The organism is Streptomyces sp. NPDC044044 (assembly GCF_056434405.1).
In genome coordinates, this window is the sequence record NZ_JBWKFG010000011.1 from 228850 (window position 1) to 285622 (window position 56773).

A 56773-nucleotide genomic window follows, 5' to 3' on the forward strand; every position below is an offset into this window, starting at 1 on the left:
CAACTGCGCGACGAGGCCCGCGCGATCGCGCGATGGCTGCGCGGCCACTGCGCCGAGGGCGACCGCGTGCTGCTGCTCTACCCCTCCGGCCTCGACTTCGTGAAGGTGCTCATCGGCTGCCTGTACGCGGGGGTCGTGGCTGTCCCCGCCCCCGCGCCGAGCGGCGGCGGACGGCGCGGCGCGCGCATGGCCGGGGTGGCACGGGACGCCGACGTGTCCATGGTGCTCACCGACTCCGGACATCTGGCCGCGGCCGAGGAGTTCCTCCAGGACGCGGGTCTGGGGCTGCTGCCCTGTGTGGCCACCGACACCGTGGACCTGGGCGCCGCCGGTGACCTGCCGGAGCCGCCGCGGTTCTCCGACGACAAGGTCGCCGTCCTTCAGTACACATCGGGCTCGACCAGCGACCCCAAGGGAGTCCTCCTCACCCACGGGGCCCTCGCCCACAACCTGTGGCTGATCGAGACGGCCCTCGGCCCCGACCAGGAGACCAGGGCGTGCAGTTGGCTGCCGCCCTACCACGACATGGGCCTGATCGGCATGCTCTTCTCGCCGCTGTATCTGGGCGCGAGCGTCGTGCTGATCTCGCCGATCGACTTCCTGCGCCGCCCCCGCCTGTGGTTCGAGCTGATCCAGGAGCACCGGAGCACCTTCACCACCGCGCCCAACTTCGCGTACGACCTGCTCGCCAAGCACGTCACGGACGAGCAGCTCGCCGGTCTCGACCTCTCCAGCGTGCGCTGGGCCCTCAACGGCTCGGAGCCGATCGACGCCAGGACCCTGGAGCGCTTCAGCACCCGCTTCGCGGCGGCCGGCTTCGACCCGGCCGCCCTGAAGCCCTGCTACGGCATGGCCGAGACGGCCCTCTTCGTCGCGGGCACCCCGGAGGAGCACGGTCCCGTGGTGGCCACCGTCGACGCCGCGGACCTGGAGAAGAACGTGTTCACGCCCTCGCCCGCGGGTCAGGCCGTCCGGCAGCTCGTCAGCAGCGGCCGGGTGGTGGACCTGGACGTACGGATCGTCGACCCCGAGTCGGCCGCCGAGCTGCCGGACGGCATGGTGGGCGAGATCTGGGTCCGCGGCAGGAGCATCACCGCCGGGTACTGGCGCAACCCCGAGCAGACCGCCCGCACCTTCGACGCGACCACCTCGGGCGGCGAGGGCGGGTTCGTCCGCACCGGTGACCTCGGGACGCTGCACCACGGCGAGTTGTACGTCACGGGCCGGATCAAGGACGTCCTCATCGTCCGTGGCCGGAACCTGTACCCGCACGACATCGAACGCGACGTCTCCACGCTGCACCCGGCCTTCGAAGGCCTGCAGACCTGCGTGTGCGCGGTGCCCGCCGAGCGCGATGACCGCGAGGAGATCGTGGTCATGCAGGAGTTCCGGGTGCCCGCGGGCACGGAATTCGACCACGCCGCGGTGACCCGCCAGGTCCGCGCCGAGCTCGGTGAACTCCTGGGAGTACGCGTCTCGAACGTGGTCCTGCTGCGCCCCGGACACGTGCGCCGCACCAGCAGCGGCAAGGTGCAGCGCTCGCTGATGCGGGACCTGTTCATGACGGACGCTCTCAAGCCCGTCCACGAGGACCTCGATGCCGGAATCGTCCGCCGTTACCGCACCCAGGGCGGCGCCGCATGATCTCGGCACAGACGCGGACGGCAACGGGAACCGACGGGCACGATGCCCGGACTCCCCGTGCGGTCCCCCCGGCGTACGCCGCGGCGCTCCGCCTCGACGAGCGTCTCGGCGACCCGGACGATCCCGGCAGGCTCTTCTCGTACGCCCGCTGCGGCGCCCTGGACGACGCCGAGGTGTTCCCGCTGGAGATCTGCCGCGAACTCGACGTGCTCGGCCTGCCGCGCGCCTATGTGCCTGCGGCCCACGGAGGCGCCCTTGAGGGGTACGACGAGGCGATCCAGCTCATGCGGGCCGTCGCCCGCCGCGATCTGACGGTCGCCATCGCGCACGGGAAGACCTACCTGGGCGCGGTCTGCCTCTGGGTGGGCGGCGATCCGGAGCAGGCCGCCCGTCTCGGCGAGCGGATCGCCGACGGGGCGGTCGTCTCGTGGGGACTGACCGAACGCGACCACGGCAGCGACCTGCTGGCGGGCGAGGTGGTGGCCGAGCGGACCGTCGGCGGCTACCGCCTCACCGGCGAGAAGTGGCTGATCAACAACGCCACGCGCGGGCATCTGGTCTGCGTGCTCGCCCGTACCTCCCCGGACGGCGGGCCGCGCGGCTTCAGCCTGCTGCTGGTCGACAAGGACGCCCTGGCGCCGGGCCGGTTCCGCCCGCTGCCCGCCGTGCGGCTGCACGGAATCCGCGGCGCGGACATCAGCGGCATCGCCTTCTCCGGCGCCGACGTGCCCGAGTCCGCACTGGTCGGACGGGTGGGCGAAGGTGTGGAGACGGTCGTCAAGAGCCTGCAGCTGACGCGCACGCTGTGCAGCTCGCTGTCGCTGGGTGCCGCCGACCAGGCGCTCGGGATGAGCCTGACGTACGCCCACGAGCGGACCAACTACGGCCGCAAGCTGATCGATCTGCCGCAGACCCGGCGCCTGATCACCGAGTCCTACGCCGACCTGCTGCTCGCGGAGGCGGTCTCGCTGGTCGCGGGGCGTGGCATCCACACGCTGACCGGAGAGCTCTCGGCCGCGTCGTCCGCCGTGAAGTTCTTCGTGCCGACGCTGGTGGAGGGGCTCCTCGGCCGGCTGGCCCGGGTCATGGGCTCGCGTTCCCTGCTGGTCGGCGACACCTACCGGCACGGCCGCTTCCAGAAGGTGCAGCGCGACCATCGCATCGTGGGCATCTTCGACGGCAACACCGTCGTGAACCTGCACTCCTTGATCAACCAGTTCCCGCAGCTGGTACGGGGATACCGGCGCGGCCGGGTGGACGGCGCCGGCCTGCACGCGGCCACCACGCTGCGGGAACCGCTGCCCGGGTTCGATCCCGGCCGTCTCGACCTGCTCACCCGGACCGGCTGCAGCCCGGTCCAGGCACTGCCCGCCGCCTGCGACGCGCTGCGCGAGCTGGCCGCCGCGGGCGAGGTCCCCGCTGCGCTCGGCGCTCTGGCGGCGCGGCTGCGGGCGGTCACGGACGCGTTGCACGACCAGCTGGCCGCGCACCGGCCGACCGCGATCGACGTCCCGGCGCAGGCCTTCGTCCTGGCCGAGCGGTACGCCCTGTGCTTCGCGGCGTCGGCCGCGATCCATCTGTGGCTGAACAACCGGAGCGACATCGACGACCCGGTCACGGCCGGGCTGTGGGAGTCCGCTCTGTGGCTCGAAGCCTGTCTCACCGGTCTGCTGCACCGGCTCGACCCGGAAGGCTCGCGGACGGACGAGACGGTGACGGACGCCAAGGACACCACGCACGCCACGGACGGCACGGACGGCGGCACGACCGACGTGTACGAACGACTCGCGGTGCCGCTCCTCGCGCAGCACGCCGCGGGCCGGCTGCCCTCACTTCTGCCCTACCCGCACCCCGAGGACCACTGATGACCACCCTGCCAGGCCATCCCCCGGCGCTCGCCGACCCGGACATGCCGGAGCCCCTGGAGCAGCTTCTCGGGGACCCCCTCGATCCGGACAACCCCCTGAGCTACGACGCCTTCCTCGCCGCGGACGAACGGGGCGACCTGCTGCCCGCGGGGCGCGCACTGCTGGATTCGTTCGGGCTCGGCGCCGAGTTCGTGCCGCGCGCACTGGGCGGCCGGCTGCGCCAGGCCGACGAACTGGCGCGCGTGCTGCGGCCGCTGTTCCGCCGCGACGGCTCGCTGGGCCTGGGGCACGGCGCCATCAACCTCATCGCGTCCGCCCCGGTCTGGTCCGCCGGATCCCCCGAGCAGCACCGCCGGATGGCGGACCTGCTCCTGTCGGGCGGTCAGACGGCAGGGGCGTACACCGAACTGGCCACCGGCCACGACCTGGTCGCCTCGCGGGTGAGAGCCACCCGGCAGCCGGACGGCTGGGCCCTCTCCGGCCGCAAGGAGGTGATCAACAACGTGACGCGGGCGCACGCCGTCACTGTCCTCGCCCGCAGCAGCGAGGAGCCCGGAAGCCGCAGCCACTCGCTGTTCCTGCTCGACATGGCTTCCGTACCGCGCGAACGGCTGCGCTTCCTGCCCCGGTTCCGCTCCTCGGGGCTGCGGGCGATCCACCTCGGCGGGGTGGACTTCGACGACTGCCCGCTGCCCGGATCGGCACTGGTGGGGGAGGAGGGCGGAGCACTGGAGACGGTGCTGCGGGCCTTCCAGGTCACCAAGGCCGTGCTGACCGGCGCCACGCTGGGATCACTGGACACCCAGCTGCGCACGGTCACGGCGTTCGCGGCGCGGCGCCGCCTGTACGGCCGGCACACCAGTGAACTCCCGCATGTCCGCTCGGTGTTGACCGGGGCTTTCGTCGACCTGCTGATCGCCGACTGCCTGTCCACCACCGTGTGCCGCGCGCTGCACGTGATGCCCCGGATGACGAGCCTGTACGCCCCGGCCGCCAAGTACCTCGTCCCGCTGCTGACCCAGGAGGCCATGGACGGTCTGGCGACGGTCCTCGGCGCCCGCTCCTTCCTGCGGGAGGGCCCTCACGGGATCTTCCAGAAGCATCTGCGGGATCTGCCGGTCGGCTCCCTGGCCCACTCGGGCGCCACCGTGTGCCAGGCGACGATCGTTCCCCAGCTGACCCGGCCCGCGCGCAGAAGCTGGTTCGTGACGGAGCCCGCGCCCGCCTCGCTGTTCCGGATCGGCGAACCCCTCGACGACCTGGACTTCCGGGCCCTGGAGATCACGGCCGGCGCCGACGACGGACTGCTCGCGGTCCTGCCCGAAGCGGCCGAGCGGTTCCGTATGGATCCGGTCCTCGGCCCGCTGTGCGAGCGGCTGACCGGGGAACTGCGGACCCTGCGCGACGACTGCCTGGCGCTCGCCCCGCGCGACCGGACGCCTCTGGCGGGGCCACGGGGTTTCGAGACGGCGGAGCGGTACGCGGTGCTGGCCGGGGCCGCCGCCTGCCTCGGCGTCTGGCAGCACAACCGCGACCGTGCGGGTCCCTTCCTGCGGGACACGGCGTGGCTGGCGACGGCCCTCCAGCGGCTGGCCGCCCGCCTCGGGCACGCCCCCGCACAGGTCATGGACACCGGGGCCCTCTTCGACGAGCTCACCAGGCGTCACGAGGAGAACGAGGGCTTCGACCTGATCGGCGGGCGGCTGGCATGACCGCCGGCCCGACCACCCCTCTCACGCTCGCGGGTACGCCCCCGGCACCCCTGTTCACCCGTCTCATTCACCGAAGGAGCCGCACGATGACTTCCACCGTTCCGCAGCACGACCGCACGACGCCCCCCGAAGCGCAGGAGCTGAGCGACTGGCTGCGGGAGCGGGTGGCGTTCTTCCTCGAATGCCCGGCCGCCGACATCGCCGTGGACGTCAAGCTCGTCGAGTACGGCCTTGACTCGCTGTACGCGCTGACGCTCTGCGGCGACATCGAGGACACCTTCGGCATACCCGTCTCGCCGACGCTGGCCTGGGACCATCCGACCATCGAGTCCATCGTGGGGCTGCTCGCCGCACGGCCCGCGCAGGCGAGCTGAACGCCGTGTGCTCCCTCCCCGGCCGGGGAGGGAGCACACGGCGTGGGATTCCCAGGTCCTACGCGGACGCCAGGTGCAGATGCGGCAGGTCGTCGGCGTACGGGAGGCTGCCGTCGAGGACGGCCTGGTGGGCCTGGGTCAGCGCGGGGCCCGGGTCGATGCCGAGTTCTTCGGCGAGGACCCTGCACCCCGTGCGGTAGACCGACAGGGCGTCGGCCTGCCGGTCGCAGCGGTACAGCGCGATCATCAGGAACGCCCGCAGCCTCTCGCGTACGGGGTGCTCCAGGACGAGGCCCGTCAGCTCGGGCACGAGCCTCTGGTGCCGGCCGAGCGCGAGATCCGCCTCGATCCGCTGCTCAAGGACGGTCGCCCGTGCCTCTTCGAGACGCGGACGCTCGGCGTCCGCGAGGAAGTCGGTCACATCGGCCAGGGGCGAGCCCTGGTAGAGGCCGAGCGCCGACCTGAGCAGGGCCGACGCCTCTCCGTACAGCCCCAGGTCCAGGGCGTGGCGGCCGCGTTCGGCCAGGCGGTCGAACTCCAGAAGGTCCAGGCGGTCCTGCCCGGTGCGGATGAAGTAGCCGGGAGTGCGCCTCACCAGCTCGACGTCGGGCCCGAGTTGCTTGCGCAGGCGGGACACGTAGGTGCATATCTGTGCGTTCCTCGTGGTCGGGGGTTCCCATCCCCACAGCAAGGAGCTCATGCGGTCGTCGGACACCGTGCGGCCGCGCGCCAGCAACAGCGCCGCCAGAACGGTCTGCATCTTCGTGCCGGCCAAGGCGACCCGCCTCGTGCCGTCCCATACCTCTACTGGGCCGAGAATCCGGAATTCCACTGTTCCCCCTGCTGATTGCGGCTGCCGGACCGGTCCGGCAACAACAATGTTGAGCGAGAACAAGGGCGGAATGATTGGCTCCGATCTGGCAGGACCCTGCACGTGCAGTGTGCTGTCAGTGCCGTCAGCCGCTCGCTCCGGCGCTCCCGCGATACACCCGGCGGCGCTCGACGGTGCCGTCGGCGCGGGTGACGGCGACGCTGTGATGCCTGCCCTCCGACACGGAGATCCAAAACGCCCCGCGCACCGCCGTCGCCTCCCGGCCGCGGTGCGTCGCGCGCAGCCTGCCGCGCGTGAAGGTCACCTGTTCCGGCGGCGCATCGCTTCCTTCGGCCAATACTCCCCAGGCGAGGGTGAGTTCACGGCCCTCGCACGCGTCGGTGTGGGCGCCGCGCAGCAGGCCGGGCCGCAGTGACGTGGGCACCACGATGTCCAGCAGCTCGTCGCCGCCGTAGACCTCCAGGGCCGGGCGCCCCTTCGAAGCGGACGCGAACCGCAGCGACCAGCACGTCCCAAGGAGGGGGAACCGGCCGGTCTCCGGCGTCTCTCGCGTCGACAGGGTGTACATCGCGCCCAACCTCTTTCCGCACCTCCTCGCGAGGTGACAACACGAGTCTGGTCGGCGTGCGGGCCCGGGTCCTCAACGCCAGTACCCGAGTTCATGGTGGTGCTGGCTTCACCCTCGTATCGAACAAATATGGGGGCGCGGTGGACCGTGAGGCATCGGGATCACGAGAGGAAAAGGACGACGACGATGGCAACGACGGCCCAGGCTCCCACGACGCGGCCCCTCGACACCACACTCGACGGAACCGAACGCGACGAGATCGCACGGCTCGCCACGGTGCTCGCCGCCACCGGCTCCCGGCTGGTCGACGACCTGGCATGGCTGGACCAGGCACGCGCACTGTCCAGCGGCCTTCCGGAAGGCGTACGCGCCGCGATCCGCCGCTTCCGTCACGATCCGGGCTCCGGCGGCCTGATGACGCTGAGGAACCTGCCGGTGGGCGACACACAGCTGCCTCCCACTCCGACGGTGGCGGGGTCGGTGGAGCGCGCGGCCACGGTGCCCGCGGCCGTGGCCGTCCTGCTCAGCCTGCACCTGGGGGAGATCGCGTCCTTCCGCGAGGAGAAGACCGGCGCGCTGGTGCAGAACGTGGTGCCCGTGCCCGGCCAGGAGACGGAGCAGAGCAACGCGGGCTCCATCCCGCTCGACCTGCACGTGGAGAACGCGTTCCACCGGAACAGGCCCGACTACGTGGGGCTGCTGTGCCTGCGCGGCGACCACTCGGGGACCGCCGGAACCCTGACGTCGTCGATCCGGGAGGCACTCCCGCTCCTGTCCGACGAGGACCTGGAGCAGCTCCGGAGCCCCGCGTTCGTCACCGAGCCGCCGCCCTCCTTCGGGGCGGGCGACAGCACTCCGGTGCACGCGGTCCTGGAGGGGGACCCCGCGGACCCGAACGTCCGGGTGGACTTCCACGCGACGCACGCGCGCGACGACGCGGGCAAGCTCGCCCTGGAGCGGCTGCGCGACGTGTTCCTGGAGGTCGCGACCGAACTGGTCCTTCAGCCGGGGGAGATGGCGTTCGTGGACAACCGCGTGGCCATCCACGGCCGGACGGCGTTCACGCCCCGCTACGACGGCCGTGACCGGTGGCTGCACCGCACCTTCGTCCACCTGGACCACCGCCGTACCCGCGTCCACCGCGCCGACGGCGGCCCGGTCCTCAGCTGACCGTCAGGCGCCTTCCAGGAAGCGCAGCACCGCGAGGACGCGGCGGTGGTCGCCCTCGGCCTGCCCGAGGTCGAGTTTGGCGAGGATGTTGTTGATGTGCTTGGCGACAGCGCTCTCGCCGATCACGAGACGCTCGGCGATCCCGGTGTTGGAACGCCCCTCCGCCATCAGCGACAGCACCTCCCGCTCGCGGGGGGTCAGCCGCTCCAGCGGGTCGTTGCCGCCGCGTCGCAGCAGCAGCTGGGCGACCACCTGCGGGTCGAGGGCCGTGCCGCCGGCCGCGACGCGGCGCACCGCGTCGATGAACTCCTCGACGTCGGCGACGCGTTGCTTGAGCAGATAGCCGAAGCTGCCCGCCTGGGTGGTCAGGAGATCGGCGGCGTAGCGCTCCTCCACGTACTGGGACAGCAACAGGACGGCGGTGTCCGGCCATTGGCCTCGGATCGTGAGGGCCGCCTTCACGCCCTCGTCGGTGAAGCCGGGCGGCATCCGCACGTCGACGAGCGCGAGCTCGGGCCGGTGCTTGTCGACTGCCGCCAACAAGGCCTGGGCGTCGCCGGTTTCGGCCGCGACCTCGAAGCCCGCCATTTCGAGGACCTTGACGAGTCCGATCCTGAGCAGGACCGAGTCCTCCGCGATTACAGCCCGCACGGCAACTCCACAGCGATGGTTGTCGGGCCCCCGAGGGGGCTGTTGATCAGGGTGGTTCCGTCGGCCGACCCTACTCGCCGCGAGAGCGCGGCGAGCCCGGCGCCCCGCTCCGGGTCGGCGCCGCCGACGCCGTCGTCGGCGACGCTGATCCGCAGCAGGTCGCCGTGGCGTCGCAGACGTATCGCGACGTGCGTGGCGCGGGCGTGCCGGACGGCGTTGGCGAGGGCCTCGGAGACGACGAAGTACGCCACCGCTTCCACCGTGGGCGCGGGCCGTTCGCAGATGTCCACGGTGAGGGTCACCGGGAGCGGTGCGAGCGCGGCGATCCCGGAGAGCGCGGCGTCGAGGCCCCGGTCGTCGAGGACCGCCGGGTGCAGTCCCCGCACCAGGCCGTTGAGCTCCTCGATGGCCTGCTTCGCCTCGCTGTGCGCCTGGTCGATGGCCTCCTTGGCGCCGGGCGGCAGATCGGTGAGGACGGCGCGGGCCAGGCCCAGATTCATGGCGAGGGAGATCAGCCGCTGCTGGGCTCCGTCGTGCAGCGCTCGTTCGAGACGGCGGCGCTCGGTGTCGGCGGCGTCCAGGGCCCCCGCCCTGCTCGCCGCCAGATCGCGGACGCGCCGCTGGAGCTCCCGGGTGCGGCTCGGGCCCGGCAGCGCACGGCTGAGCACCGTGAGGAGGAGGGCGGTGGCCGCCACCGACAGCGCGAGGGGCATCCCCGGCCGGGACGGAATCGACTTTGCCATGGCACGGAACGGTAGAGGGCCTGGTCGGGGCGGGCCATCAACACAGTGCCCGAGCCGATGGTGAAGCTGGCACCACCAAGGGACGGATCCCATCGTTACTGATTTCCGGCGGCCGGACGGCCAGGCTTGAGCACGTACCCGAGACCCGGGTCGGAAGGAGTTCCGGTTCCATGACCGCCGTCGCGCCGCCCCCCTCCCATACGTCCCTTCGTACGTCCCTCCGTACGTTCCGGCCGCGGAGGCCGTCGCTGTCGACCGCCCTCGTCGTCGCGGGCGCGGCGCTGGTCCCGTGGCTGGCCGTACTCGCGGTGACGCTGCCCTCCACGGCCGATGCGCACCACTGGCCGCTGGCATGGGCGGGCCTGGACGGGGCGCTCGCGGTGGGCCTGGCGGCGACGGGACTGCTGCGGGCGCGGCGCGACCCCCGCCATGTGCTGACCGCCGCCGCCGTGGCCGCGCTGCTCCTGATGGACGCCTGGTTCGACACCTTGACCGCGGCGCCGGGCCCCGAGACCGTGACCGCCCTGGTGATGGCGGTCTGCGTCGAGGTGCCGCTGGCCCTGCTGTGCCTGAGGCTCGCGGTACGCGGCCTGGGTAAGGGCTCCGCCCAGAAGGGCAGCTGACGACCAGCTGCCAGTCACGATCACGGTCACGGGCGCTCGCGCGTGCGGCGGCGGCCGGTGGGCAGTGGCAGCGGATCGGGGCCCGGGACCACCGTGTTGGTGAGCGTGCCGATGGCCTCCGCGGTGAGGGTGACCGTGTCGCCCGGCTTCAGGGGCGGCGGGGAGGGTTCGCCTCGTCTGCCCCACAGTTCCGCGAGGCATCCGCCGTTGCCGCAGGTGCCGGAGGCGAGGACGTCGCCGGGGACGACGCGGGTGCCGCGCGAGGCGTGGGCGACCATCTCCTCGAAGGTCCAGCTCATGTTGGACAGCAGGTCCTTGCCGATCACCTGGCCGTTGACCTCGGCGGTCAGGGCCAGGCGCAGGAAGCCGTCCGGGTCGCGGTACGGCTCCAGTTCGTCGGCGGTGACGAGGCAGGGGCCGAGCGTGGTGGCGGTGTCCTTGCCCTTGCAGGGGCCGAGGCCGACCTTCATCTCGGCCGACTGGAGATCGCGGGCCGACCAGTCGTTGAAGACGGTGTAGCCCACGATGTGGTCGCGGGCCCGCTCCGGGGTGAGGTCGGCGCCCTCACGGCCGATGACCGCGGCGACCTCCAGCTCGTAGTCCAGGGCGGTGGAGCCCGGAGGCATCGGGATCCCGTCGTGCGCGCCGAAGACCGCGTGGGGGTTCGTGAAGTAGAACGTCGGTGCCGCGTACCACTGCTCGGGAACGCCGCCCACGCCCTCCACCGAGCGGCGGACTCCCTCGACGTGCTCCTCGAACGTGACGAAGTCCCTTATGGACGCGGGCTGGAGGGGAGGGAGGAGCCGCACCTGGGACACATGCGGTCCTGGTGGTGCGTCCAGGGCTGCCGCGCCCGCGTCCAGCAGGTCGGGCAGACCGCCTCCCGCGCGGATCAGCTCCGTCAGTGAGCCGACGCCGGGCACGGGGTGGAGCGTGCCGTCGTCCTCGACGACCGCGACACGGGCGCGGTGCTGGTGTTCGTAGGCGGCGAAACGCATGAGCGGGTTCTCCCTTCCGTCTCTCCTCGGGTGTCCGGTCAGACCGGCGGGGCGATGAACACGCCGCGGTCGGGGTCGTTGAACGACTCCTTGGCGACCAGTTCGTTCATCGCGTTCGCTGTGCCCCACTGGTCGGTGACCTCGGGCTGCGAGAAGTCGTAGACGTGCGGGTGCCAGGTGTCCTCGTCGAGGAGCTCCAGCTCCGTCGTGTACTCGACCGTGTTGCCGTGCGGGTCCAGGAAGTACGTGAACGTGTTGTCGCCCGCCATGTGCCGTCCGGGCCCCCAGATCTTCCGGAACCCGGCGCGCATGACGCGGCCCGAGCCGCGCATGTACTCGTCGATGCCGCGCATCTCGAAGGAGACGTGGTGCAGGGCGGTGTGCGGGCCCTGGGCGATGGCCATGGAGTGGTGCTGGTTGCTGATCCGCATGAAGTGCATGACCTCGCCCATGTGCGGGGAGCTGAGCGTGTCCGAAAGGGCGAAGCCCAGGTGGCGCTCGTACCACTGCCTCGTCCGGTTCAGGTCCGGGGAGTTGAGGACCACGTGCGACAGCTTGACCGGGATCGCCTCCTTCTCCTCGATCTTGCGGTGCCGCCGCACCTCGACGTCCGTGGAGACCTCGATGGTGCGGCCGTCGACGTCGAAGAAGCGGAAGCCGTAGCCCCCTCCGGGAGTGTCGACCGCACCCGGTTCGGAGATCAACTGCACGTCGCCAGCAGCGAGTTGGGCAGCGAGTGTGTCCACGTCCGCGCGCGATGCCGCGCCGTACGAGACGAGGTCGAGGCGCTTCTCCGCAGCTTTGCGCAGGCGCACCACGTACTGTTCGGGCGATCCTTCGGCGGCGAGGAAAGAGATGCCGGAGTCCTCGGCGACCTTCGTCAGGCCCCAGACGCCGGAGTAGAAGTCGAGCTGCTTGTCGTAGTCGGGGACGGCCAGGTCGACATGCCTGAGGTGGGTGAGCAGGCGCATGGTGTCAGTCCGTTCGCTGAAGTCGCAGGAGGGCCGCCGCGTTGCCGCCGCGCACGGCGGCGAACTCGGCCTCGGTCAGGCGGGCGGCGCGCAGCGCGCCCACCGGGTCGTCGGTGCCCATGTCGAAGGGGAAGTCGGAGCCCAGGAGCACGCGGTCCGCACCCGCCGTACGGATCAACTCCCGTAGTACGTACGGGTCGTGGACCAGCGAGTCGAAATGGATCCGCTTGAGGTAGCTGCTCGGCGGGTGGGCGCAGCCCGACCCGGCGTCCGGGCGGGCGGCCCAGGCGTGGTCGGAGCGGCCGATGTGCGTGGGCAGATAGCCGCCCCCGTGCGCCGCGATCAGCTTCAGGTCCGGGTGCCGGTCGAGTACGCCGGAGAAGATGAGGTGGGAGAGCGCGACCGCGTTCTCGGTGGGCTGCCCGACCGTGTTGGACAGGTACCACCGGTCCAGACGGTCGTCGAGCGTGCAGCCGAAGGGGTGCAGGAAGATCAGCGCGCCTGTCTCGTCGGCGCGGGCCCAGAAGGGCTCGTACGCCGGGTCGGACAGCTCGCGGCCGGGCGCGTGGCTGGAGATCTCCACTCCCGACAGGCCCTGTTCCACGGCGTCGTTGAGGGCGCGCACGGCCTGGTCCGGATGCTGGAGCGGGGCGAGCCCCAGGCCCTTGAGGCGGTCGGGGGCCACCGAACAGTGCGCGGCCGTCGCCTCGTTGGCCAGCCGGTACACCTTCTCGGCCGTCTCCTCGTCCGCCCAGTAGTGGTAGTGCGACGGCGACGGGCTGATCAGTTGTACGTCCACACCCTGGGCGTCCATCGCGGCCAGGCGCACGGAGGCGTCTATGAGCCGGGGGACGCGCTCGCGCACCATGGGGCCGCTGACGGCGAGGGCGGCCGGGCCGTTGCGCAGGGCGTCCAGCGCCTTCGCCTCCGCGTGGCCGGGCAGGTCCGCGACGAGAGCCTCGATCTCGGGGAGCAGGACGTGCGCGTGCACGTCCACGGTGGGAACGGCCGGGCGGCTCACGGGCGCTCCTTGAGCAGGGCCATGGTGCGGCCCATCAGGCCGGGCACGTCGGCGTCGCGCACCCCGTCGAGCTGCCACCGGCCGATCTGCACGGACGCCTCCACGACCGGCCGCACCCGCTGGACGCGCCGTTCGTAGTACGTCAGGAACAAGGCGTCGTCCCACTCGTCGGCGCCGGTCAGGAGCTCGGCGAGGACGAGCGCGTCCTCCAGGGAGAGCGCCGCGCCCTGCGCGAGGGTGGGCGGGCAGCAGTGGGCGGCGTCACCGGCCAGGACCACCCGTCCGCGGTGCCAGGAGCCCTCCACCAGCATCCGGTCGAACCAGGTGTAGTTGACCTTCGCCGGGTCGGTGATGTGCGGGGTGATCTCCGGCCAGAAGCCGCCGTAGTGCCGTGCGAGGGACCGCATCTCGTCGGCGTACGACTCGGCGGGTATCGAGGCGCGGTCCCGGCTCGCCTCGACGAGGAACGCGTAGAGCGTGGAGTCGCCGGTCGGGCAGTAGCCGGCGATGTAGGCCGGGCCGCCGTACGCCAGGTCGGCGCGGACGACGCCTTCGGGGCGCGGGGCCGCGATGCGCCAGATGGCCATGCCGGTGGGCTCGGGCTCGGCGGTGATGCCGATCGCGGCACGGGTGGCGGAGCCGACGCCATCGGCGGCTATGACCAGGTCGTAGCGCCCGGTCGTGCCGTCGCTGAACCGCACCGTCACCCCCTCGGGATCCTGGTCGAGGGACGCGGCGCGGGTGCCGAGGCGCACGGTTGCTCCGGACGCGCGCACGGCGTCGATGAGGATCTGCTGGAGCCTCGGGCGCTGGATGCCGACGGTGGCGGGCAGGTCGTCGCCGCCCGTGCGGATGTCATCGGCGGCGTGCAGGACGGTGCCGTCGGGCGCCGTGATGCCGACCGAGCCGAAGCCGTGGCCGGACTCCCGTACCCGCTCCCATACGCCGAGTTCGCGCAGGACGCGCAGGGCGTTGCCCTGGAGGGTGATGCCGGAGCCCGCGGTGGCGTTCCAGTCGTCCTTGGCCTCGATCAGGTCCACGGCGAGGCCGGCCCGGCGCAGCAGGATCGTGGCCGCGTTGCCGGCCGCGCCACCGCCGATGACGAGGACCGTTCGTCGTGCGCTCATGCGATGAACTCCCTTGCTCCATAGCTGAGTTGATCCGTCGTTCACTTGACCGCGACCGGGTTGACCGGGGAGCCTACGGCGCCGGTGATGGGCAGGGGTGCCGCGGTCAGCCAGAACTCGTGCACGCCGTCGGCCGCGCAGTCGTCGGCGAGCGCGTCGAGGTCCCACATCTCGCCGATCAGCAGGCCGATGTGGGGAATCGCGATCTGGTGCAGCGGCTGGAAGGCGTGCTCGAACTCGTTGGGCCGCACCTCGAATCCCCAGGTGTCGGTGGCGAGCGCGGCCATCTCGGTGCCGTGCAGCCAGCCCGCGGTGGTGAACGAGAGACCGGGGGCCGGGCCGCCCGCGTAGTCGCCCCAGCCGTCGCGGCGGGTGCGGGCCAGCTGTCCCGTGCGGACAAGGACGATGTCGCCGCGTCCGACGCGAACGCCGTGCGCCTCCGCCGTCGCGGTGAGGTGGTCCTCGGTGATCGCGAAGCCGTCGGGCAGCTCGCCGTCGTCGCCGATCACCCGGCCCACGTCGAGCAGCACCCCGCGCCCGGCGACGTGCGGCGCCATGTGCTCGATGCCGGTCACCAGGTCGCCCTCGGAGGTGACGACCCGCGCGGCGTCCCTGCCGTTCCAGGCCTTGCCGTGGTCGAAGATGTGCCCGAGCCCGTCCCACTGCGTCGAGCACTGCAAGGGCATCGTGATCACGTCGTCCGCGCCGCCCAGGCCGTGCGGGAAGGGGTGGTTGCCGAGGGCGAAGTCGGCCCCCGTGTCGAGCATCGTGTGCACCGGATTGCTGCGGCGGCGCCAGCCCCTCTGCGGACCGTGCGTGTCGAAGCGCTGGGAGAGCGAGAAGCTGACCCCGCGCCGCACCAGCGCCGCGCCTTCCCTGCGCTTGGCCGCGTCGAGGAAGTTGAGGGTGCCAAGGACGTCGTCCTCGCCCCAACGGCCCCAGTTGGAGCAGGCCTTGGCGGTGCGGGCGATGGCGCCCTCCGGGTCGGTGCGGTCCGGCGGCGTCACGACGCCACCTCCGTCACGCACCGGGTGCGCTGGGCGCCGAGCCCCGTGAGGGAACCGTCCATCACGTCGCCGTCGCGCAGCAGCCGCCCCCAGTGCATGCCGTTGCCGGCCGGGGAGCCCGTCAACACCACGTCACCGGGCAGGAGTCGGGCGGACTGGGAGGCGTACGAGATCATGCGGGCGACGTCGAAGATCATGTCCTTGGTGGACTCGTCCTGCATGGTCTCGCCGTTGAGCTTCAGGGTGACCCGCAGATCGCCCGGCTCGGCGATCGAACCGGCGGGCACGATCCACGGCCCGAGCGGAGTGAAACCGGGCGCGTTCTTGCTGCGCAGCCAGTCGGTGCCGATCTGCGGCATGTCCCGGCGGAAGACGCTCGCCCGGTCGGTGAGGTCGTTGGCGATGGTGTATCCGGCGACGTGATCCAGCGCTTCGGCCACCGGGACCCGATGGGCGGTCCGACCGATGACCGCGGCCAACTCCAGCTCCCAGTCCGGCTGCTGGGCCCACGCGGGCAGGACGACATCGTCGTACGGACCCGTGATCGCGCTCGGCAGCCCGATGAACACGTACGGCAGGTCGTCGGCCGCCCGCCGGTCCATGAGCGCGGCGGCCTCCTCGCGCCGCTCCTCCTCGGACCGCTCGTCCGACGGGGCGCGGTGGGCGACATGGAGGTCGATGACGTGCTTGCGGTAGTTGGCGCCGGACTGGAAGACCTGCCGCGGCTCGACCGGCGCGTGCACGCGGAACGCGGCCAGCGGCCGTCGCTCCGGACCGCCGCCCCGGCCGTCGTCGGCGGCCAGCGCGTGCAGCCGGGGGAGGAACTCGTCCCAGCGTTCGAGGAGTCCGCGCACGGTGAGCGCCGGTTCTCCGAACGCCGTGCGTACGTCGATCGCCTGCCCGTCGGGAGTCACGAGAGCGGGAAAGCCCGAAGGGGCCCTCTGGTCCGGGGCGGAGAGGGTGCCGAGGGCGAAGGGCCCGGCGAAGAGCGCGGATGCGGGTTCGGCTTTCACGAACGTGTCCTCCTGATTGCGGTGTGACCAATCTGGACCCGCCACCCTGGATCAGGGAAATCGATTCTGTGGATACTCGGAATCCACCGCGTCTATGGTGTTGTGGAGGGTCCGCCTCCAGGACGTACGGACAGGGACGCAAGGGAAGCGACATGAATCTGGCCAGCCTCGACCTCAATCTCGTCGTCGCGCTCCGCGCCCTCCTGGAGGAGCGCAACGTGACCCGCGCCGGGGAGCGGATCGGGCTCAGCCAGCCCGCCATGAGCGCGGCCCTGGCCCGGCTGCGCCGCCACTTCGACGACGACCTGCTCGCCCGAAGCGGCGGCCACTACTCGCTCACCGCGCTCGGCCAGGTACTCCTCGACCGCACCGCCACCGTCTACGACCTCCTCGACCGCCTCTTCAGCAGTCAGGCCAGCTTCGACCCGGCCCACGAGCAGCGGGAGTTCAGGCTCCTCGCGTCGGACTACGCCGTCGCCGTCTTCGGCGCCGAACTCGCCCGCGCGGTGCACGAGTCGGCGCCCGGCATCCGGCTGCGCTTCACCCAGACCCCGACCACCGTGGTCGACGACACCGGCGTACTCCTCAGTGCCGCCGACGGACTGCTCATGCCGCACGGCGTCGTCAGCGACTTCCCCGCCACCGACCTCTACGAGGACCGGTGGGTCTTCCTCGTCGCGGAGGACCACCCCGACGTCGGCGACCGCCTCACCCGCGACGATCTGGCCCGGCTGCCATGGGTGACCTACCAGCGGACCTACGACGCCCCCGCCGTACGGCAGTTGGGCATGCTCGGCGCCGAGCCCCGCGTCGAGGTCTCCGTGGACAGCTTCCAGACACTGCCGCTCCTGGTCGCCGGGACCCGGCGGATCGCCCTCGTCCAGGAGCGGCTCGCCCGGCTGCTCGCGCCGGTCGCCCCGGTCAGAGTCCTCGAACCGCCCTACGAAGCAGTCCCGTTGCGGGAGGCCCTGTGGTGGCATCCGGTGCACACGCACGACGCCGCCCACATCTGGCTGCGGGAGACGGCCGCCGAGGTCGGCGGCCGATTGAAGGCGGCGTAGAGACCCCCTTCGTCCCACGGTGGCTCGTCACGCGGTGTCTCGTCATGCGGGCGGGCCGTCCCACAGGGCGGTGCTGTGGGCCCCGACGAGCGCGCCGATGCGGGTGAGCACGGCGTCGGCAGGCTGCGGGTCGAGGCGGCGGCCGTCGCGCAGGCGCAGGGCGACGTGGTCGTCGGCGGCTTCCTTGGCGCCGATGACGGCCTGGTAGGGCACCAGGCGGGCCTCCCTGATGAGGGCGCCCAGGGTGCCGCGCTCGGGCCCGGCGATCTCGGCCCGCAGCCCGAGCTCCGCGCAGCGCCGTGCGAGCGCATCGGCGTTCGGCAACTCGGCCTCGGAGATGGGCAGGACGGCCAGCTGGGTGGGGGCAAGCCAGGCGGGGAAGGCGCCGCCGTGCTGCTCGACGAGGTGGGCGACGGCTCGTTCCACACTGCCGATGATGCTGCGGTGGATCATCACCGGGCGGTGTTTCGCGCCGTCCGCGCCGATGTAGTGCAGGTTGAAGCGGTCCGGCTGATGGAAGTCGATCTGCACGGTGGACAGGGTGGATTCCCGGCCCGCGGCGTCGGTGAACTGGACGTCGATCTTGGGTCCGTAGAACGCGGCCTCCCCTTCGGCCGCTTCGTAGGGAAGGCCGGAGCTGTCCAGGACCTCGGTCAGCAGGGCGGTGGAGCGCCGCCACATCTCGGGGGCGGCGACGTACTTCCCGCCGGGGCCCGGCAGGGAGAGCCGGTAGCGGGCCGGGGCGATGCCGAGCGCCGCGTACGCCCCGCGGATCATCTCCAGGGCGGACCGTGCCTCGTCGGCGACCTGGTCCGGGGTGCAGAAGATGTGCGCGTCGTTCAGCTGGATGGCCCGGACGCGAGTGAGGCCGCCGAGCACGCCCGAGAGTTCGGAGCGGTACATGCTCCCCAACTCGGCCATGCGAAGGGGGAGTTCGCGGTAGCTTTGGGAGCGGGAACGGTAGATCACCGCGTGGTGGGGGCACAGGCTCGGCCGCAGGACGACCTGCTCGCCGCCGAGGTCCATCGGCGGGAACATGTCCTCGCTGTAGTGCGACCAGTGCCCCGAGATCTCGTACAGCTCCCGCTTGCCGAGCACCGGTGAGTACACGTGCCGGTATCCCGCCTTCTGCTCGGCGGAGCGGATGTACTCCTCCAGGGTGTGCCGCACCGCCGCGCCGTCGGGCAGCCAGTACGGAAGGCCCGCGCCGATCAGCGGGTCGGTGTCGAACAGGTCGAGCTCGCGGCCGAGCTTGCGGTGGTCGTGCATGGCGGTCTCCTCGCGTACGTCGATACATCGATACGTCGGGACATCGATACGTCGGGCGAGTGACCGCACGGCGAAGCCCCGGGGCACTCGCCCCGGGGCTTCGACTAGGACATCGGTCAGCGCGCCGGGACACTCTCCGGCGTCGTCGTCATCGCAGCGCGCTTCATGCCGGGCACGCTAACAGGGGAGCGGTGCTGTCCGCCCGGCAATTTCCGCCGGGCGCTCTCACCAGCTACTGGCCACCAGCCACTGGCCACCGCGGGGTCATCGACCAGGCCATCGGTGTCGTCATCGCCCAGCAGGGCTGTTCCGCCAGGCAGGCGTTCGCGATCCTGCGCAAGATCTCCCAGAACCGCAACGTCAAGCTCCGTGAGCTGTGCGTCTATCTGATCGCGCGCCTCACCGGCGAGGCGCCTCCCGAGGCGCCTCCCGAATCGCCGGGACTCCGTCCCCGTCCGCCCTGAGGGCTCGCGCATGCGGGAGCCGAGGCAAAGAGGCCGTTCACAGCCGTTCCGATCATGCGAGCGGAAGTCCTATCCTCGGCAAAGGAGTTAGGACGCAGCTCCGTGGTCACACCGGTAGCCGTCCTACGCCTTTCCGCGCGGCGCCGAGTGGACACTCCCTGCGGGCCAGCAGGAGCCGCATCACCGACGAGGCGGCTCCTGCCAGAGCCCTTCGTGGTGGGAAATCCCGCATCTCACCCATGGAGGGCACTGCGCGAGGAAGCGACGAGGGGGAGCCTCGTTCCTCGCGCCCCGGGCGGCCGTCGCCACCCAGTGCGCGGCGGCCGCCTTCAACCGGCCGCTCCGTTCGCACAGGCGAGACGTTACTCCGACTTGCCTTCACCGTCCGCACACAAGTGCGGAGTTGGTACGAACCGTTGCACCCTGTGGCTCCTCAGCGATCGGCGCCGGAGGTGCTGCCGCGCTCGCCGGGAAGCGACTTCAGCTGGTCGGCGCGGGTGTCGGCGATACGGGCCGCGAGGCGCCGGACCTCACCGCTGCCGGCCGAGCGGGCGGCGGAACGCGAGACGCGCCGCGAGTGGCTGAGGTGGTCACGGAGCTCTTGGCGGACGAAGCGGTCGAAGACCGCACCGGTCAGCCGACGGCCACGGGCGAGATCGGACCCGGTGACCATGCCGGGCATGTCGTGGCCCCGGTGCACATTGGTGCCGGGCAGGCCCATCCGGTGCAACAGGGGCTTCAGGAGGGCGAGTTCAGTGCGATGCTCCTTGGTCCTGGCCGCCGCCCAGGACGCCAGATCCGCCGCCGAAGCGCGGTCGGCGGCGAGCTCAAGAAGCTGTTCGGCCTGGTCGTCCATCGGGATCACCAGCTGGATCCAGCCCGAGTCGGTGGCGGTGGCCCCGGAGAGGGAGGGGCTTGCGGAGGTGGTGGGGGTTGCCGGGGCGGCAGCCGGTTCCGAGCAGCCGCCAAGCAGCAAGGACAGGGACAGGGACAGGGAGAGAACCAGGGAGGAGACGAGTGAAGGAGCGAGCAGGAGGGCGGGTACCGGCTTCATGAGGTCTTCCGGTGGGCGGGGGCCCGTGCCCGGCAGGAGGGGAGTCCGGCCGGGCACGAGGCTTGCGGAGACGCGCAGTTGACGGGCTGGGACGCCGAGACGCCGAGACGCCGAGGAACTGGGTGCGCCGGTCAGGAGGGGCGCCCGTCGGCACCGCACTTGACGATGGGGTTGATGCAGTCACGCACCCGGCGTTCCATCTCCTCCTCGGGCCATACGTTGATGAAGTCGCCGTGCATCGTGTACCCCGCTCCCGAGGCAAGGCGAAGGTCCGACGGGTCGCCGTTGACGGGGTAGCGCAGGACCTGACGGAGCTTGGGCACGGGAACCGGGTGGGTGGCGGGGCAGGCGCCGTTCACCGGATAGGACATGTGGCTCTTGTGGTCCGCGGAGTCGAGGTCCTTGCCGTTCCAGCACTGCGGGAAGTCGAGGTAGGACTCCAGCATCGACCCGGCGGGGCAGTTGACGAAGTCGGGCGACGAGCCGACCTCGCCGTGGTGCAGGCAGGACCAGCGGGAGATGGTGTTGTCGCCGGGCCCGGTGGCCTTGGCGTTGCCGGCCACGATGCGCAGGCCGCGGGGGATGGGCCGGGTCTTGGCGATGATGTCGTCCCGCACCCCCTCACCCAGGTAGTAGAAGGTGGTCCCGGTCGGCTCGACCGGGGTGTTGCCCTCGTACAGGGTCGGCACCCAGTAGGCGGAGAGGTCGGTGTCGGGCGCGCAGGTGCTCGCCGAGCCGTCCAGGCTGTCCAGGTCGGAGTGGGCGTCGGTCGAGGTGTTGCCGAAGAAGCTGTGCATGTGGGAGGCGCCGGGCAGCCCGGGGAAGATGATCGGGTCGTCCGGCGCGCGGTGGCTCGCGGGACACTCGGCCAGGAACTCGGCCACGCGCACGACGTCCGCCTTGGGCGCGGCGGCCGCCTGCGCGCCGCTCTCGGGGAGGGTGACGCCGAGCAGCGGCAGGGCCAACGCCGGCAAGGTCATGGGAAGTCGGCGACGGCGGTGGCGGGGTGGTTCCGGCTTCGGGGGAGCGGGGTGTCTGGTCACGGGGGCTCCGATCGGTTCGATGCGAGGAAGAGGGAGGAGGGCGGGGGAGTCGCGGGAGGTGAGGGAGGCGAGGGGGGCGAGGGGGGCGAGAGCGGAAGCGGGTTTGGTCAGCTCTTCTGCTCGGCCCGCACCCAGTCGATCTCCGCCTTGACCCCGCCCGCCGCGATCTTGTCGACGCTGGACTGCGGCAGACCCCAGTACGGCTGGGTGACCTTGTTCCAGCCGGCCGGGTAGGCGCCGCCCAGGGCGAGGTTGAGGATGACGTATTGGTTGTGGTCGAAGACCCACTCGCCCCGGGTGGACTCCAGCTTGTTGCGCGTCGTCTCCTGGACGATGCGGTCGTCGACGGAGAAACGCATCGTCGTCGGCGTCCACTCCACCGCGTACGTGTGCCACTGGTCGGCGGTGCCGCCGTTCGGATAGGTCTGGCGGGCGCCGATGTTGCCGTCCGCCGAGTAGCCGGGGCCGTGCAGCGCGGAGCTCGTCCAGTCCGCGTAGCCGATGTTCTCCATGATGTCGGTCTCGCCGGAGGCGGGCCACGAGACGTTCGGGTCGTCCACGTCGCTGCCCAGCATCCAGAAGGCGGGCCAGAACCCGTCGCCGACCGGCAGCTTCATGCGGGCGCTGACCTTGCCGTACGTGAAGTCGAACTTGGTGTTGGTGTCGACGCGGCCCGATGTGAAGTCATAGGTGCCGCCGCCCGCGCTGGTGCAGTTGTCGCAGTAGTCGGCCTCGAGGACCAGACTGCCGTTCTCCGTGCGGATGTTGTTCGTGGAGTCGACGTACGCCTGCGACTCGCCGTTGACCGACCCCATCTCCTGCCCGGTTCTGACGACGCGCCACTTGGAGCGGTCCAGGCTCGCGCCGGTGAAGTCGTCGAAGAACGTCGTCCTGTACGCCCCCGACTGCTCACCCGGCAGCGCGGGGTACGCGGCGGACGCGCTGCCGCCCGTGCCCCACACCTGGAACTCGTAGAGGGAGTAGCCGAATTGGGCGGTGGCCGGAGCCGGGTTGTGGAAGGACCGGCGTTCCTTGCCGAGCATCCGCACATAGCGGCCGGTCGCGGGCTGCGAGAGCCGCACGCTGTCGTGCCTGCCCACCGCGTCGGCGGGGGACTTGACGTCGGCCCGGCGCTCGGCGACCTCCGCGGCGGAGGGCTTGTGGACCGTGCGCCAGGTCTGGTGGTCGTCGGAGACCTGGAGTTCGTAGTCGACCGCGTAGGCCGCCTCCCAGTAGAGGTCCACGGTGTCGATGGTGGAGCGCGCGCCCAGGTCGACCGAGATCCAGCGGTTGGCGTTCCAGTCGCTCGACCAGCGGGTCTGATCGGCCTTGAGGTTCGCGGGCCAGCCGCCGTCGGTCACGAAGGCCGGTGAATTGCCCGCGTGCTGATAGCGGTTGGAGCGGGCGGGGTGGTTCAGGGCGAGGTTCGAGCGGGTCGTCGATGCCGGTGCGGGTTCGCCCCCGTAGACCTTGAAGGCGTGCAGTGAGTAGCCGTAGGGCGTGGCGCGTTCGACGCCGCGCATTCTGACGTACCGGCCCGTCACTTCCTGGGGGTAGGTGTGAGCGGTGACGGAGCCGCCCGTGCCTGCCGTCTCCGTGTAGAAGGGGGTCCAGTCGGTGCCGTTCTTCGAGGCCTCCAGGACGTACTTCTTGCCGTAGGCGGCCTCCCAGTCCAGTACGACGCGGTCGACGCGCAGGGTGGTGCCGAGGTCGACGCGTATCCACGCGTCGTCGGCGAACTGGCTGGACCAGCGGGTCGAGGCGTTGCTGTCGAAGGCGGCGCCGGGGCCGGGGGTGCCGGCCTCGTTGCCGGACGCGGTCGCCGATGCCGGGTTCGTGGTGTACGCCTCGGCGGCGCGGTCGGTGTCCCAGGCCGCGGCGGCGACCGCCCCTGGGGGGTCGGCCGGAGCGGCGGAGGCGACACCGGCCAACAGGGTCAGGGCGCAGGCCGCCGCGAGCGCGACGACGGGGGTGCGTCTCTTTCTCCGGGAGGCGCCGGAGCTTCTTCGTGAGGTGCCGGAGCGCATGCTGCTCTCCTTGCGGGTGGCGGGGAACTGGTGCGGGGCGTCCGGCGGTTCAGGGGAAAGTGACCACCGTGGACGGCACCGTGTCGGAGCCCGATGTGGGAGCGCCGATCCCGTTGATGACGTGCGCGTACTGGCCCTTGCCGCCGAGCGAGACGACGAGCAGGTGGTGGAACTTCACGCCCGGCTTGTTCGGGGCGGCGAAGCCGTGCTCCTGCACGATGCTCGGGTCGACGTTGTAGTAGCAGTAGCTGCCGAGACCCCAGCCCTCGTGGGTGGTGACGGAGTCGGCGACCTTGTACGCGGCGAAGCCCTTGATGCTGCCGTTCTGGATCGCGGCCTGGTTGGGGGCGTCGTACGCCTTCTCGTTCTGGTAGAAGATCGTGCGCCCGCGCTCGCCGTTCCACTGCACGTCGTACTTGTTGAAGTGCTCCACGAACAGGCCGGTGGCCAGCACGTCGGCGCCGTTGACGACCACTCCGTAGTCGGCCCGGTTGGTCTCCCAGCCGACGCCCTCGCCGTGGTCGGCGCGCCAGACCCAGGTGTGGTCGACGATGGTGTGGCGGCTGTTGACCACCAGGCTGGTGGTGGCCTTGCCCGCGCCGGCCCCGCCGATGCGGACGAACACGTCCTGGACGGTGGTCGGGTTGCCGACGTGCGGCGCGCTCGCGCCCTTCGGGCCGATCTCGACGAGCGTCGCGGAGTTCTGCGGCCCGGCGTCGACCAGGAAGCCCGCCAGGCGCACCCCGTCCACGTCGGCGGTCTTCACCGCGGTGACCCCGCCGTCCGGGATGAGGGTGGCGTAACCCATGCCGAGGACCACGGTGTTGGCCTTCTTGACCTCGATCGGCCGGTCGAGGTGGTAGATGCCGGGGGTGAGCAGGAGATGGAGCCCCCGGTCGAGGGCGGCGTTGAGGGTGGCCGCGCTGTCCCCCGCCTTGGCGACGTAGAAGGCGGAGAGGGAGAGGGACTGCCCCTGCGGGGTGCCGCTGCCCCAGCTGGTGCCACGGGCGTTGGTGCGCAGGGCGGGAAGGAAGACCTTGTACTCCGCGCCGTCGAGGTAGAGGAAGGGCTTCTCGCGGGAGTACGGGGTGTTGTTCAGGGTGGTGTAGGGCGGGTTCGGGAAGGAATCGCCGGGGGCGCCCTCCACACCGGAGAAGACCATGTTCCACACCGCGTTGAGCCAGCCGCCGATCGAGCTGTCACGGGTGTACCACTGCTGCTGGGAGTACGGCTGGACGGTGCCGTCGATCCGGCTGTCGGCGATGTAGCCGCCGCTGGCCCAGCCGTAGCCGTTGGGGGCGAGGTTCAGGTCGCCGCGCACGTGCATGCGGCGGAACGGGGCGGCCTGGGAGACCGCCCAGCGGTTGGCGCCGCTGACCGGGGAGAGGGAGAGGTTCTCCGCCGAACGCCAGAAGTTCTGCGTGGCGTTGCCGTTGAACCAGCCCGCGTCGACGGTGACGTCGCCGTTGATGTGGGTGTTGTCGGGGGTCAGCCCCAGGCCCATGATCGAGGTGTAGAAGCCGATCTGGGCGTTGAGGCCGCTGTACGTGCCGGGCTTGAACAGCAGGGCGTAGCGGGCCGTGCCGAACTGCGCCGACTCCTGCTTCTTGAAGATCTCGTCCAGTTTCGCCTGTATGCCCCCGGTGGACGGGTCGAAGATGATGACGTTCGGGCCGAAGTCGGGAGCGGCGGCGTTCGCGGGCTGCGGGCGTCGGGCAGCGGGCGCCTGGGCCGACGGCGCGTCGGGCGCGGCGACCGCCGGGGACGCGAGCAGACCGGTGGCCGGGACCGCCAGGGCGGCGGCCAGGGCGGTGCGGCGGGAGAGGGTGGATCTCGCGGCGGGCGCGGGCAGGTGCTCGGACATGACAAGTCTCCCTGTTTGCGGGGCGGTTGATTCGCCGGGGTGCTGGTGGTGGGGGCGGCGCCGCTCCGGAGTGAGGTGGGGCAGAGCGGTGCCGCAGGCGTTCGGTTTGAGTTCAGAACATGAACGGTGATCGTTGAGAGAGCGCTCTCTCGCGTTGGATAGTTGTGTCTGCGACAAGGCGCGTCAAGGGGGTGCGCACGATGTCGCGCTGACTCGGTGGAGAGAAGTCAACTAGGTGACTCTGTGGGAGAGTTGGCGTCAATCGCTCGCACGTGGGCGATATGCCCCCCCGCGGTGCTCGCGATGTGCGTGGTGCGACAACAGCCTGGTCTGCGATGACAGTTGACGCGCCATCAGGGACAGAGATCGAACGCCCGGCCCACGCGGTTGCTATAAAGACCCCGTGACTGCCGACGCCCTGCGCCCCGCCCGTCCGGTGACCCTGGAGGACGTGGCCCGCACCGCGGGGGTGTCGCGCGCCACCGTCTCCCGGGTCGTGAACGGCGCGCCCACCGTCGACCCGGTGCTGCGCCGCAGGGTGGAGGAGGCCGTCGAGGCCACCGGCTACGTCCCCAACCAGGCCGCCCGCTCCCTGGTGACCCAGCGGACCGACTCCATAGCCCTGGTGGTGTCCGAGCGGGAGCGGCGGCCGGTCGAAGCCCCCTTCGTCGGCCGGATGTTCACCGATCCCCACTTCGGGCGGGTGGTCGGCGGGCTCCTGGACGTGCTGCGTCCGGCCGGGGTCCAGATGGTCCTGATGCTGGTGGACGACGAGACCTCGCGCCGGCAGTTCCTGTCGTATCTGCGGCAGGGCCACGTGGACGGCACGGTGCTCGTCTCCTCGCACGCCTCCGATCCGCTGCCCCGGCTGCTCGCGGAGACCGGCCTGCCCGCCGTGCTCGCCGGACGTCCGGCCGGGACGGTCCCGCTGCCGTACGTGGAGGTGGACCAGCGGGCCGGGGCGCGCATGGCCGTCGACCGGCTGGTCGCCGAGGGGCGCCGCAGGATCGGCACCATCGCGGGACCGCAGGACATGCCGGCCGCCCAGGAGCGCCTGGAGGGTTTCCGCGAGGCGCTGGCCGCGCACGGCATCAGCGGCGCGCCCTGGGCGGAAGGGGACTTCACGCGGGTGGGCGGCGCCGATGCGACCCGGCGGCTCCTGTCCGAACACCCGGACCTGGACGGCGTGTTCGTCGCATCGGACCTGATGGCGCAGGGCGCGCTGCAGACCCTCCTGAGGGCGGGCAGACGGCTGCCGCGGGACGTGGCGGTGGTCGGCTTCGACGACAGCGAGGCCGCGCGGGCCTGCGAGCCCGCGCTGACCACGGTCCGGCAGCCGGTGGAGGAGATGGCCGCCGAGATGGCCCGGCTGCTCCTTGGGAGGATCAAGCAGCCGGGGGACTCGCCGCTCTCGACGGTGTTCCGCCCGACGCTGGTCGAGCGGGCTTCGGCGTGAGCGGTGGTGGTCTTCGGTCCTTGCCGCTCAGGACAGCAGCGCCACCAGTGTGACCATGGTCCCGGCCGGGCAGACCGTGACGTCGAAGTGGTCCGTGAGGGCCTGGGCCAGCCACAGGCCCCGGCCGCTCTCGGCCTCGTCGGCCTCGGGCAGCGTGGCGGACTCGCACGGTTTCGGCCGGGTCGGTCCGAGGCCGCCGTCCGTGATGACGCACCGCAGCCCCTCGTCCGTGTGCGTGAGGTGGACGCGGCCCTTGCCGCCGCCGTGCACGACCGCGTTGCTCGCGACCTCGTGCACGGCGAGCACGAAGTCGCTGAGCCGGGGTTCGCACAGGCCCGCGTCCTCCGCGCGCCGGGTGACCTGGAGCCGCAGGCGTGCCAAGTCGGCGATGGTGAAGGGGAGTTCGAGGAGAGTGTTCCTGCCCGGTGCGGGGGCGAGGGTGCTGTGGAGGTGCTCCCGGTGTGGGGCCGGGTCACCGCCGTTGTCGTCGTTGCCGATGCCGCGGTTGAGGATCACTGCGCGGATCACCCTTCGCCCAGGACGAGTTGTGGCACTACGGCGGCTCCGCAGAGCCGTATCAGTTTGTCCTGCTCGGGTCGGCAGCGGACCATGAGGAGGTGGCCGATGGGGAGCCTGCCCGCGAGCCGCACCAGGGTCGACGCGCCGTGCACGTCCATGAAGCACAGCTCGGTCAGGTCGAGTACGCCGGGGCGGTCGGGACGATCGGAGCGGTCGGGGCCGGCCAACGCGTGCGCGAGCGCCGAGTCGAAGTCCTCGCGCGTGGCGAGGTCGACGTCTCCGGCGACCCGCAGCTCGTTGCCGGTCCGGGTGACGTCCAGGGCGCCGAGGCGCCGCAGGATCCGTTTGGGGTGCGCGTCGCGGATCCGGCCCAGGATGCTCTCGCCGAACCTGCGCCGGTCGTACTCGCAGATGGCGGTGAACCCGATCTCAGCGAAGAGCGGCGAGAGCCCGGCCTCGTAGTCGACGAGGAGATCCTGGTCGACGCCCGGTTCTGCGGCCCAGCCCATGTCGCCGACCACCCGGATCCCGGAGAAGCCGTCGTGGCGGGCCTTGTCGGTCAGCTCCACCCAGGTCTGGGCCCGTTCGGCCGGGTCGAAACCGTTGTCCGGGTCGTAGCCGGGGACTTCGTTGACCACGGCGAGACGTCCGTCCATGAGTGCGGGGCCGAGCGGGAAGCCGCTGGAACTCAGCTGCTCGGCCGCGAGGGCGGGAGTGGTAGCCCGGTCGGTGAAGAAGATCACCTGCTCGCCGCGCGAGAGGCCGATGTCGGCGTACGCGGCGCGGAGTTCCCAGCGGGTTTCGTCGTCGTCGAATCCGAGGCAGGCGTGGTCCCCGGAGTTCATACGGGTGACGGAGACCGTCCTGGTCACAGAACTGGAATCCATGGGGCAGACCTTAAGGTCCGCGCGAGGCACCACGGCGGCGGTGATCACTGTTGACTGAAGTCGTTCCAATCGCTCGACAACTCGATAATTCGTTGCAAGGCGCGATCGCCGGAGGCGATGATCCCCGCATGGTTCCGACACCTCCCGACGGGCGCGCAGGTATCGACGCCGCCCTGGTGAAACGTCTGGTCGCCGCGCAGTTCCCGCAGTGGGCCGACCTGCCCGTCAGACCCGTGGAGGTCGACGGCTGGGACAACCGGACGTATCGGCTCGGAGACACCCTGACGGCCCGGCTGCCCACCGCCGCCGGCTATGTCCCCGCGGTCGCCAAGGAGAGCGAATGGCTGCCCCGGCTCGCGCCGTCCCTGCCGTGCGCCGTCCCGCCGATCCTGGGCGAGGGCGTCCCGGGCGAGGGGTATCCCTACCCGTGGTCCGTCCGCGGCTGGCTCGACGGCGAGACGGCGGTTCCTGAACGCATCGGCGACAGGGCGCTGTTCGCCGACTCGGTGGCCGACTTCCTTCTCGCCCTCCAGCGCTGCGACACCACCGGGGGCCCGCTCGCGGGCGAGCACAGCTGGTACCGCGGTGCGTCCCCTGCGTACTACGACGAGGAGACCCGGCGGTGCATCGCCGCCCTCAAGGGCCGCGTCGACACGGACAGGGCCGCGGTCGTGTGGGACGCCGCGCTCGCCGCCGAGTGGCGCGGCACGCCCGTGTGGTTCCACGGCGACATCGCGTCCGGCAACCTCCTTGTCGCCGACGGCAAGCTGACCGCCGTCATCGACTTCGGCACGTCGGGCGTCGGCGACCCGGCCTGCGACCTGGTGTGCGCGTGGGGGATGTTCTCGGGTGAGAGCCGCGAGGTGTTCCGGCGCGCGGTCGGCCAGGACGAGGGCAGGTGGGCGCGCGCCCGCGGCTGGCTCCTGTGGAAGTGCCTGCTGACCCTGAGCGGGTACATCGACACCGATCCGGAGCGGGCGGCCGTCGACCAGCACTTGATCGCCGAGGTCCTTGCCGACCACGAGCTCTTCGGCTGACACCACACCCGCGTCCACGCCCACGTCCACGCCCGCGCCCTACGTGGGCACGACCGTCGCCTCCGTCGCCTTCACGCTGGTCCACACCGGCGTGCCGTCGGCGAGGCCGAGTTCGGCGGCGGCCTGCGGGGTGATCTCGGCGACGAGGTCGGGGGCCTGCGGCGAGGTGATCAGGAGGCGCAGGCGGCTGCCGCTGGTGGTGATCTCGCGGATGGTGCCGGGCCAGACGTTGCGGGGGCTGCCGCTGGGCCTGTCGCGGTGCACGGAGACCGCCTCCGGGGCGATGATCGCCAGGGCCTCGGTGCCCGGCGGCAGCGGGTCCGCGATCACGAGCGTTCCCCCGCCGGGCAGGGCGAGTCCCTCGGGCCCCGCGGTGCCGGGCCAGGCGTTGCGGCCCAGCATCCTGGCCACCCACGGGGAGCGCGGGTGCCGGGTCACGTCGGCGGGCGCCTCGTCCTGGAGGGCGAGCCCCTGGTCGAGCACGAGAACCCGGTCGGCGAGGGACACCGCCTCGACGGGATCGTGCGTGACGATCAGGCAGACACCGCCGAAGGTGTCGAGGTGCGTACGCAGGGTGTGGCGCACGTGGGCCCGGGTCGTCTGGTCGAGCGCGGCGAGCGGTTCGTCGAGCAGGAGCAGCCGGGGGCGTGCCGCCAACGCCCTTGCCAGCGCCACCCGTTGGGCCTGACCGCCGGAGACCTGGGCCGGCCTGCGGTGCGCGAGGTGGCCGACGCCGAGCCGGTCGAGCCACTCCTGCGCGCGGCGCCTGGCCTCGGCGCGCGGGACACCCAGCGCGCGCGGCCCGTACGCCGTGTTGGCCAGGGCGCTCATGTGCGGGAACAGGGCGCCGTCCTGGGGGACCCAGGCGACGTGCCTGCGGTGCGGCGGAAGGCCCGTGACGTCGGTGTCGCCGAGGCGGAGCTCGGCGTGGGCGCGCGGGGTCAGGCCGAGCAGGGCGCGCAGCAGCGTGGTCTTGCCCGCGCCGTTGGGCCCGACGACGGCGACGGTGGTGCCCGGCTCGGCGTCCAGGGTCAGGCGGTTGAAGCCGCTGACCTCGGCGTGCAGGGACCAGCGCTCCTGCGGCGGCGCCGCGGGCCCGGCCGCGGCGGTCTCGGGCGGCGCGAGTGAGCCAGCGTCGTCCGGCAGCCGCGTGGACCAGCCGCTCCTGCGCCCGCCCGGAGTGCTCATCCACCGCCCGCGCAGCGCGACGAGCACCGCCATGGCGATGGCGAGCAGCAGCAGCGACACGGACGTCGCGGCCTCGGGGGAGTCCTGGAGCAGGAGGTACACCTGCAGGGGCAGGGTCTGCGTGGTGCCGGGGAGGTTGCCCGCGAAGGTGATGGTCGCGCCGAACTCGCCGAGGGCCCGCGCCCAGGTCAGGGCTGCTCCGGCGATGAGCCCGGGGGCGACCATGGGCAGCGTGACGGTGCAGAACACCCGTACCGGCGAGGCGCCCAGGGATGCCGCCGTCTCCTCGTAGCGGGGGCGGAGCCCGCCGAGCGCGCCTTCGAGGCTGATGACGAGGAACGGCATGGCGACGAAGGTCGCGGCGATCACCGCGCCGGACATGTGGAACGGCAAGGTGATCCCGAACGTGTCCTCGAGCCACGGGCCGAGCAGTCCGCGCCGCCCGAAGGCGAGGAGCAGGGCGACACCGCCCACGGTGGGCGGAAGCACCATCGGGAGCAGGACGAGGGAACGGACGACCGCCTTGCCGGGAAAGTCGACACGGGCGAGCAGCCAGGCGAGCGGCACTCCGAGCAGCAGCGAGAGACCCAGCGCCCACAAGGAGACGACCAGGGACAGCCGCAGTGCCTGCGTGGTTCCTTCACTGGTCAGATGGGCGCCCAGCTCACCCCACTCCGTACGGACGAGGATCCCGAGCAGCGGCAGCATCAGGAACGCGATGGCGAGCAGCGCGGGGATCGCCAGGGCGATCGGGGTGCGGGGGCCAGGGGTGCGGCCGCGCAGGCGTTTCATCGTGGTCCCTGGGGTGCGCTCGGGGTGGTGTCGCGAGGTGAGGGAGCGTACGGGGTGTTCCGGGGGACGGCCCGGAACACCCCGCCCGGGGAGGCGGTCGGCTCCCTCACCTCGGCTCGGGTGAAGCGGCGGACGGGGGACGAGGGGCCGTGGCTACGGCTTCTCGAAGCCCGCGTCCCGCAGGATCTTCTGCGCGGCGGGCGTGGACAGCCACTTCACGAACGCCGTCGCGGCCTCCTCGTGCTCCGACGTCTTCAGCGTGGCCGCGGGGTACTCGGCGATCGCGTTCTCGCCGTCGGGGATCTTGACCGCGTCGACCTTCTTGGGGGCGGTGGCGGCGTCGGTCTTGTAGACGAGCCCGGCATCCGCCTCGCCCAGTTCGACCTTGCTCAGGACCGCGCGGACGTTGGGCTCCTGCGAGACCGGCTTCACGTCGAGCTTCTGGTCGTCCAGGATCTGCTTGCTGTACCGGCCGACCGGCACCTCGGACGCGGCGAGGACGACCTTCAGCTTGCTGTCGGAGAGGTCCTTCAGTGCGGCGACCTTCGTCGGGTTGCCCTCGCCGACCGCGATGACCAGGCGGTTCTTGGCGATGACGGACGGCGTGCCGGTGTCGGACCTCAGACCGTCCATCGTCTTGGTGTCCGCGGTGACCAGAGCGTCGGCCGGGGCGCCCTGCTTGACCTGGGCGGCCAGTTCCTGGGAACCGGCGAAGGAGAAGTTGACCTTCGTCCCCGGGTTCTCCTTCTCGTACGCGGCGCCCGCGGTCTTGAAGACGTCGGTGAGCGAGGAGGCGGCGAGCACCGTCAGGTCGGCCTTGGGGGCGGCGGCGCCCGCGGGCTTCCTGCCGCTGTCGCTCTTGTCGTCGTCGTTGCCGCAGGCGGCGAGCGGGACGAGCAGGGCGGCCGTCAGGACGGCGGCGGCGGTGCGGCGCCGGGCGGGGGTGAGAGCGAGGGACATGGGCGTGGAACTCCTTGGAGGAGAGGCCGGCGGCGCGGTCCGGCCCGTGGTTGCGGACCCTGGGGTGCGGACCAGGGGTCAGGTGCGGTCGATGTGCACGCTGGTGGACTTCACGCGGGCGGTCGCCTGCATGCCGACCTCCAGGCCCAGCTCCTCCACGGCCTCCCGGGTCAGGAGCGAGACGAGCCGGTGCGGACCTGCCTGGATCTCGACCTGGGCCGCGACGTCGCCGAGCTTCACGGCGGTCACGATGCCCGGGAAGGCGTTGCGGGCGGAGGTGTAGGGGACGTCGTCCTCGCCGTTGCCCCCTTGTGCCTGCCCCTGCGCGACCTCGACGGAGAACACGGCGAGATCGCGGCCGTCGATGAGCCGACGGCCGCCCTCGTCGCGATGGGTCGTGACCCGTCCGGCGTCCGCCCAGCGACGAGCGGTGTCGGGGCTGACGCCGAGCAGACGCGCTGCCTGTCCGATCGTGTAGGACTGCATGCGCGACACGATAAGCCGCCTGACCTGGCATCTACAACACGTATGGGCGAATGTCCATGGCAGATGCCACCCTCCTTGGAGGAAAGGTCAAGAGGTGGCACGGCCTCCGGGCGAGACGGTCTTCTTCACGTGCGGCACCTGCTTCAGCGCGATGCCGAAGTGCGTGGCGTACGCGTCGAGCACGTCGGCGTCCGTGGCCAGCTCGACGGTGTGGCGCTCACCGGCCGTCGTCGTGGTGAGGGTGCGGCCGCTGAGGGTGACCCGGCCGGTCCCGGTGAGCAGTGAGCAGACCAGTGACCGCGTGAAGTGGGACCGGGGCGAGGTGCGGTGCCACCAGGCGCCGGACGTGAAGTCGCCCAGGGCGCGCGGGCGTTGGTCGACCACGTACTGCGCCTTGCCGTCCCTGCTGACGTCCAGATCGCCCTCGGGCGTCTCGGTGACGCGGAAGGTGCCGCCGGGGTCCGGCTGGTCGCCGCGCTCCCCGTAGGCCAGCGGGAAGTGGCTGTGGGTGCCGAAGCCGACGTCCGTGAGCCAGTCGCCCCCGTCGGAGGTGCGCACGCGCAACGCCAGGTGGTCGTAGGGGATCCCGGGCTTCCCGGAGTCGTCGTACACACGGGCCTGCAAGAGGGTGACCTCGAAGCCGAGGGCGGTGAGCAGTGCGGCGAACGCGCCGTTGAGTTCGTAGCAGAAGCCGCCGCGGTGGGCGCCGACGACCTTCGCGACCAAGGAGTCGTCGGTCAGTTCGATGTCCTCGTCGAGGTGGATGGAGAGATTCTCGAAGGGCACGGCGCGCAGGTGCGCGAGCTGCAGATCGTGCAGGGCCCGCGTGGTGGGCGCGGAGGGGCGCTCGGCGCCGATGCGGCGGAGGTAGGCATCCGTCTGATCAAAATCCATGGGCAGATTCTTGCGCGTCACGCATCATGGGCCCTGCCCGCCGCATCGACGCCGACCCGGCGCCACGGCGACCCCTGTCTCCTGCACCGAAGGAACCATGACCGCCGAGCCCGCTCCTTTCCGGACCTCCGTGTCCGACGACGTGCTGAACGACCTGCGTACGCGCCTGAGGCGCACCCTCTTCACCCAGCCGTCCGACTCCGTGTACTGGGCGGCGGGCGTCGATCCCGGCTATCTGCGCGAGCTGGTCGCCCACTGGGCCGAGGGCTTCGACTGGCGCGCCGCCGAGACCGCGCTCAACGCCTTCCCCCAGTACGTCGCCGAAGTCGCCGGACGGCGCGTGCACTTCGTCCATCTGCGGGGCCGGCGCCCCGAAGGCGCGCCCGCGCCGCTGCCGCTGGTCCTGAGCCATGGCTGGCCGAGCAGTTTCGTGGAGATGCTGCGGGTCGCCGGGCGCCTCGCCGACCCGGCCGCGCACGGCGGCGACCCGGCCGACGCCTTCGACGTGGTGATCCCCTCGCTGCCGGGCTTCGTCCACTCCGAGCTGCCGCGCGAGCCGTTCACGCGCAGGGGCGTCGCCGAGATCTGGCACGAGCTGATGACCCGGACCCTGGGATACGAGCGCTTCGGCGCCTTCGGCGGGGACATCGGCGGCGGTGTGACGCAGTGGCTCGGCGCCCTCTATCCGCGGGACGTGGCCGGTGTGCACGTCACCTCCGCGGTGATCACGGAACAGTTCGACGACGCGCCGCCGACCCCCGATGAGCGGACGTTCCTCGACGCGCTGGCCGCGTACGACGTGAACGACCAGGGCTACAGCGAGATCATGTGCAGCCGCCCCGACACGATCGCGGCCGCCCTGATGGACTCCCCGGCCGGGCTCGTCGCCTGGATCGCCGACAAGTACCGCGACTGGAGCGACTGCGGCGGCGATCTGGAGACCCGCTGGGACAAGGACACCCTGCTCACCGTCGCGACCCTGTACTGGGCCACCGGCAGCATCGGCTCGTCCTTCCGGCAGTACTACGACTACCCCCGGAACAAGCCGGTGCCGCCCGTCACCGTCCCCGGCGCCGTCACCCTCAGCCATGAACCGGCGTTCGCGGACTTCCCCAGGAGCATGGCCGAGCGCACCTTCACCGACCTGCGCCACTGGAGCACCCCGAAGAGGGGCGGCCACTTCATGGCGCACGAGGAGCCGGAGCAGGTGGCTCAGGAGCTGCGGACGTTCTTCCGGCCGCTGAGGGCTGATCCGCTGAGGGGCTGATCCGGCGAGAGGCTGATCCGGCGGCGATCCGCGCGGGGCCCACGATCAGCATCGACGAGACTTAGGTTAGGCTAAGCTAAGTTGATATTGTCGTGTGCTGGACCAGGAAGGCGGAGAACGATGCGGGTCCTCTTCGTGTGCGGATGAGTGTGACCACGGGGGTGCTCGCGGCCGACGCGGCGCCCCGCAGGCTCCCGGGCGCCGCGCCCTGCGTCGAACGGGTCGCGGCGCGCGTCGCAGGCGCCGCCGAACCTGAACGGGCCGCCGTCCTGGAGGAATTCTGGGCGGATGCCGCGCGCCGCGGCACCCCCCTGATCGAGGCCGTCGACGGCGACCCGGACCACTGCACTGCGACGTTCCTGTGGCGCGGCCACCGCGCCACGCGGCAGGTCCTGCTGCTCGCCGAGGGCATCGCGGACCGCGCCGACCTCGCCGCGTCCCGGCTGAGCCCGCTGCCCGGCACGGACATCTGGCACCTCAGCTACCGGCTGCGCGCCGACCACCGCGGCTCGTACCGCATGGCCGCCGACATCTCGCCCGGTGAACCGCCCGCGTCCGCCGCGCTCCTGCAGCAACGCCTGCTCTCCCTGTCCGCGCACGCCGCGCCCGACCCCCTCAACCACCGCAGGATGCCCGGCCGTTGGCTGGACCGCGCCACCTCCGTCTTCGAGCTCCCGCAGGCGCCCGCGCGGGCGTGGACCGAGCGGCGCGGCGGGGTGCCCCGGGGGAGGGTCGAGCGGCACCGGCTGCCCGCGGGGGTGCTCGGCGCCGAGCGGGACGTGTGGGCGTATCTGCCGCCGGGCGGCCGGGTGGGCGAACTGCCGGTGCTCGTCCTGTGCGACGGCGACATGTGGTTCGGGCGGCTCGCCTTCCAGGACGCACTGGACGCCCTCATCGCCGACGGCGCCCTGCCGCCGCTCGCCGTCCTCGCACCGGACGCCGTCGACAGGGACACGCGCCGCCGGGAGCTGGACGCGCACGAGCGCCATGTGGGGTTCCTCGCCGACGAACTCCTGCCATGGGCCGCGGGCCGCTGGCCGCTCGCCACCGACCCCGCGCGCACGCTCGTCGCGGGCCAGGGCCTTGGCGGACTGACCTCCCTGTACGCGGGTTTCCTGCGGCCGGAGCGGTTCGGCGGCGTCCTGGCCCAGTCCGCGCCCGTCTCACGCCTCCAGGTCGGCCCGTCCCTGCCCGTCGCCGTGCGCCTGGACGTCGGACTGCGCGAGGAAGAAATTCTTGATCACCACCGCGATCTGTACGCGACCCTGCTCTCGCGCGGCTGTCCGGTGACCCTGGGCGAGTACAACGGCGGTCATGACTGGGCCTGTTGGCGCGCCGGCCTGACCGAAGGGCTTGTGGGACTCCTGGGACACTGACCCGCCGGCCCTGGCACACTGGTCCGCCCGCCCCGTGTCGCTGTTGGGCCGAACGGGTGAGGTCGCGTAAGAATGAGCCAGTGCAGATATCGAGTGCGAGCCAGGACGGGGTGGAGCGTTGAACAGCCACGACGTCACCGATGAACAGTGGGAAGGGCTCGCCCAGGTCGTACCGCTGCGCAGCCGCAATGAATGGCCGTCGTGGCCCGGACACCGCGCGATGCCCGACGCGGAGACCGAGGCGCGGCGGCGTTTTGTGGTGATGCGGGTGAACATCTTCGCGGACGCCCGCGAGGTCGCGGAGACCGTGATGGCGCAGATCCCGGTCCTGCTCGACCTGACCGGGGCCGAGACGGAAGTCGCCAAGCGTGTCCTGGACTTCAGCAGCGGCGTGGTCCTCGGCCTCGGCTGCGGGATGCACCGGGTCGACAAGAACGTCTTCCTGCTCGCACCGCCCGGCACCGAGGTGCAGGGGCTCGTCGAGGCGGCGCAGTCGTAGGAGGGTCTCCGCGGGGAATCCCTCATTCGTAGGAAGGTCACTCGGGCAAAACGGTTCACCAGATCCGTCGGCGCCTACCGTCCGGGCATGACTGTGCACCTCCCGGAGGCGATCGCCGAGCCGCCGTCGGGCCCGGACCGGAGCCGCGTCACCGAACTGCGGCTCTCGGCTTACGCCTCGCATCGGGGCTCCGTGTTCCCGCTCGGTCCGCTGACCCTCCTCACGGGGCCGAGCGGAAGCGGCAAGTCCACCGCGCTCGCCGCGTACGAGGCGCTGGCGCGGCTCGGGTCGGGCGAGGAACTCGTCGATGTCTTCGCCGACCCCGTGGCCTGCGTGCCCGAGCTCGCGCGGGGCGACGGCCAGCGGCGGCGCGGCTTCCGGATCGGCTGCACGGTGGACGGCCCCGTCGGGACGGTGCGGCTCGACGTCGCCGTACAGGCCGAGCCCGAACTGCGCGTCGTGGGCGAGCGGCTGACCCGGGGCGGGCTCACCCTGCTCGAGACGGCGCTGCGCGATCCGGGGCGGCGCGCGGTGCAGGCGGCCTGGCACACGGCGGGCATGACGCCGGTGACGCGCGGCCCCCTGCCGGACGACCGGCTCGGCACGGCGCTGCTCCCGCTGCGCGTCGCGGGCAAGACCGAGGGGCAGCGCCTGGTGCTCGCGGCGGCCGAGCAGGCGGTGGTCGCGCTGCGCTCGGTGTTCGCGTGCACGCCGCGCCCCGGACTCATGCGGCTGCCCGTACCCCCTGGACTGATCGGCTCGGGCCGCCTGTTGAGCGGCTGCGACAACCTCGCCGAGGTCCTTCTCCGTACGAGGGAGGAGTGCGGCAAGCGCCATGAGCGGCTGGTGGCCGCGGTGCGCGCCGGGTGCGCGGGACCGGTCGCCGACGTGCTCGCGGAGGTGGCCGACGACGGGTCGGTCCAGGCGGTCATCGACCGGGGCGGTGGGATCAGGTCACCCGTCGGGCGGCTCGGGGACGGCGAGCTGAGGTATCTGGCGCTCGCTCTGGTGCTGCTCACCGGTCCCGGCGTCCTTGAGGTGGACCCGGTGGCCGAGGTGCCGGCGGCCTACCAGAACCTCACCGTGCTCGCCGACGGCCTCGACCACTTCCTGGACCTGCGGCAGAAGCGCGCGATCGCCGAACTGGCGGCGCGCACCTGCGAGCGCGGGCACATCCGCCTCGTCGGGACGGTGAGTGACGCGTCGTGGGCCGCTGAAGTGGGCGGGGCCGCGGTGGTAGACCTGGGGCCGTGACTGAACTTGATGTGGCGGGACTGCAGCAGCGACTGGCCGACTTCGCGGCGAAGCGGGACTGGGAGCAGTACCACACGCCCAAGAACCTGGCCGCCGCGCTCAGTGTGGAGGCCTCCGAACTGGTCGAGATCTTCCAGTGGTTGACGCCCGACGAATCGGCACGGGTGATGGACGACCCGGAGTCGGCGCACCGGGTGACGGACGAGGTCGCCGACGTGCTCGCCTATCTGCTGCAGTTCTGCGAGGTGCTCGGCATCGACGCGCTCGCGGCGCTCGCCGCGAAGATCGACCGGAACGAGCGGCGTTTCCCGCCGAAGTAGTCATCGCCGCTCCGTAGTTGACGGTCCTCCCTTCAGTTGACGGCTCTGCCTTCGTAGATTCGTCACTCTCCGGAGTGGACGCGTTGTCCACAGTCGATAGCTTGTCCACAGATTTCCGAGTTGCTCTGGCTTTTCGTCCTGCTGGCACTCACTCTGGGTAGTGGGCCAGGGAGTTCGGGCGAACGTGCGGCGAATGCGCGCGGGATGGGTGGGGGTGCGCATGGAGGCGTTGCGGCTCATCGAAGCGAGCAGACACGCTCTGGCGCGGAGCCAGGATCCGTCGCACATCGTGGCCGAGGTGTGGCAGTCCCAGGCCCTCGCGCAGGCGATCGGCAGTCGGCTCGCGATCGCGGGGCCACCGGAGTTGCGGGGCGAGGCGCTGGGCCTCAGCGAGGTCGGCGGCAGGGGCTGCGGGGCCATCGGCGCCACCCCGGGCCTGGGGACGGAGGGCATCCGGGCGGCGCGGCTGACGGGCATCGGCCAGGCGCACGAGGTGCTGCGGGGGCTCGATGAGCTGCTCGGCGAGGTGGGCATCGCACTCGTCGGCGTGGCCATGGGCGCGGACGACGAGGGGGTGTATTGGCAGTGCATGGAAGGGATCGACGCCGCCGACGAGTCGAGAGACCGGGTGCTCGAGATGCTGCGCAGACTCGCGGTGCGCGAACAGAGCCTGCCCGAGCCCGACTCGGCGGCGGGGTCGCCATGATCCGGCGTTGTGACGGGGGCCGCGGACGGCCGGGTGGCACAGGTGCCGGGGGAGTGCCGGTGCCGTCAGAAGCGGGTGGGCTCGTCGCCTGCGGGGGGACGAGGGGCGGGCGGCGTGGTGTCGCCGGCCGACGTGGACTGCTGCAGATCCGCGTCGAGCTGGGTCAGATCCGCGTTCAGCGCGGCCATCAGCTCCTCCATCTGCTGGAGCAGGCCTGGTGGGCCCTGCTCGGGCACGGACGTTTCGCGCGCGGCCTCCTGCTCGGGTACGGCTTCCTGGGACATGACGGCCTCCTCGGCCCTCGCCCTCCCGGTGGTGGAGGGCAGCTGATGCAAGCGACGCACCAGCAGGGGCCGCCGGTGCGGGTGCCGGGCGGTCCGGCTCCGCCCGAGCCAACGATCACTTGCGGCGGCGGGTCACTGGGGCGGAGCCGTGCCGGGTGCCGGGTTGACGGAAGTTCACCCGGCCGGGGCCGCGACGGACCAGCGGGACCGGTGGAGTTGACGGGGGTGCCATCGGGGTCGACTCCACCGGCCGCGGCGGCGGTCGCGTTGCCGTCAGGTCAGCTGCGGCATGACCTGCGAGGAGATCAGCTCCAGGTGGTCCAGATCGTCCAGGTCGAGCATCTGGAGGTACATGCGCTGCGAGCCGACGGCCTGGTAGGCGGCGATCCGCTCGACGACCTCCGCGGGGGAGCCTGCGAGCCCGTTCGCCTTCAGGTCCTCCACCTCGCGCCCGATCGCGTCGGCCCGGCGCTTCACCTCCGCGTCCGTCTTGCCGACGCAGGCCACCAGGGCGTTGGAGTAGGTGAGGTCGTCCGCCTTGCGGCCGTGCTCGTCGGCGGCGGCGCGCACGCGCTTGAACTGCTGCTCGGTATCGGAAAGAGAGGCAAAGGGAATGTTGAACTCGCCGGCGTAGCGAGCCGCCAGGGCGGGCGTCCGCTTGGCGCCGTGGCCGCCGATGAGGACGGGCACCTTGGACTGCGCGGGCTTGGGAAGGGCGGGGGATTCGGAGAGTTGGTAGTAGGTGCCGTCGAACGTGAAGCGTTCTCCGACCGGGGTCTCCCACAGGCCGGTGACAATGGCGAGCTGCTCCTCCAGGCGTCCGAACTTCTCCTTGGGGAAGGGAATTCCGTACGCGGAGTGCTCCGCCTCGTACCACCCGGAGCCGAGCCCGAGCTCGATGCGGCCGCCCGACATCTGGTCGACCTGCGCGACCTGGATCGCAAGGACGCCGGGCAGCCGGAACGTGCCCGCGGTCATCAGGGTGCCGAGCCGGATCCGCCGGGTCTCACGGGCGAGTCCCGCGAGGGTGATCCAGGCGTCCGTGGGGCCGGGGAGACCGTCGGAGGAGCCCATCACGAGATAGTGGTCGGAGCGGAAGAAGGCGCTGTAGCCGAGGTCCTCGGTGGCCTTGGCGACGCGCAGGAGCGTCTCGTAGGTCGCGCCCTGCTGCGGTTCGGTGAAGATTCGAAGGTCCATGCAGCCATCTTGCCCGGATGCCGGATCCACTTTCGGTCCCGCACATGCCGTGTTGCCTGCGCCCGCCTGCGGGATGCGATGGGCCGCTCACCTCCACGACGCCCGGGTCCGGAGGTTAGGCTTCGGCACTGGCTGTCCGGGCGAGGGGCCCGGAGACGGTGTTGGGGTTGAGGTCGAGATGGTCGCTGGCAGGGTTGTGCGGTTCGACGGCGCGCGGGGGTATGGATTCATCGCCCCGGAGACCGGTGGGGAAGACGTGTTCCTGCACGCCAACGACCTGCTGATCCCCGAGCCTTTGGTGCACACGGGCGCGCGGGTCGAGTTCGAGATCGAGGAGGGCGAGCGCGGACCCAAGGCGTCGTCCGTCCGTCTTCCCCAGGGGTCGCAGGCGCCGACGGCACCGCCGTTCGCAGGCCGCGCCCAGGTCCCGCCGTCGATCCAGGCCTCCGCCGCCGGGTTCGACGACGGTGAGGAGCCCACCTGCGATGTGCTCAGCGTCGCGGAGTACTCGTTCGAGGTGACCGAGCTGCTGCTCGCCGCGGCCGGGTGGATGACCGGTGAGCAGATCACGCAGCTCCGCGAACACCTGGTGCAGCACGGCAGGAGCCACGGCTGGGTGGAGGGCTGAGGGAGGGCAGGGGGGCCTCAGGGGGAGCGAAAAACCCCTGAGTGCGTCCGTGATGTTCGCTGTACGGTCTAGAGGCGCGCTGGAGCCGCAACCGTAAGTTTCCGCAGTTCAGATTGCGTTTCGAGGCATACCCGTGTTCCTGACGATCAGTACCTCCGGTACCCCTGAGAGCCCCGCGACCGACCTCGGTTTCCTGCTGCACAAGCATCCCGAGAAGGCGCAGGCGTTCTCCACCTCCTACGGCACCGCGCACGTCCTCTACCCCGAGGCGTCGGTGGAGCGCTGCACCGCCGCGCTGCTGCTCGAGGTGGATCCCGTGGCGCTGGTGAAGCGGGGCAAGGGCAAGGGGCGGGGCGGGGCGCCCGACGCGGCCCTCGCGCAGTACGTGAACGACCGGCCCTACGCGGCGTCGTCGCTGCTCGCCGTGGCGCTGAGCGCGGTGTTCTCCAGCGCGATGCGCGGCGTGTGCAACGCGCGGCCCGAGCGTGCGGGGCAGCCGCTGCCGCTGCGGATCGAGGTGCCCGCGCTGCCCGCGCGCGGCGGCGCCGATCTGGTGCACCAGCTGTTCGAGCCGCTGGGCTGGACGGCCACGGTGACGCGGATCCCGCTGGACGAGCAGTTCCCGGAATGGGGGCCCTCGCGGTACGTCCATCTCGTACTCGACGTGCCGGACGGGAAGTTGACCCTGGGCGAGGCGCTCCGGCACCTCTATGTCCTGCTCCCCGTGCTCGACGACGCCAAGCACTACTGGGTCTCGCCGGACGAGGTCGACAAGCTGCTGCGCGCCGGTGAGGGCTGGCTCGCGGGCCACCCGGAGCAGAAGCTCATCACGAGCCGCTATCTCGCGCGGCGCTGGTCGCTGACCCAGGAGGCCATGCAGCGGCTCGAACTGGTGCGGCTCGCCGACGCGGACGACACGGATGTCGACGACATCGACAACGCGGTCGGCGAGGAGAGCGATGACGCTGAATCCGATGAGGGCCCGGACAAGCCCGTGCCGCTCGCGGTGCTGCGGCGTGAGGCGATCCTCGCGGCGCTGACCGTGGCCGGGGCCGGACGCGTGCTCGATCTCGGGTGCGGTCAGGGACAGTTGGTGCAGGCGCTGCTCAAGGACACGCGGTTCACCGAGATAGCCGGTGTCGATGTGTCGATGCGGGCACTGACCATCGCCTCGCGGCGGCTGAAGCTCGACCGCATGGGCGAGCGGCAGGCCGACCGCGTCAAGCTCTTCCAGGGCTCGCTCGCGTACACCGACAAGCGGCTCAAGGGGTATGACGCCGCCGTGCTCAGCGAGGTCATCGAGCACCTCGACGAGGAGCGGCTGCCCGCCCTGGAGTACGCGGTGTTCGGCTCGGCGCGGCCGCGCACCGTGCTCGTGACGACGCCGAACGTCGAGTACAACGTCCGCTGGGAGACACTCCCCGCCGGGGATGTCCGGCACGGCGACCACCGGTTCGAGTGGACGCGCGAGGAGTTCCGCGGCTGGGCCCGGCAGGTGGCCGAACGGCACGGCTATGGCGTGGAGTTCGTCCCCGTCGGGGACGACGACCCCGAGGTGGGGCCGCCGACCCAGATGGCCGTGTTCACGCAGCACAGCAACGACGAGAAGGCGAAGGGAGTGAAGGCGGCATGACGAAGAACGCCCCGAACAGCGAGCGCACCGAGCGCACCGAGCGCACGGAGCTCACTGAGCACACCGAGCTCACCGAGTACGACCGCGCAAGCGGGCCGGAGGGCGACGTGCGCCCCAGCGGACGCGTGCTGCCCGTCACCGACCTCTCCCTCGTCGTCCTCGTCGGCGCCACCGGATCCGGCAAGTCCACCTTCGGGCGCAGGCACTTCAAGCCCACCGAGGTGCTCTCCAGCGACTTCTGCCGCGGCCTCGTCGCCGACGACGAGAACGACCAGGGCGCGAGCGGCGACGCCTTCGACGTCCTGCACTACATCGCGGGCAAGCGTCTCGCCGCGGGCCGCCGCACCGTCGTCGACGCGACCAACGTGCAGAGCGAGAGCCGCAAGCAGCTGATCGAGCTTGCCAGGCAGCACGACGTGCTGCCCATCGCCATCGTCCTGGACGTGCCCGAGGAGGTCTGCGCCGCACGCAACGCCGAGCGCGCCGACCGGGCCGGCATGCCCCGCCGCGTCATCCAGCGCCACCAGCGCGAACTGCGCCGTTCGCTCAAGCACCTGGAGCGCGAGGGGTTCAGGAAGGTCCACGTCCTCAAGGGCGTGGAGGAGATCGACGGCGCCACCATCGTCACCGAGAAGCGCTACAACGACCTCTCGCACCTCACGGGCCCCTTCGACATCATCGGCGACATCCACGGCTGCGCCGCCGAGCTCGACACCCTGCTCGGCAAGCTCGGTTACGTCGACGGCGCGCACCCCGAAGGGCGTACGGCCGTCTTCGTGGGCGACCTCGTCGACCGCGGCCCGGACTCCCCGGGCGTCCTTCGCCGCGTGATGTCGATGGTCGGCGACGGCAACGCCCTGTGCGTGCCGGGCAATCACGAGAACAAGCTCAGCCGCTACCTCAAGGGCCGCAAGGTCCAGCCCACCCACGGACTCGCCGAGACGATCGAGCAGCTGGAGGCGGAGAGCGAGGAATTCCGCGCCACCGTGCGGGAGTTCGTGGACGGCCTCGTCTCGCACTACGTCCTGGACGGCGGCAGGCTCGTCGTCTGCCACGCGGGTCTGCCCGAGAAGTACCACGGGCGTACGTCGGGCCGCGTGCGCTCGCACGCGCTCTACGGCGACACGACCGGCGAGACCGACGAGTTCGGCCTGCCCGTGCGCTACCCCTGGGCGGAGGACTACCGAGGCAGTGCCGCCGTCGTCTACGGCCACACACCCGTGCCCACCGCGACCTGGCTGAACAACACCATCTGCCTGGACACCGGCGCCGTCTTCGGCGGCACGCTCACCGCGCTGCGCTGGCCGGAGCGCGAGCTCGTCGACGTACCGGCGGAGCAGGTCTGGTACGAACCTGCCAGGCCGCTGCGCACCGAGGCGCCCGGCGGTCACGACGGGCGGCCGCTCGACCTGAACGACGTGCACGGCCGCCGCGCCGTGGAGACCCGGCACGCGGGACGCGTCGCCGTGCGCGAGGAGAACGCGGCGGCGGCCCTGGAGGTCATGAGCCGCTTCGCCGTCGACCCGCGGCTCCTTCCGTATCTCCCGCCGACGATGGCGCCGACCGCGACGTCGCAGCGCGAGGGCTACTTGGAGCACCCGGCCGAGGCCTTCGCGTCGTACGCCCAGGACGGTGTCGCCCGGGTCGTGTGCGAGGAGAAGCACATGGGCTCGCGCGCCGTGGCCCTGGTGTGCCGCGACGCGGACGTGGCCCGCGAGCGCTTCGGCGTGGACGGGCCGACCGGCTCGCTCTGCACCCGCACGGGCCGTCCCTTCTTCGGCGATCCGGAAGTCACCGAGGAGATACTCGGCCGCGTGCGCACCGCCGTCACCGAGGCGGGCCTGTGGCAGGAGCTCGACACGGACTGGCTGTTGCTCGACGCGGAGTTGATGCCCTGGTCGCTGAAGGCGTCGGGCCTGCTCCGCACGCAGTACGCGGCCGTGGGCGCCGCCTCCGGAGCCGTCTTCCCCGGGGCGATCGCCGCCCTGGAAGCGGCGAAGGCCCGGGGTGTGGACACCGGAGGGCTCCTGGCCAAGCAGCGCGAACGCGCCGTGGACGCGGCGGCGTTCACGGACGCCTACCGCCGCTACTGCTGGCCGACCGAAGGCCTTGAGGGCGTGCGTCTCGCGCCGTTCCAGATCCTGGCCGTCCAGGGCCGCAGCCTCGCCGCGCTCCCGCACGACGAACAGCTCGCCCTGATCGACCGCATGGTGGAGCACGACGGCACCGGCCTGCTGCAGACCACCCGCAGGCTGTATGTCGAGACCGGCGACGAGTCCTCGGTCCAGGCGGGCATCGACTGGTGGCTGGAGATGACCAACCGGGGCGGCGAGGGCATGGTCGTCAAGCCGGTCGAGGCGCTGGTCCGCGACGGGAAGGGCCGGATCGTGCAGCCCGGCATCAAGTGCCGCGGCCGGGAGTACCTCCGGATCATCTACGGCCCGGAGTACACCCGCCCCGACCACCTCGACAAGCTGCGCGGCCGCTTCCTCGGCCACAAGCGCTCGCTCGCGATCCGGGAGTACGCGCTCGGCCTTGAGGCCCTGGACCGCCTCGCGGCGGGCGAGCCGCTGTGGCGGGTCCACGAGGCGGTGTTCGCGGTCCTGGCCCTGGAGTCGGAGCCGGTGGACCCGCGGCTTTAGGCAACAGCGGGCGTCGGCCGCCCGGCAGGGGAAAGATGGACTCCATGGGATTCCATGTCGACTCCGAGGCCGGGCGGCTGCGCCGCGTGATCCTGCACCGTCCTGATCTGGAGCTCAAGCGGCTCACGCCGACCAACAAGGACGCGTTGCTCTTCGACGACGTCCTGTGGGTCCGCCGGGCCCGCCAGGAACACGACGGGTTCGCCGATGTGCTGCGCGACCGCGGGGTGGCCGTCCACCTCTTCGGCGACCTGCTCACCGAGGCCATGGACGTGCCGGGTGCGCGCCTCCTGGTCCTGGACCGCGTCTTCGACGAGAAGGAGTACGGGCCGCTGGCGACGGACCATCTGCGGGCCGCGTTCGAGACGATGCCGTCCGCCGAGCTCGCCGACGCGCTGATCGGCGGGATGACGAAGCGCGAGTTCCTGGAGCACCACCCCGAGCCGACGTCCGTGCGCTTCCACTGCATGGACCTGGACGACTTCCTGCTCGGCCCGCTGCCCAACCACCTCTTCACGCGCGACACCTCGGCGTGGATATACGACGGTGTCTCCATCAACGCGATGCGCTGGCCCGCGCGCCAGCGCGAGACCGTGCACTTCGAGGCGATCTACCGGCACCACCCGCTCTTCCGGGCCGAGGACTTCCATGTCTGGTCCCAGGGCCAGTCGGACTACCCCTCGACCATCGAGGGCGGCGACGTCCTGGTGATCGGCAGGGGAGCGGTCCTCATCGGCATGAGCGAGCGCACCACGCCGCAGGCCGTCGAGATGCTCGCGCACAAGCTCTTCGCGGCGGGCTCCGCGCAGACGATCGTGGCCCTGGACATGCCGAAGAGACGCGCGTTCATGCATCTCGACACGGTCATGACGATGGTCGACGCCGACACCTTCACGCAGTACGCGGGCCTGGGCATGCTCCGTTCGTACACGATCGAGCCGGGCGTCGACGGGCGGGAGCTGAAGGTCACCGACCATCCGCCCGAGCACATGCACCGGGCGATCGCGGCGGCCCTCGGCCTGAACGGGATCCGGGTCCTCACGGCCACCCAGGACGTGCACGCCGCCGAGCGCGAGCAGTGGGACGACGGCTGCAACGTACTGGCGGTCGAGCCGGGCGTCGTCGTGGCGTACGAACGGAACTCGACGACGAACACGCATCTGCGCAAGGAGGGCATCGAGGTGATCGAGATCCGCGGGAGCGAGCTGGGGCGCGGCCGGGGCGGGCCGCGGTGCATGAGCTGTCCGGTGCAGCGGGATGCCGTCGACTGAGGAGGTGACGGTGACGGTGGCGGGGCGGTGACGGTGGCGGGGGCAGGTCTGAATAGAAATGTGGAGCGTCGTATAGACTTCCAGTATCCCGGTCCCCGTACGCGTACCCCTGGAGCGCCATCATGGCCATCGACCTCACCGGCCGCCACTTCCTCAAGGAGCTGGACTTCACCGCCGAGGAGTTCCGCGGCCTGATCGATCTGGCCGCCGAGCTGAAGGCGGCCAAGAAGGCGGGGACCGAGACGCAGTCGCTGCGGGGCAGGAACATCGCGCTGATCTTCGAGAAGTCCTCCACGCGCACGCGCTGCTCCTTCGAGGTCGCGGCGGCGGACCAGGGCGCGTCGACGACGTACATCGACCCGGCCGGATCCCACATCGGCTCCAAGGAGTCCCCGAAGGACACCGCCCGGGTGCTCGGCCGGATGTTCGACGCCATCGAGTTCCGCGGCGACGCCCAGGCGACGGTCGAGGAGCTCGCCGCCCACGCGGGCGTGCCCGTCTACAACGGCCTGACCGACGACTGGCACCCCACCCAGATGCTCGCCGACGTGCTCACGATGACCGAGCACAGCACCAAGCCCCTCACCGGGATCACCTTCGCCTACCTCGGCGACGCCCGGTTCAACATGGGCAACTCGTACCTGATCACCGCCGCGCTGCTCGGCATGGACGTACGCATCGTCGCGCCCAAGGCCTACTGGCCCGCCGACGCGATCGTCGCCCAGGCGCGCAAGCTCGCCGAGACCAGCGGCGCGCGGATCACGCTCAGCGAGGACGTGACCGAGAGCGTCGCCGGCGCCGACTTCGTCGTGACCGACGTCTGGGTCTCCATGGGCGAGCCCAAGGAGGTCTGGGACGAGCGCATAGCCGCGCTCGCGCCGTACGCCGTGACCATGGACGTCCTGCGCGCGACGGGCAACGCCGACGTGAAGTTCCTGCACTGCCTCCCGGCCTTCCACGACCTGGGCACGGAGGTCGGGCGTGAGATCCACGCGCGGCACGGTCTAAGCTCTCTCGAGGTCACCGACGAGGTCTTCGAGTCGGCGCACTCCGTCGTCTTCGACGAGGCGGAGAACCGGCTCCACACGATCAAGGCGATCCTCGTCGCCACGCTCGCCTGACCTCTGAACCCTGATTCCTGAACGCGTCACAGCACGCACCACGCAGCACGCTCACACTGGTGGGGCCGGGGAACACCATCCCCCGGCCCCGCTTCTTTGCGGCACACCCCCGCCGCGACCCAGCACCACCGAAATGAGAACCACCGCATGCGCTCGACCGGTCCGGCAGGACTCCGCATCAAGTCCCCCGAACGCCTCGTCGCCGAATCGGGCGCCGACCTCGAAGGCCACGGCCTGAAGCGCACCATGGGCCTGTTCCAGCTGGTCTGCTTCGGCGTCGGCGCGATCGTCGGCACCGGCATCTTCGTCGGCCTCTCCGACAGCGTCGCCGAGGCGGGCCCCGCGGTCGCCGTCTCGTACTTCCTGGCCGCCGTGACCTGCATCTTCACCGCGTTCTCGTTCGCCGAGCTGGGCGGGGCGATCCCGGTCTCCGGCAGCTCGTACTCCTTCGCGTACGCCTCGCTCGGCGAGCGCACCGCGTTCCTCGTCGGGTGGTGCCTCCTCCTGGAGTACGGCGTCTCCGTGTCCGCAGTGGCGGTCGGCTGGAGCCAGTACCTCAACGAGCTGCTCGAAAGCCTCACCGGCTGGCACCTGCCCGACGCGCTCTCCTCGGGGCCCGGCGAGGGCGGTGTCGTGAATCTGCCCGCCGTCGTGGTGATCCTGCTCGCCGCGGTGCTGCTCGTGCGCGGCATCCGCGAGAGCGCGCGGGCGACGGCCGCCATGGCCATCCTCAAGATCGGGATCCTGCTGCTCTTCCTGGCCATCGCGTTCACCGCGTTCAAGGCCGGCAACCTCACCCCCTTCGCGGGCGCCGGAGCCTCCGGGATCACCGCGGGCGCCTCGCTCGCCTTCTTCTCCTTCATCGGCTTCGACGCGATCACCACGGCGGGCGAAGAGGTCAAGAACCCCCGCCGGAACATCCCGATCGCCATCCTGATCTGCATCGGCGTCGCCACGCTCCTCTACGTCGCCGTCGCCCTCGGAGCGATCGGCGCACTGGGCGCGGACGCGGTCGCCGACAAGCCCGCCGCGCTCTCGCTGGTCGTCAACCAGGTCACCGACTCGACGGTCGGCGGCGGCATCATCGCCTTCGGCGCGGTCGTGGCCATCGCCTCCGTCGTGCTCGCCGTGATGTACGGGCAGACCCGCATCCTGATGTCGATGTCCCGTGACGGGCTCATCCCGCGCGTCTTCGAGCGCGTCTCGCCGAAGACCTCGACGCCGGTCGCCAACACCTGGATCGTCGCGGCGGTCTTCGCCGTCCCCGCCGCCTTCTCGTCGCTCGACGTGGTGGTCAACCTGACGACGATCGGCACGCTGGCGATCATGGTCGCCGTGAACGTCGCGGTGCTCGCGCTGCGCCGCTCGGCCCCGGAACTGAAGCGCAGTTTCCGGGTGCCGCTCTATCCCGTGACCCCGGTCCTGGGCGTGGGTTTCTGCCTCTACCTGATCTGGGGCACGGGCTGGACGACATGGGTGCAGTTCGCCGTGTTCCTGGTCGTGGGCACCCTGGTGTACGCGCTGTACGGGCGACGTCACTCACGGCTCGGCCGGGCGGCCGACGCCGAGGCGGACGCGCCTACGCCGCAGGGAGCGTGAACCAGACCGCCTTGCCGGAGTCGGTGGGGCGGTGACCGCAGGACGAGCTGAGGGTGCGGATCAGGAGCAGTCCGCGCCCGTGCTCCTGCCAGGGGTCCGGCTCGCCCGGCGCTGACGGGTCGGTGAGGTCGCCGGGCGGCAGCGGGTTCGAGTCGTGGACCTCGACCTGGCAGCCGGTCGGCAGGAGCTCGATGACGAGCTCTATCGGGTCGTCCCCCGAGGTGTGCTCCACCGCGTTCGCCACCAGCTCGGCCGTGAGGAGCTCGGCGGTGTCGCTGTCGGCGGACGACTCGATCTCCGTGAGCGCGGTACGCACCAGCGCTCGGGCGATCGGTACGGCCGCGGTGGTGTGCGGCAGCGCGATGCGCCACGAGGCGGGAGCGGGAGGTTCGTGCAAGGCGGGTCCGATCAGGGCAGCAGGAGGTCCTGCTTTCAACCGTACGAATCTTAAGCGCTATGTCGACAGGGTCGACGGTAGGGCATGTCCCGGGACGTCCGGCCCTTGGGTGCTCCAGGTGAAAAGACGTGCATTTCGGGATTTCAGTTCCCGCAAGGGGCCTGTGGGGCCCGTGGGATTCCGCGGGAGAGGCCGCTCGTATCGCGCACTCGTGACGACAGTCACGGACAGGTGATAACTTCGAGAGGTAGACCGCCGCCGCCCCGACCGAGGAGGCCGCACGTCGTCATGAGTCCCTTCACCGGCTCCGCCCCCCGCACCCCCGACTGGCAGCACCTCCGCTTCGAGGTGGAGGACGGGGTCGCCACGGTCACCCTCGACCGCCCCGACAAACTGAACGCGCTCACCTTCGGTGCCTACGCCGACCTGCGCGATCTCCTGGCCGAGCTGTCCCGCGACAAGTCCGTGCGCGCCCTGGTGCTCGGCGGCGAGGGACGCGGCTTCTGCTCGGGCGGTGACGTCGACGAGATCATCGGCGCGACCCTCGGCATGGACACCGCGCAGCTGCTCGACTTCAACCGCATGACCGGACAGGTCGTACGGGCCGTCCGCGAGTGCCCCTTTCCGGTGATCGCCGCCGTGCACGGGGTGGCCGCGGGCGCCGGAGCCGTGCTCGCCCTCGCCGCGGACTTCCGCGTGGCGGATCCCTCGGCGCGGTTCGCCTTCCTCTTCACGCGGGTCGGCCTCTCGGGCGGTGACATGGGGGCCGCGTATCTCCTGCCGCGCGTCGTCGGCCTCGGCCACGCCACCCGGATCCTGATGCTGGGCGACCCCGTGCGCGCCCCCGAGGCCGAACGGATCGGTCTGATCAGCGAGTTGACCGACGAGGGCAAGGCCGCCGAGGCCGCGCAGACCTTGGCGCGCCGCCTCGCCGACGGGCCCGCCCTCGCGTACGCGCAGACCAAGGCACTGCTGACCTCCGAGCTCGACATGCCCCTGGCCGCGGCCGTGGAGATGGACGCCGCGACGCAGGCGCTCCTCATGACCGGCGAGGACTACAAGGAATTCCACGCGGCGTTCACGGAGAAGCGCCCGCCCAAGTGGCAGGGGCGCTGACGATGACGGCCACCGCGCAAGGCGCCGCGCACCGCATCGCCGTCATCGGAGGCGGCCCCGGCGGGCTCTATGCCGCGGCCCTCCTCAAGCGGCTCGACCCGCGGCGCGAGATCACCGTCTGGGAGCGCAACGCATCGGACGACACGTTCGGCTTCGGCGTCGTCCTCTCGGACGAGACGCTCGGCGGCATCGAGCACGCCGACCCCGTCGTGTACGCCGCGCTGCAGGCGGAGTTCGTGCGCTGGGACGACATCGACATCGTGCACCAGGGCAGCCGCCACACCTCGGGCGGGCACGGCTTCGCGGCACTCGGGCGACGCAGGCTGCTCGGCATCCTGCACGAGCGGTGCCAGGAACTCGGCGTCGACCTGCGCTTTCGTGCCGAGGCGCCCCCTGCGGCCGAGCTCTCGGCCGCGTACGACCTGGTGATCGCGGCGGACGGCGTGCACAGCCTCACGCGCGAGGCGCACGCCGAAGCCTTCGGGCCGAGCGTCGAGACGCACCGCTGCCGGTACATCTGGCTGGCGGCCGACTTCGCCTTCGACGCCTTCCGCTTCGAGATCGCCGAGACCGAGCACGGCGTGATGCAGCTGCACGGCTATCCGTTCTCCACTGCGGGGACCGGTGAGTCCACGGTCATCGTCGAGATGCGCGAAGAGGTGTGGGAGGCGGCCGGGTTCGCGGAGCTCGACGAGCGGGAGTCGACCGAGCGCTGCGCCAAGATCTTCGCCGACGCGCTCGACGGCCGGGCGCTGCGCGGCAACAAGTCCGCCTGGATCAACTTCCGCACGGTCGTCAACAAGCGCTGGTCGCACGGCAATACGGTCCTTCTCGGCGACGCCGCCCACACCGCGCACTTCTCCATCGGCTCCGGCACGAAGCTCGCCGTCGAGGACGCGCTCGCGCTCGCCGCCTGCCTGGAGGAGCGGCTTGGCATCCCCGAAGCCCTCGCCGCGTACGAGACGGAGCGCCGCCCCGTCGTCGAGTCCACGCAGCGCGCGGCCCGCGCGAGCCTGGAGTGGTTCGAGCGGCTCCCGGACTACCTCGGCCAGCCGCCGCGCCAGTTCGCGTTCAACCTGCTCACCCGCAGCCGCCGCGTCACCCACGACAACCTCCGCCTGCGCGACGCCCACTTCACCGAGTCCGTCGAGCGCGAATTCGGCTGCCCGGAGGGTACGCCGCCGATGTTCACGCCCTTTGCCCTGCGCGACCTCACCCTGCGCAACCGCGTGGTCGTGTCGCCCATGGACATGTACTCCGCGGTGGACGGCGTCCCCGGCGACTTCCACCTCGTCCACCTGGGCGCGCGGGCGCTCGGCGGCGCGGGCCTGGTCATGACCGAGATGGTGTGCGTCAGCGAGCGGGGCCGCATCACGCCGGGCTGCGCCGGGCTCTACACCGACGGGCAGGCCGAGGCCTGGCGCCGGATCACCGACTTCGCGCACGCGCAGGCGCCGGGCACCGCGATCGGCGTCCAGCTCGGGCACTCGGGCCGCAAGGGCTCGACGAAGCTGATGTGGGAGGGCATCGACGAACCCCTGGACGAGGGGAACTGGCCGCTCGTGGCCCCCTCGCCCCTCCCGTACAAGGCGAACAGTCAGCGCCCGCACGAGCTGGACCGGGCCGGACTCGACGCGATCCGCGAGCAGTTCGCCGCGGCGGCCCGGCGGGCCGACGACAGCGGATTCGACCTCCTGGAACTGCACTGTGCGCACGGCTATCTGCTGTCCGGGTTCCTCTCGCCGCTGACCAACCACCGGACGGACGAGTACGGCGGCTCACCGGAGAACCGGCTGCGCTTCCCCCTCGAAGTCTTCGACACGATCAGGGAGTTGTGGCCGGACGGCAAACCCATGACCGTCCGCATCTCGGCCACCGACTGGGCCGACGGCGGCACCACCGCGGACGACGCCGTCGGGATCGCCCGCGCCTTCGCCGCGCACGGAGCAGACGCGATCGACGTCTCGACGGGCCAGGTCGTATCCGACGAGCGCCCCGCGTACGGCCGCTCCTACCAGACCCCGTTCGCCGACCGCATCCGCAACGAAACCGGCGTCCCCGTGCTCACGGTCGGCGCCATCTCCTCCTGGGACGACGTCAACTCGCTGATCCTGGCGGGCCGTACGGACCTGTGCGCGCTCGCGCGCCCGCATCTGTACGACCCGCACTGGACGCTGCACGCGGCGGCCGAGCAGGGTTACGCGGGACCGGGGGTCAGCTGGCCGCAGCAGTACGGAGCGGGCAGCCGCCGACCGCAGACGGGACGCACGGATGCACCCAAGCCCCGCCTGAAACTGGGGAGTTGACGCTTCAGGAGGCTTCCTGCGTCACGAAGCGCCCGCCCGCGTCCCGCAGCCGCCCGTCGAGCGCCGCGAACACCTCGGCCGACCTGTCCCCGGGCCACCCGTCCGGGAGGAGTTCCCCGGGCAGCCCCGGATCCGCGTACGGCAGCCGGCGCCAGGAGTCCAGGGCCAGGAGGTAGTCGCGGTACGCCTCTTCGGGCGGGGTGTCCGTCCGTGCCTGCCAGGCCCTGAGCACCGGCTCGTGCCGGTCGAGGAACGCCTCGTGCTCCTTGGCGATCGAGGAGAGGTCCCACCAGCGGGCCACCGCGTCAGCCGTCGCCGCGAAGCCCAGGTGCTCGCCCCGGAACAGATCGACGTACGCGGCGAGCTGGAGACGCTCCAGGGTGTGCCGCGTCTCTTCATAGAGGTGCGCCGGGGCGATCCACACCCCGGGAGCCGCCGTTCCGAAGCCGAGTCCGGCCAGGCGGGAGCGGAGCACATGCCGCTTCTGGCGTTCCGACTCCGGTACCGAGAAGACGGCGAGCACCCAGCCGCCGTCCTGGCGCGCGGACGGGGGAGTGGCGTAGATGCGCCGGTCACCGTCCTCCAGGAGCTGCCGCGCGTCCGGCGACAGGGCGTACCCCGCCGCGCCCGTCGCCGTCCGCCCCGGGACGAGCAGCTCGCGCCGCTTGAGCCGGGACACGGACGAGCGCACGGAGGGGGCGTCCACGCCGACCGGGGCGAGGAGCCTGACCAGCTCGGCGACGGGCACCGGGCCGGGGGCCGCGCGCCCGTAGGCGCCGTAGAAGGTGACGATCAGGGACCGTGGAGTGTGCTGCTCGGACACGTGATCACTCTACGGGGCCCGGCTCCCGCAGCCGGAACCGTTGCAGCTTGCCTGTCGCGGTGCGCGGCAGCGCGTCCAGGTAGACGATCTCGCGCGGGCACTTGTACGGCACGAGCTCGCTCTTCACGAACTCGCGCAGCCGGTCCGGGTCCCGCTCCGTTCCCGGGCGCGGGACGACGTAGGCGACGACTGTCTGCCCGCGCAGCTCGTCGGGGCGCCCCACCACGGCCGTCTCCAGGACGTCCGGGTGGCGCAGGAGCGCCTCCTCGACCTCCGGGCCCGCGATGTTGTACCCGGCAGAGATGATCATGTCGTCCGCGCGGGCCACGTAGGTGAAGTAGCCGTCGGCGTCACGGACATACGTGTCGCCGGTGACGTTCCAGCCGTGGCGTACGTACTGAAGCTGCCGGTCGTCGCCCAGATACCGGCAGCCGACGGGGCCGCGCACGGCGAGCAGGCCCGGCTCCCCGTCCGGCACCGGGGCCCCCGAGCCGTCGACCACGCGCGCGTGCCAGCCCGGAACGGGGCGGCCCGTGGTGCCGGGCCGGATCGTCTCGTCCGCGGCGGAGATGAAGATGTGCAGGAGCTCGGTCGCGCCGATGCCGTTGATGATGCGAAGACCGGTGCGCTCGTGCCAGGCCTGCCAGGTGGCGGCCGGCAGGTTCTCGCCCGCCGACACGCACCGCCGCAGCGTGGAGATGTCGTGGGCGTCCGGCTCGCGCAGCTCGTCGAGCATGACGCGATAGGCGGTCGGCGCCGTGAAGAGCACGCTCACGCCGTGCTCGGCGATCGCGGGCAACAGCTGCTTGGGGCCCGCCTGTTCGAGCAGGAGCGACGAGGCGCCGAACCGCAGCGGGAAGATGACGAGCCCGCCGAGCCCGAAGGTGAAGCCGAGCGGGGGGCTGCCCGCGAACACGTCGTCGGGCCCCGGCTTCAGGACGTGGCGCGCGAAGGTGTCGGCGATGGCGAGCACGTCACTGTGGAAGTGCATGCAGCCCTTGGGACGCCCGGTGGTGCCGGACGTGAAGGCGATGAGGGCCACGTCGTCCGCCGCGGTGTCGACGGCCTCGTACACATCCGGCTGACGGGCGGCGCGGGCCAGCAGGTCGTCGTCCCCGTCCCCGCCGAAGGTGGTGACGGCGAGCCCCGGAATCCCGGCCTTGACCAGGTCGTCCACCACGCGGGCGTCGCACAGCGCGTGGCCGGCCTCCGCTATCTCGCACATGGTGGCCAGCTCGTGCGAGCGCTGTTGGGCCAGGACGGTGACCGCGACCGCGCCCGCCTTCATCACCGCGAGCCAGCAGGCCGCGAGCCAGGGTGTGGTGGGGCCGCGCAGCAGGACGCGCTGGCCGGGCCGGACGTCGAGTTCGCGGGTCAGGACGTGCGCGATCCGGTCGACGTGCCGCTGCAGCTCGCCGTACGTCCACACGTCGCCGGAGCCCGCACGGAAGGCGGGCCTGTCGGGGCCGAGCCGCTCCACCGTCCGGTCGAGGAGCTCGGCGCCGCAGTTGAGGCGGTCGGCGTAATGCAGTTCGGGCCGGTCGCGGACCAGCGCCGGCCACTGCTCCGGCGGCGGGAGATGCTCCCGGGCGAAGGTGTCGACGTGAGCTGATGGGTGGAGTCGGAGTGCACTCTTGGCGTCCACAGCGGGTCGCCCCCTTGCCGTTCGGGCTTGTGGTGAGCTCGCACAACGAGCGTATCGTGATGGTGACGACAGTCAACGGTGCGCGATAGAGGAGGGGCCCGGCATGACGGCATTCTCGCTCAATCCGGAACAAACCGCCTGGTGTGCGGAGCTGCGCACCCTCGCCGGCGAGCGGCTGCGCCCGCTGGCGGAGAAGGGCGAGCCGGGCCGGGTGAACCGCCCGCTGGTGGAGGCGCTGGGGGAACTCGGCCTCCTCGACCGCCTGTTCGCGGGGGAGGGGGCGGGCGAGAGGGTGGGCGCGTCCGGTGCCTCCTCCGCCTCGCGGACCCCGCACGCCACATCGGGCGCTCTGGGCCTCTGCCTCCTGCGCGAGTCACTCGCCTACGCCTGTACGGAGGCCGAGACCGCGCTGGCCCTGCAGGGGCTCGGGGCGCACCCCGTCGCCGCCTACGGCTCCGCGCGCCAGCGCGAGCAGTGGCTGGCCCCCGCCCGCACGGGGCACGCCGTCGCCGCCTTCGCGCTCTCCGAGCCCGGCGCGGGCTCGGACGCCGCCGCGCTTGCCCTGGACGCGGCACCGGACGGCCCCTCCTCCTGGCGGCTCACCGGTGAGAAGTGCTGGATCTCGAACGCCCCCGAGGCCGACTTCTACACCGTCTTCGCCCGTACGACCCCCGGCGCGGGCGCCCGCGGCGTCACCGCCTTCCTCGTGCCCGCCGATCGCGCGGGCCTCACCGGCACCCCCCTGGACATGCTCTCCCCGCACCCGATCGGTGCCCTCGCCTTCGACGGCCTGACCGTCACGGGCGACGACGTACTCGGCGAGGTCGACCGCGGTTTCCGCGTCGCCATGACCACCCTCAACCGCTTCCGCCCCAGCGTCGGCGCCTTCGCGGTCGGCATGGCGGCCGCGGCGCTCGACGCGACGCTCGCGCACACCGCCGAACGGGACGCGTTCGGCGGCAAGTTGAAGGATCTGCAGGCGGTGGCCCACCAGGTCGCGGAGATGGCCACGCGCACCGAGGCGGCCCGCCTCCTGGTGCACGCGGCAGCGGCGGCGTACGACCGCGGCGAACCGGACATCGCCCGACGCGCCGCCATGGCCAAGCTGATGGCCACGGAGACGGCGCAGTACGTCGTCGACGCCGCGGTCCAGCTGCACGGCGCGCGCGCCCTTCAACGTGGCCACCTGCTGGAGCACCTCTACCGCGAGGTGCGTGCGCCCCGCATCTACGAAGGCGCGAGCGAGGTCCAACGCACCATCATCGCCAAGGAGTTGTACGCCGAGCAGTCGGCGGCACCGTCCTCCCCGCAGTCCGTCCCGCATGCTGTACCGCAATCCGCCCCGCAGTCCACCACCCGTGAGGAG

At 71.6% G+C, this 56773-nt stretch carries 50 protein-coding genes and 1 pseudogene (2 of these 51 running past the window's edge); 25 read left to right on the forward strand and 26 right to left on the reverse strand.

Annotated elements, in window-relative coordinates; translation table 11 throughout:
- The 4 genes from AC07AG_RS36930 to AC07AG_RS36945 form a co-directional block, all read left to right on the forward strand.
- Positions 1-1644, forward strand: partial view of a fatty acyl-AMP ligase gene (locus AC07AG_RS36930; protein WP_478760903.1) — the 3' portion only. The gene continues 132 nt to the left of window position 1, outside the view; the window shows 1644 of its 1776 coding nt (coding positions 133-1776); the start codon falls outside the window, past its left edge; it ends in the stop codon at positions 1642-1644.
- Entirely contained in the window at positions 1641-3509 is a 1869-nt protein-coding gene (locus AC07AG_RS36935; RefSeq protein ID WP_478760905.1) for an acyl-CoA dehydrogenase family protein, read from the forward strand. Before AC07AG_RS36930 ends, AC07AG_RS36935 begins: the two co-directional genes overlap by 4 nt.
- Entirely contained in the window at positions 3509-5224 is a 1716-nt protein-coding gene (locus tag AC07AG_RS36940; RefSeq protein ID WP_478760906.1) for an acyl-CoA dehydrogenase, read from the forward strand. Before AC07AG_RS36935 ends, AC07AG_RS36940 begins: the two co-directional genes overlap by 1 nt.
- An 86-nt stretch (positions 5225-5310) precedes the next feature.
- Positions 5311-5598, forward strand: a complete 288-nt coding sequence (locus AC07AG_RS36945) for an acyl carrier protein (RefSeq protein ID WP_478760908.1) — start codon at positions 5311-5313, stop codon at positions 5596-5598.
- Between the two features lie 58 nt (positions 5599-5656).
- On the opposite strand, the gene AC07AG_RS36950 is transcribed toward AC07AG_RS36945, so the two are convergent.
- Positions 5657-6373, reverse strand: a complete 717-nt coding sequence (locus AC07AG_RS36950; protein WP_478760909.1) for an AfsR/SARP family transcriptional regulator — start codon at positions 6371-6373, stop codon at positions 5657-5659.
- A gap of 181 nt (positions 6374-6554) precedes the next feature.
- Positions 6555-6998 carry a hypothetical protein gene (locus AC07AG_RS36955; protein WP_478760910.1) on the reverse strand — a complete coding sequence of 148 codons (444 nt, stop codon included), beginning with the start codon at positions 6996-6998 and terminating at the stop codon, positions 6555-6557.
- 186 nt (positions 6999-7184) lie between these two features.
- Between AC07AG_RS36955 and AC07AG_RS36960 the strand changes: the two genes are divergently transcribed.
- The gene (locus AC07AG_RS36960; protein WP_478760912.1) at positions 7185-8168 is read left to right on the forward strand and encodes a TauD/TfdA family dioxygenase; all 984 of its coding nucleotides are present in this window, start codon (positions 7185-7187) and stop codon (positions 8166-8168) included.
- Positions 8169-8171: 3 nt separating this feature from the next.
- On the opposite strand, the gene AC07AG_RS36965 is transcribed toward AC07AG_RS36960, so the two are convergent.
- On the reverse strand, positions 8172-8819 hold the full coding sequence (locus tag AC07AG_RS36965; protein ID WP_478760913.1) for a response regulator: 648 nt from the start codon (positions 8817-8819) through the stop codon (positions 8172-8174).
- Positions 8807-9496 (reverse strand): annotated as a pseudogene (locus tag AC07AG_RS36970) (sensor histidine kinase); the annotation flags it as partial. The pseudogene AC07AG_RS36970 and the gene AC07AG_RS36965, both read right to left, overlap by 13 nt.
- Before the next feature lie 236 nt (positions 9497-9732).
- Here AC07AG_RS36970 and AC07AG_RS36975 point away from each other — a divergent pair.
- Positions 9733-10185, forward strand: coding sequence for an LPXTG cell wall anchor domain-containing protein (locus AC07AG_RS36975; protein ID WP_478760914.1), 453 nt, complete (start codon positions 9733-9735; stop codon positions 10183-10185).
- Positions 10186-10211: 26 nt separating this feature from the next.
- Here the strand turns inward: AC07AG_RS36975 and AC07AG_RS36980 are convergent, their stop codons facing one another.
- The 6 genes from AC07AG_RS36980 to AC07AG_RS37005 are packed head-to-tail and all read right to left on the reverse strand — an operon-like array spanning position 10212 to position 16322.
- Entirely contained in the window at positions 10212-11183 is a 972-nt protein-coding gene (locus AC07AG_RS36980) for a fumarylacetoacetate hydrolase family protein (protein WP_478760916.1), read from the reverse strand.
- Between the two features lie 38 nt (positions 11184-11221).
- Positions 11222-12154 (reverse strand): VOC family protein, encoded by a 933-nt coding sequence (locus AC07AG_RS36985; RefSeq protein WP_478760918.1) that lies wholly within the window; start codon positions 12152-12154, stop codon positions 11222-11224.
- 4 nt (positions 12155-12158) lie between these two features.
- A complete protein-coding gene (locus AC07AG_RS36990) occupies positions 12159-13175 on the reverse strand; it encodes an amidohydrolase family protein (protein WP_478760919.1) in 1017 nt (338 codons plus the stop codon).
- Positions 13172-14302 carry an FAD-dependent oxidoreductase gene (locus AC07AG_RS36995; RefSeq protein ID WP_478760920.1) on the reverse strand — a complete coding sequence of 377 codons (1131 nt, stop codon included), beginning with the start codon at positions 14300-14302 and terminating at the stop codon, positions 13172-13174. The genes AC07AG_RS36990 and AC07AG_RS36995 overlap by 4 nt, the downstream gene beginning before the upstream one ends.
- 41 nt (positions 14303-14343) lie before the next feature.
- The gene (locus AC07AG_RS37000) at positions 14344-15309 is read right to left on the reverse strand and encodes a cyclase family protein (RefSeq protein ID WP_478760921.1); all 966 of its coding nucleotides are present in this window, start codon (positions 15307-15309) and stop codon (positions 14344-14346) included.
- Entirely contained in the window at positions 15306-16322 is a 1017-nt protein-coding gene (locus AC07AG_RS37005; RefSeq protein ID WP_478760922.1) for a fumarylacetoacetate hydrolase family protein, read from the reverse strand. Before AC07AG_RS37005 ends, AC07AG_RS37000 begins: the two co-directional genes overlap by 4 nt.
- 152 nt (positions 16323-16474) lie before the next feature.
- Between AC07AG_RS37005 and AC07AG_RS37010 the strand changes: the two genes are divergently transcribed.
- Positions 16475-17383, forward strand: a complete 909-nt coding sequence (locus tag AC07AG_RS37010; RefSeq protein WP_478760924.1) for a LysR family transcriptional regulator — start codon at positions 16475-16477, stop codon at positions 17381-17383.
- A 42-nt stretch (positions 17384-17425) separates the two neighbouring features.
- Here AC07AG_RS37010 and thrS read toward each other — a convergent pair whose 3' ends face one another.
- The gene (thrS, locus tag AC07AG_RS37015; protein ID WP_478761039.1) at positions 17426-18676 is read right to left on the reverse strand and encodes a threonine--tRNA ligase; all 1251 of its coding nucleotides are present in this window, start codon (positions 18674-18676) and stop codon (positions 17426-17428) included.
- A 167-nt stretch (positions 18677-18843) separates the two neighbouring features.
- Between thrS and AC07AG_RS37020 the strand changes: the two genes are divergently transcribed.
- A complete protein-coding gene (locus AC07AG_RS37020; RefSeq protein ID WP_478760926.1) occupies positions 18844-19116 on the forward strand; it encodes an ANTAR domain-containing protein in 273 nt (90 codons plus the stop codon).
- A gap of 433 nt (positions 19117-19549) precedes the next feature.
- On the opposite strand, the gene AC07AG_RS37025 is transcribed toward AC07AG_RS37020, so the two are convergent.
- From AC07AG_RS37025 to AC07AG_RS37040, 4 genes are all read right to left on the reverse strand, one after another.
- On the reverse strand, positions 19550-20170 hold the full coding sequence (locus AC07AG_RS37025; protein ID WP_478760927.1) for a DUF305 domain-containing protein: 621 nt from the start codon (positions 20168-20170) through the stop codon (positions 19550-19552).
- Positions 20171-20301: 131 nt separating this feature from the next.
- Positions 20302-21150 (reverse strand): DUF1996 domain-containing protein, encoded by an 849-nt coding sequence (locus AC07AG_RS37030; protein WP_478760929.1) that lies wholly within the window; start codon positions 21148-21150, stop codon positions 20302-20304.
- 170 nt (positions 21151-21320) lie between these two features.
- On the reverse strand, positions 21321-23240 hold the full coding sequence (locus AC07AG_RS37035; RefSeq protein ID WP_478760931.1) for a discoidin domain-containing protein: 1920 nt from the start codon (positions 23238-23240) through the stop codon (positions 21321-21323).
- Positions 23241-23289: 49 nt separating this feature from the next.
- On the reverse strand, positions 23290-25104 hold the full coding sequence (locus AC07AG_RS37040; RefSeq protein WP_478760933.1) for a coagulation factor 5/8 type domain-containing protein: 1815 nt from the start codon (positions 25102-25104) through the stop codon (positions 23290-23292).
- A 403-nt stretch (positions 25105-25507) separates the two neighbouring features.
- Here AC07AG_RS37040 and AC07AG_RS37045 point away from each other — a divergent pair, with 403 nt between their 5' ends.
- A complete protein-coding gene (locus AC07AG_RS37045) occupies positions 25508-26560 on the forward strand; it encodes a LacI family DNA-binding transcriptional regulator (protein WP_478760934.1) in 1053 nt (350 codons plus the stop codon).
- A gap of 27 nt (positions 26561-26587) precedes the next feature.
- On the opposite strand, the gene AC07AG_RS37050 is transcribed toward AC07AG_RS37045, so the two are convergent.
- The gene (locus AC07AG_RS37050) at positions 26588-27076 is read right to left on the reverse strand and encodes an ATP-binding protein (RefSeq protein ID WP_478760936.1); all 489 of its coding nucleotides are present in this window, start codon (positions 27074-27076) and stop codon (positions 26588-26590) included.
- Positions 27077-27084: 8 nt separating this feature from the next.
- A complete protein-coding gene (locus AC07AG_RS37055; RefSeq protein WP_478760937.1) occupies positions 27085-27966 on the reverse strand; it encodes an MEDS domain-containing protein in 882 nt (293 codons plus the stop codon).
- 128 nt (positions 27967-28094) lie between these two features.
- On the opposite strand from AC07AG_RS37055, the gene AC07AG_RS37060 reads away from it, so the two are divergent.
- Positions 28095-29003 carry an aminoglycoside phosphotransferase family protein gene (locus tag AC07AG_RS37060; protein WP_478760938.1) on the forward strand — a complete coding sequence of 303 codons (909 nt, stop codon included), beginning with the start codon at positions 28095-28097 and terminating at the stop codon, positions 29001-29003.
- A 39-nt stretch (positions 29004-29042) separates the two neighbouring features.
- On the opposite strand, the gene AC07AG_RS37065 is transcribed toward AC07AG_RS37060, so the two are convergent.
- The 4 genes from AC07AG_RS37065 to AC07AG_RS37080 form a co-directional block, all read right to left on the reverse strand.
- Positions 29043-30983, reverse strand: a complete 1941-nt coding sequence (locus tag AC07AG_RS37065) for an ABC transporter permease (RefSeq protein ID WP_478760940.1) — start codon at positions 30981-30983, stop codon at positions 29043-29045.
- Between the two features lie 153 nt (positions 30984-31136).
- On the reverse strand, positions 31137-31943 hold the full coding sequence (gene modA, locus AC07AG_RS37070; protein WP_478760942.1) for a molybdate ABC transporter substrate-binding protein: 807 nt from the start codon (positions 31941-31943) through the stop codon (positions 31137-31139).
- A gap of 78 nt (positions 31944-32021) precedes the next feature.
- Entirely contained in the window at positions 32022-32429 is a 408-nt protein-coding gene (locus AC07AG_RS37075) for a TOBE domain-containing protein (RefSeq protein WP_478760943.1), read from the reverse strand.
- An 87-nt stretch (positions 32430-32516) separates the two neighbouring features.
- The gene (locus tag AC07AG_RS37080) at positions 32517-33323 is read right to left on the reverse strand and encodes an arylamine N-acetyltransferase family protein (RefSeq protein WP_478760945.1); all 807 of its coding nucleotides are present in this window, start codon (positions 33321-33323) and stop codon (positions 32517-32519) included.
- A 97-nt stretch (positions 33324-33420) separates the two neighbouring features.
- Between AC07AG_RS37080 and AC07AG_RS37085 the strand changes: the two genes are divergently transcribed.
- The 6 genes from AC07AG_RS37085 to AC07AG_RS37110 all read left to right on the forward strand — a co-directional run bounded on the left by AC07AG_RS37085 (position 33421) and on the right by AC07AG_RS37110 (position 38745).
- Positions 33421-34590 (forward strand): epoxide hydrolase family protein, encoded by a 1170-nt coding sequence (locus AC07AG_RS37085; RefSeq protein ID WP_478760947.1) that lies wholly within the window; start codon positions 33421-33423, stop codon positions 34588-34590.
- A 143-nt stretch (positions 34591-34733) separates the two neighbouring features.
- On the forward strand, positions 34734-35966 hold the full coding sequence (fes, locus tag AC07AG_RS37090; protein WP_478760949.1) for an enterochelin esterase: 1233 nt from the start codon (positions 34734-34736) through the stop codon (positions 35964-35966).
- Positions 35967-36084: 118 nt separating this feature from the next.
- A complete protein-coding gene (locus AC07AG_RS37095; RefSeq protein WP_249587197.1) occupies positions 36085-36465 on the forward strand; it encodes a cell division protein SepF in 381 nt (126 codons plus the stop codon).
- An 87-nt stretch (positions 36466-36552) separates the two neighbouring features.
- Complete coding sequence (locus AC07AG_RS37100) at positions 36553-37719, forward strand: AAA family ATPase (RefSeq protein ID WP_478760951.1); 1167 nt, start codon at positions 36553-36555, stop codon at positions 37717-37719.
- Positions 37716-38039 (forward strand): nucleotide pyrophosphohydrolase, encoded by a 324-nt coding sequence (locus AC07AG_RS37105; protein ID WP_478760953.1) that lies wholly within the window; start codon positions 37716-37718, stop codon positions 38037-38039. The genes AC07AG_RS37100 and AC07AG_RS37105 overlap by 4 nt, the downstream gene beginning before the upstream one ends.
- Positions 38040-38259: 220 nt before the next feature.
- On the forward strand, positions 38260-38745 hold the full coding sequence (locus AC07AG_RS37110; protein ID WP_478761041.1) for a DUF6099 family protein: 486 nt from the start codon (positions 38260-38262) through the stop codon (positions 38743-38745).
- Positions 38746-38810: 65 nt separating this feature from the next.
- Here AC07AG_RS37110 and AC07AG_RS37115 read toward each other — a convergent pair whose 3' ends face one another.
- Both AC07AG_RS37115 and AC07AG_RS37120 read right to left on the reverse strand, forming a co-directional pair.
- Positions 38811-39029 (reverse strand): hypothetical protein, encoded by a 219-nt coding sequence (locus AC07AG_RS37115; RefSeq protein WP_478760955.1) that lies wholly within the window; start codon positions 39027-39029, stop codon positions 38811-38813.
- A gap of 273 nt (positions 39030-39302) precedes the next feature.
- Positions 39303-40226, reverse strand: coding sequence for an LLM class F420-dependent oxidoreductase (locus tag AC07AG_RS37120; protein ID WP_478760956.1), 924 nt, complete (start codon positions 40224-40226; stop codon positions 39303-39305).
- 178 nt (positions 40227-40404) lie between these two features.
- Here AC07AG_RS37120 and AC07AG_RS37125 point away from each other — a divergent pair, with 178 nt between their 5' ends.
- The 6 genes from AC07AG_RS37125 (at position 40405) to AC07AG_RS37150 (ending at position 49120) form a co-directional block, all read left to right on the forward strand.
- Positions 40405-40854 carry a cold-shock protein gene (locus AC07AG_RS37125; protein WP_478760958.1) on the forward strand — a complete coding sequence of 150 codons (450 nt, stop codon included), beginning with the start codon at positions 40405-40407 and terminating at the stop codon, positions 40852-40854.
- A 133-nt stretch (positions 40855-40987) separates the two neighbouring features.
- On the forward strand, positions 40988-42487 hold the full coding sequence (locus AC07AG_RS37130; protein ID WP_478760960.1) for a 3' terminal RNA ribose 2'-O-methyltransferase Hen1: 1500 nt from the start codon (positions 40988-40990) through the stop codon (positions 42485-42487).
- Positions 42484-45129, forward strand: a complete 2646-nt coding sequence (locus tag AC07AG_RS37135) for a polynucleotide kinase-phosphatase (protein ID WP_478760962.1) — start codon at positions 42484-42486, stop codon at positions 45127-45129. Before AC07AG_RS37130 ends, AC07AG_RS37135 begins: the two co-directional genes overlap by 4 nt.
- 44 nt (positions 45130-45173) lie before the next feature.
- A complete protein-coding gene (locus AC07AG_RS37140) occupies positions 45174-46400 on the forward strand; it encodes an arginine deiminase (RefSeq protein WP_361052051.1) in 1227 nt (408 codons plus the stop codon).
- A gap of 122 nt (positions 46401-46522) precedes the next feature.
- Entirely contained in the window at positions 46523-47521 is a 999-nt protein-coding gene (gene argF, locus AC07AG_RS37145; RefSeq protein WP_478760964.1) for an ornithine carbamoyltransferase, read from the forward strand.
- A gap of 147 nt (positions 47522-47668) precedes the next feature.
- Positions 47669-49120, forward strand: a complete 1452-nt coding sequence (locus AC07AG_RS37150; RefSeq protein ID WP_478760965.1) for an amino acid permease — start codon at positions 47669-47671, stop codon at positions 49118-49120.
- Here the strand turns inward: AC07AG_RS37150 and AC07AG_RS37155 are convergent.
- Positions 49101-49532, reverse strand: coding sequence for an ATP-binding protein (locus AC07AG_RS37155; RefSeq protein WP_478761042.1), 432 nt, complete (start codon positions 49530-49532; stop codon positions 49101-49103). The two genes, AC07AG_RS37150 and AC07AG_RS37155, sit on opposite strands and share 20 nt — an antisense overlap.
- 273 nt (positions 49533-49805) lie before the next feature.
- Here AC07AG_RS37155 and AC07AG_RS37160 point away from each other — a divergent pair, with 273 nt between their 5' ends.
- Complete coding sequence (locus tag AC07AG_RS37160; protein ID WP_478760967.1) at positions 49806-50633, forward strand: enoyl-CoA hydratase family protein; 828 nt, start codon at positions 49806-49808, stop codon at positions 50631-50633.
- A gap of 2 nt (positions 50634-50635) precedes the next feature.
- Positions 50636-52939, forward strand: a complete 2304-nt coding sequence (locus tag AC07AG_RS37165; protein ID WP_478761044.1) for a bifunctional salicylyl-CoA 5-hydroxylase/oxidoreductase — start codon at positions 50636-50638, stop codon at positions 52937-52939.
- A 4-nt stretch (positions 52940-52943) separates the two neighbouring features.
- Here AC07AG_RS37165 and AC07AG_RS37170 read toward each other — a convergent pair whose 3' ends face one another.
- Together AC07AG_RS37170 and AC07AG_RS37175 are read right to left on the reverse strand one after the other, a co-directional pair.
- Entirely contained in the window at positions 52944-53762 is an 819-nt protein-coding gene (locus tag AC07AG_RS37170; RefSeq protein WP_478760968.1) for a PaaX family transcriptional regulator, read from the reverse strand.
- Positions 53763-53766: 4 nt separating this feature from the next.
- Positions 53767-55407, reverse strand: a complete 1641-nt coding sequence (locus tag AC07AG_RS37175) for an AMP-binding protein (protein ID WP_478760970.1) — start codon at positions 55405-55407, stop codon at positions 53767-53769.
- A 103-nt stretch (positions 55408-55510) separates the two neighbouring features.
- On the opposite strand from AC07AG_RS37175, the gene AC07AG_RS37180 reads away from it, so the two are divergent.
- Positions 55511-56773: the 5' portion of an acyl-CoA dehydrogenase family protein gene (locus AC07AG_RS37180; RefSeq protein WP_478760971.1), read on the forward strand. Its footprint extends 12 nt past the window's final position; only the first 1263 of its 1275 coding nucleotides appear in the window; its start codon is at positions 55511-55513; its stop codon lies off the right edge, out of view.

Coding starts and splice junctions, on each gene's coding strand:
- AC07AG_RS37160 (WP_478760967.1), top strand. CDS start 49,806: ATGAGTCCCTTCACCGGCTCCGCCCCCCGCACCCCCGACTGGCAGCAC.
- AC07AG_RS37135 (WP_478760962.1), top strand. CDS start 42,484: ATGACGAAGAACGCCCCGAACAGCGAGCGCACCGAGCGCACCGAGCGC.
- AC07AG_RS37080 (WP_478760945.1), bottom strand. CDS start 33,323: ATGGATTTTGATCAGACGGATGCCTACCTCCGCCGCATCGGCGCCGAG.
- AC07AG_RS37140 (WP_361052051.1), top strand. CDS start 45,174: ATGGGATTCCATGTCGACTCCGAGGCCGGGCGGCTGCGCCGCGTGATC.
- argF (WP_478760964.1), top strand. CDS start 46,523: ATGGCCATCGACCTCACCGGCCGCCACTTCCTCAAGGAGCTGGACTTC.
- AC07AG_RS37110 (WP_478761041.1), top strand. CDS start 38,260: ATGGAGGCGTTGCGGCTCATCGAAGCGAGCAGACACGCTCTGGCGCGG.
- AC07AG_RS36940 (WP_478760906.1), top strand. CDS start 3,509: ATGACCACCCTGCCAGGCCATCCCCCGGCGCTCGCCGACCCGGACATG.
- AC07AG_RS37025 (WP_478760927.1), bottom strand. CDS start 20,170: ATGAAGCCGGTACCCGCCCTCCTGCTCGCTCCTTCACTCGTCTCCTCC.
- AC07AG_RS37085 (WP_478760947.1), top strand. CDS start 33,421: ATGACCGCCGAGCCCGCTCCTTTCCGGACCTCCGTGTCCGACGACGTG.
- AC07AG_RS37150 (WP_478760965.1), top strand. CDS start 47,669: ATGCGCTCGACCGGTCCGGCAGGACTCCGCATCAAGTCCCCCGAACGC.
- modA (WP_478760942.1), bottom strand. CDS start 31,943: ATGTCCCTCGCTCTCACCCCCGCCCGGCGCCGCACCGCCGCCGCCGTC.
- AC07AG_RS37065 (WP_478760940.1), bottom strand. CDS start 30,983: ATGAAACGCCTGCGCGGCCGCACCCCTGGCCCCCGCACCCCGATCGCC.
- AC07AG_RS36935 (WP_478760905.1), top strand. CDS start 1,641: ATGATCTCGGCACAGACGCGGACGGCAACGGGAACCGACGGGCACGAT.
- AC07AG_RS37030 (WP_478760929.1), bottom strand. CDS start 21,150: ATGACCTTGCCGGCGTTGGCCCTGCCGCTGCTCGGCGTCACCCTCCCC.
- AC07AG_RS37120 (WP_478760956.1), bottom strand. CDS start 40,226: ATGGACCTTCGAATCTTCACCGAACCGCAGCAGGGCGCGACCTACGAG.
- AC07AG_RS36945 (WP_478760908.1), top strand. CDS start 5,311: ATGACTTCCACCGTTCCGCAGCACGACCGCACGACGCCCCCCGAAGCG.
- AC07AG_RS37125 (WP_478760958.1), top strand. CDS start 40,405: ATGGTCGCTGGCAGGGTTGTGCGGTTCGACGGCGCGCGGGGGTATGGA.
- fes (WP_478760949.1), top strand. CDS start 34,734: ATGAGTGTGACCACGGGGGTGCTCGCGGCCGACGCGGCGCCCCGCAGG.
- AC07AG_RS36955 (WP_478760910.1), bottom strand. CDS start 6,998: ATGTACACCCTGTCGACGCGAGAGACGCCGGAGACCGGCCGGTTCCCC.
- AC07AG_RS37010 (WP_478760924.1), top strand. CDS start 16,475: ATGAATCTGGCCAGCCTCGACCTCAATCTCGTCGTCGCGCTCCGCGCC.
- AC07AG_RS36985 (WP_478760918.1), bottom strand. CDS start 12,154: ATGCGCCTGCTCACCCACCTCAGGCATGTCGACCTGGCCGTCCCCGAC.
- AC07AG_RS36980 (WP_478760916.1), bottom strand. CDS start 11,183: ATGCGTTTCGCCGCCTACGAACACCAGCACCGCGCCCGTGTCGCGGTC.
- AC07AG_RS37115 (WP_478760955.1), bottom strand. CDS start 39,029: ATGTCCCAGGAAGCCGTACCCGAGCAGGAGGCCGCGCGCGAAACGTCC.
- AC07AG_RS37035 (WP_478760931.1), bottom strand. CDS start 23,240: ATGCGCTCCGGCACCTCACGAAGAAGCTCCGGCGCCTCCCGGAGAAAG.
- AC07AG_RS36975 (WP_478760914.1), top strand. CDS start 9,733: ATGACCGCCGTCGCGCCGCCCCCCTCCCATACGTCCCTTCGTACGTCC.
- AC07AG_RS37075 (WP_478760943.1), bottom strand. CDS start 32,429: ATGCAGTCCTACACGATCGGACAGGCAGCGCGTCTGCTCGGCGTCAGC.
- AC07AG_RS36995 (WP_478760920.1), bottom strand. CDS start 14,302: ATGAGCGCACGACGAACGGTCCTCGTCATCGGCGGTGGCGCGGCCGGC.
- AC07AG_RS37165 (WP_478761044.1), top strand. CDS start 50,636: ATGACGGCCACCGCGCAAGGCGCCGCGCACCGCATCGCCGTCATCGGA.
- AC07AG_RS37055 (WP_478760937.1), bottom strand. CDS start 27,966: ATGGATTCCAGTTCTGTGACCAGGACGGTCTCCGTCACCCGTATGAAC.
- AC07AG_RS36960 (WP_478760912.1), top strand. CDS start 7,185: ATGGCAACGACGGCCCAGGCTCCCACGACGCGGCCCCTCGACACCACA.
- AC07AG_RS37060 (WP_478760938.1), top strand. CDS start 28,095: ATGGTTCCGACACCTCCCGACGGGCGCGCAGGTATCGACGCCGCCCTG.
- AC07AG_RS37040 (WP_478760933.1), bottom strand. CDS start 25,104: ATGTCCGAGCACCTGCCCGCGCCCGCCGCGAGATCCACCCTCTCCCGC.
- AC07AG_RS37100 (WP_478760951.1), top strand. CDS start 36,553: ATGACTGTGCACCTCCCGGAGGCGATCGCCGAGCCGCCGTCGGGCCCG.